The organism is Hymenobacter arcticus (assembly GCF_054779975.1).
In genome coordinates this window covers 1-57671 of record NZ_BAAGXF010000005.1, presented here as the reverse complement: position 1 = coordinate 57671, position 57671 = coordinate 1, and the positions used below count along the sequence as shown (strand labels likewise).

The following is a 57671-nucleotide window of genomic DNA, read 5'->3' as shown; positions in this document are numbered from 1 at the left end:
ACGTACTGGTTGGTGGTGCCCGAGCCGGCTACCACCGAAATACCGCCGGTGTTAGAATGCTCCAGGTGGTCGATGCGGCCGGCCTCCACCATTAGGAAAAAGCCCTTGCCGTTGCTTTTAGCCTGCAATACCTGAATGGCGATGCGCGTCATGTCAGCCAGCGAGGGCTCCCAGGCGGCGCTGGTTTGGCGGTCCTGCTCGTAGCTGGCGTGGCTGGCGTTGAACAAACCCAGCAGCTTTTTGCCGCCCACGCCATACTGCGCAATGTTGGTGCTGACGTTGAGCAGCGCGTCGCGGCTGTTCACGTAGTTGTAGTCGCGCTGCTCCACGGCGTACTTCACCAGGTCCACGTCGTCGGCGCGGGTGCCACCGAGCGTCACGGCCGCGCCGGCCGCGTTGGTGATGGGCGCGCCGGCGGCATTTACCACCGCTTTATATTGGCTGGCCGCGTTGCGGGGCAGGAAGTGCCGGGCACCGCCGCCGAGCATTACATCGAGCTCCACACCCACCTTGGGGGTGGGCAATACCCAGTCGCGAGCGGCCGTATAGCGGTACGAAGCCGTGGGGCTGGAATTGAAAATGGCCTCATACTGCGTCTGCGTAGAGGCAATGTACTGAGCCGAAATGTAGTCCTCCAGGTCGCGAAACCAGATGTGGCTGGCAAACGAAGCCGGCGTAGCGTGCGTAATGCGCGCCGTGCTCACCAGGCCCACCGCGTAGCCCTGCTTCTTGGCCGCCTCCAAAATGGTCTGGATGGCCTCGCCCGAGCCGGGGTTCAGGGCAATTACCTCGTTGTCTTGCTTGCCGGGTTTGCCGCAAGCGTACACCGACGCGCCGGGGGCCGAGTCGGTAATCCAGGAGTTGAGCGAGTGCGTGGTAACGGTGGCGTTGTACTTGAGCTTATCGAGCGCCAGCACTTGAAAACCCGCATCGGAGGTGAAGCGCTTGCCGTCGCGGCCCTGGCCCATGGCCATGCGAGCGGCCGTTTTGGGGGCTAGCCCAAAGCCATCGCCGATGTAGAGAATGACGTTATTATTGGTGGCCGCGGCCTGCGCATGCACCCGTTGGCCCGTGGTGGCGGCTAGCAGTAAGCTGCCCGCGAGTAAAAGTTTAGGGTTCATAAAACCGGTGAGAGGGTGAAAAAGGAACCTGGTAATCGGCCACAAAATTGCCAGCCCACCGTGAGGCCACCATTACCGGGCAGTCATGGCTGCATTATCAATTTCTCTTTCATGACATAAATTGGTAACATTAACACAAACAGCTACTTATCCTAGGTAAAGCTACCTTTGCCCGTACTTATCCGCTTCTTTTTTAGCCCAATGCGCTTCCGCCTAGCCCCCGTTTTTCGCCCCTTTTGCGCGGGCTTGCTGCTGGCATTTTCCCTAGCGCCCGGCACTCCGCTGCTGGCGCGGCCCCGGCCCAGCTACCCGCTCACCGGCCACGAAAAGCCAGTGGCGCTGCTGCACGTCGGCAAAGCCACGCTGGTAGTAACCGAGCACAGCGTGTGGCAGCTCGAAGGGTCAAAATTCATCCGCAAGTATCAGAGCACTAGCCCCGTGCAGTGCGCCGCCGCCGCCGCCGATACCGTGCTGTGGCTGGGCACCCGGCAGGGCGTAGTAGCGCTGGGCACGCGCCGCTTTACTCCACATTCGCTACCTCTCCCCGGCCCCGCTGCCGAGGCTAATATCACGGCGCTCTTCCGCGATGCGCGGGGCGCGCTGTGGGTGGGGGCCAACGGCCAGGGCGTATTCCGGCAGGCCGCCGATGGCGCGCTGGTGCCCGAGCTGCGCACGCCCTCCATCAACAGCGGCGTGGCCACGGCCGATAGCTCGGTATGGATTGCCACCAACATTGGCCTGAGCCGCCGCCGGGGCTCCGAGTGGATGCGCTACAACGAAGAAGGCGTGGCCAACAACGAAATCCCCGACAACATCGTGGAGAAGCTGCTACCTGATAATGCTGGCAACCTGTGGGTTATCATGTCGGGCGGCATCTGCGTATTTGAAGGCCTGGGCCAGCGCGCGGCCGCCGAAGCCGAGCTGCCCACGGTGCGCTACCTGGGCCAGCCCGGCAACGAAGTGTTCGGGGTGGCCTACCTGCGCGGCGAGGGCCGCCTGTTTGCCACGGCCATGGGCCTATTACTGCTGCCCACCGAGCCCGCCGCCAGCTTCGCCCCCGCCACCGATAAGGTCGAAACCAAGCAACTACTGCGCCCCGTGCCCAACCCCGCCGGCAGCACTACCCCTACCCTACTGCACCTCGATGCCCAGCAGCGCCTCTGGCTGGTGAGCGCCGACGCCGTGACGGTACTCACGGCCAAGGAGTTTCACCAGCTGGCCCACAGCCCCACTACCGCTAGCCGGTAAAAGCGTATCTGTTTAGGCAGTTTGCCGGCTTTTCGCCAGCCCACCTAAGCCTGCTACACATTTAGACTTAATTATTTATTACACAATAAGTTAAACAATTTCTTTTCTACCTCGGCTAGCGTGGGCCGCTCAGCAACCACAGGCTGCATGCAGCGCTGCTGCAAGTCGGCCAGGGTGCGCAGCATTGCCGCATCGCTAGTTGGGCAATGCATCAGTAATTCCTCCAGCAAGCAGCCGAATGCACGGACTTCCAGCCGCTGCAAGCCCGCCGCGGCGGGTGTAGCCGTATCAAAGAAACTTGCCGCGCCAAAGTCGCCAAGTAGCGCATCGCCGGCGGCCGTGGCCAGGATATTGTGAGCGTAGAAGTCGCCGTGCAAAATTCCTCGCTCGTGCAAGTGCGCCGCCGCCGAGGCCATGCCGTGGGCCAACCGCAGGGCCGACGCTAGGCTGAACGTAGTGCCGGGCGCGTACACATCGCGGGTGCAGGTAGCCAAGCTGGGCGGCCCCGCCAGGTTGCCAAAAACCGGCGCTATCAGCTCCAACACCAAGCCTTCGGCCCCGGCCGGGTGTTGCGCTAGCTTACCTTCTACCTCAATCAGGTTAGGGTGTTGGCCCGCGCTGATGCAGGCAACCATTTCGCTGTGCGGCAAGCCATCACTAGTTACCTCACCTTTGAACAGCTTGACAGCCACTTTTTTAGCAGCCCGCTGCCAGTGCGCCCGGTAAATAACGCCTGATGCGCCTTCGCCCAATTGCTCCTCCACCGCCAACTCAGACCAGGCGATGGCACCGATGGGGTACCGGACCACCGCCGCCGCCTCGGCCGCCACACCAAAAGGATTGCCGGCGTAGGCCAGCCACGCCAAGCGCGGCATGGCCAGCAGCCAGCCCGGCAGCTCGGTGAGTTGGTTGGCAGCAACGCGCAGCAATTCCAGGTTGGTGCATTGGGCCAGCTCAGCGGGCAGCTCGCGCAGCTGGTTGCCCGCCAGCATCAGCTTTTGCAACTGGCGGCACTGGCCGATTTCGGGCGGCAGGCTTGCGAGTTGGTTATCAGTAAGAATCAGCCAACGAAGCGCAGGCATGAGCGCCGCCGCCGGCAAGGTGCGAATGCGGTTGGCCTTGAAGCCTACCATACTCAGCTGCGGGCAATCGCCCAGCACCTCCGGCACGGTATCAAATTGATTATCAGAGCAAAATAGGACTTGTAGCTTGCGCAGCCGACCTAGGTCAGCCGGCAACGATGACAATTGATTGCCCGACAAGTTGAGGACTTCTAGCGTGTCAGCAAGGTCAAATATTTCTTCGGGAAACTCGGTGAGGCCGGCCGCCAGGTCGAGGCGGCGGGCGCCGGCCAGCTGGCCGGCGCGGAGTTGGGCAAGAGTGTGCATCAGGGCAAAGGTCGGGCGCAAGCCCCCAATCAGCCACCAGAAGGGACAGAATGGCCCACTACAAAAAGCAGCCGGTTACTTGAAAATCATTTTCAAGTAACCGGCTGCTTTTTAACAACTTAATCGTTCAACTCATTCCTCTCCCAACGCGTGCTCCAAATCCACGAGTAGGTCGGCTACTTCCTCAATGCCTACGCTCAGGCGTAGCACGCCCGGTGTGATGCCCAGCGAAGCCCGCTGCGCCGGCGTGAGGCCCCGGTGCGAAGTAGCGGCCGGGTACGAGCACGAAGAGGCCACGCCCGCCAGCGACGGCGCCAGCGGAAAGAGCTTGGTTTTCTGAATGAAATCCTCCACGGCCGCCACCGAGTCATCGGCCAGCCGGATGCTCAGCATGCCCCCGTAGAGGCCGCCCAGCAGCTGGTGCGCCGCCAGGGCGTGGCCGGGGTGGCTCTCCAAACCAGGGTAAAACACCTGCGCTACGGCCGGACTATCGGCCAGGAAGCGGGCCAGCGACATGGCATTTTCGGAGTGCTGGCGCATGCGCAGGCGCAACGTTTTGAGGCCGCGCACGGCCAGCCAGCTATCCAGCGGGGCCAGCATGAGGCCCAGGTTGGTAGCCAGGCGGCGCAGATTTTTGGCAATGGCTGGGTCGCGGGCTACCACCACGCCGGCTGTCACGTCGGAGTGGCCCGCCAGGTACTTAGTAGCCGAGTGCCACACCATATCGGCTCCCCAACTCAGCGGCTGGGTCAGCATGGGCGAGGTAAACGAGCTGTCAATCAGCAATAAAATACCTTGCTCTTGGCAAGCCTGGGCAAGGCGCGGGCCATCGAGCACCACCAGCAGCGGGTTGCTGAGCACCTCGGCCAGCACCAGCTTGGTGTTGGGCTGGCGGTGCTTGGCAATGTCGTAGAGGTCGGCCAGCGGCACGTAGCTGGTTGCTATGCCCAGGCGCGTCAACTCGTTGGACAGCAGCACTACCGAGCCGCCATACAGCTCAGCGGGGCACAGCACGTGGTCACCAGCCTGGCACACGGCCAGCACGGCGGCCAGCAGCCCGGCCAGGCCCGCGCCGGTGGCCACGCCGCCAACGGCTCCTTCCAGTTTGGCCACTTCGGCCACCAGCTCATCCGAATTGGGGTGCTCGGAGCGCGAGTAGCCGTAGCGCCCGCCGTGGTCGGGGGCCGTGTAGTACTCTTCGAGCTCAGCCAGCGAGCTGAATTTGAAGACCGAAGTCTGATAAATCGGGGTGACTTTGGGGTGTATTGGGGTCAGGTCCATAGGAAGGCGAAGGTAGCGCCGGGGCACTTACCATAGTGCACTATTGTACGCGCCGAATCTCGCTAGCTTCGCTTTTTTGCGCTGTTTCAGCCTCCACGGCCTTTTCGGCCTGGCCCATGAGGCCATCGGGAAGCAGGTATTGCAAAGCCACGTTTTCGCGGGCAAAAACCTGCATCAGCACAATGAAATAAGACAGCAGCAGTGGCCCGATTACCAGTCCCACGATGCCAAAAATCTCCACTCCCAGCGTGAGGCCCACCAGCGTTACCCACGGGTGAATATCGCCCATGCTTTTAGCCAGCCAGATACGTAACACGTTGTCAACGTTGATGATAACAATAATACCCACCAGTAAAATGCCAATCCCCTGCGGGTTATGGTTCTGCGCAAACTGGTAGATGGCCGCCGGCCCCCACACCAGCGGCGTGCCCAGCACCGGAATAAAAGCCATGAAAATGGCAATCACCGTCCAGAACATGGGGTCGGGTACCTGAAAAATCCAGAGCGTGGCCCCCGTGAGTAGGCCCTGCACCAACGCCACAATACCTTGCCCCAGCACGTTGGCGTTCACGTTGTTTTTCAGCGAGCCGCTCAGTTCTTCCAGCGTCTTTTCGCGGAAGGGCAAGTAGCGGCGCAGTCCCGCCAAAAACGCTTCCTCCTGCATAAACAGGTAATAGAGCGTAAACAGCATCAAGCCCACGATGACGATGACGTTGAGCACGCTGCTGGCTAGCGTGGGTATCCACTGGCTCACCTTGGCCGCGCCTTGTTGCAGCAGCTGGCGCACCTGGTTTTCCTGGGTTACCTGCATGCCCACTTTGCGCTCGATGCGCTGCACCACCAGCAGTATCTGGTCGGTGTTGCGGGCCAGCGTCGCTACCCGGTCGATGAGCAGCGAGGTGAGGGCGAAAAAGGGTATTACCAGCACCACTATTGCAAACACAAGCAGCAGCACCGTTACGAGGGTGCGGTTCCAGTTGCGCCGGTGCACCAGCGCCGTAAACCACGGCCGCAGCACAACATACAGAATACCAGCTCCTAAGAAAGCAGTGAGGTATTGAAGCAGGCCAAAGAAGGCCAGCAGCCCCAGCAGCACCAGCGTGATAATGAGCAGCACAAAACGCTGGCGGGGAGAATAAATATTGGGTTCGGCAAGGTGCGGCATAGCGCGATTCGGTAGGCGAATAAATTGATGAGTATTGCCTGAACGAAAACCAGCCGCAAATGGCTAGCCCAGCCGCAAAACAGCCTATTTTCTCGCCTGGTAGCTCCCAAACGCAAAGCGCCCGTGCCAGCCAAAGCCAGCACGGGCGCTCCCGTATTTTCTTGAAAAGGCTACTAAGCCGAAGCCGACTCAGCCAGCACAACTACTTGGTTACGAAGTACTTCCACAATACCACCGCTGATGTGAAACGTGCCGCCGCCCGCGCCCGTCACCGTGATATCGCCCTCCTTGAGGGCCGCAATCAGCGGCGCATGGTTGTTGAGCACTTCAAACGAGCCATCGGTGCCCGGAAACCGCACCGACGTTGCTTCGCCTTCATATACTTTCCGGTCGGGGGTGATGATTTCTAAATGCATGATTTTGAGCTATTGAATAAGCTAATAACCTAAGAGAACGTCATGCTGAGCAAAGTGAAGCATCTCGTTCGAATCGTTGGATTACTAATCAAACGGCGTGAGCGAGATGCTTCACTTTGTTCAGCATGACGTTCTCTTATTTCTGTTTACTGAGCCTCAGCCATCAGGCGCTCGCCCTTGGCCACGGCATCCTCGATGTTGCCTACCAGGTTGAACGCCGACTCGGGCAGGTGGTCGTACTTACCGTCAATGATTTCGTTGAAGCCTTTGATGGTGTCCTTGATGTCAACCAGCACGCCTTTGAGGCCGGTGAACTGCTCGGCCACGAAGAAGGGCTGCGACAGGAAGCGCTGCACGCGGCGAGCGCGGTTCACGGTCTGCTTGTCCTCTTCCGAAAGCTCGTCCATACCCAAGATGGCGATGATGTCTTGCAGCTCCTTATAGCGCTGCAAAATCTCCTTCACGCGCTGGGCGGTGTTATAGTGCTCGGCACCCAGGATGGTCGCATCCAGAATACGCGAGGTCGAGTCCAGCGGGTCAACGGCGGGGTAGATACCCAGCTCGGCAATTTTGCGGCTCAGTACCGTCGTGGCATCCAGGTGGGCAAACGTGTTGGCCGGGGCCGGGTCAGTCAAGTCATCGGCAGGCACGTAAACGGCCTGTACCGAGGTAATTGAACCACGCTTGGTCGAAGTAATGCGCTCCTGCATGGCACCCATCTCGGTGGCCAGCGTGGGCTGGTAACCCACGGCCGACGGCATCCGGCCCAAGAGAGCTGATACTTCCGAACCCGCCTGCGTGAAGCGGAAGATGTTGTCGATAAAGAACAGGATGTCGCGGCCAGCGCCGGTGCCGTCGCCATCGCGGAAGCTCTCGGCAATGGTGAGGCCCGACAGGGCTACGCGGGCACGGGCTCCGGGAGGCTCGTTCATCTGGCCAAACACCAGGGTTGCCTGCGACTTCTCCATCTCGGCCATGTCCACCTTGGTGAGGTCCCAGCCGCCCTCTTCCATCGAGTGCTTGAAGGCCTCGCCGTAGCGAATGATGTTGGCTTCGATGAATTCGCGCAGCAAGTCGTTGCCCTCGCGGGTACGCTCACCCACACCGGCAAACACCGACAGGCCCGAATAGGCCTTGGCCACGTTGTTGATAAGCTCCTGAATCAGAACGGTTTTGCCTACGCCAGCACCACCAAACAGACCGATTTTACCACCCTTTACATAAGGAGCCAGCAAGTCGATTACTTTGATGCCGGTGAAGAATACTTCCGACGACGTAGCCAGGTCCTCAAACGCCGGGGCGTTGCGGTGAATGGGCAAGCCACCGGTGGTCACCGGCTGCGGAATGCCGTCAATGGCCTGACCGATAACGTTGAACAAGCGACCTTTCACGCCGTCGCCGGTGGGCATCGTGATGGGGCGGCCCAGGCTGCGTACTTCCGCGCCACGGGTCATGCCTTCCGTCGAGTCCATGGCGATGGTGCGCACCCGGTCCTCGCCCAGGTGCTGCTGGCATTCCAGCACTACCACCTGGCCGTTCTCTTTGGTCACCTCCATTGCGTCGAAGATGTTGGGGAGGTCTGCCTCGCCCGCGAAGCTTACGTCCACCACGGGGCCGATAACCTGGGTGATTTTGCCCGAATTCGCCATTTGGTTTTGCTTTACTAAGTTAATATGCTTTTGAGGGTGCAAAAGTACGCCTCAAACCCTTCTTTTCAAAGCTGAAGCACTGGTGAATGCGGCCCCCACCCCGGCGGGCCGGAAAGGGGACTGCGCACCACCCCGGCACACTTTTTTTATTTTTTTTGCTCTCCCGCTTGCGTCGTATTATTCTTTTAGTACCTTTGCAGCCCCGAACAGCACATCGCAACCCGGGAAATTGTCCGATGGTGTAACTGGCAACACGCTTGATTTTGATTCAAGAAAGTCCAGGTTCGAGCCCTGGTCGGACAACTTCGACACCGCTCGACAACTTTAGCAAAGGCGCTGGCTTCTCCCTCCTCGGGAGTAAGTCAGCGCCTTTCGCTATTTATTTCTCCTCCGTTCGCCGCCTGTTGTTCTGCTAAGCCCAGCGTAACAGGCGGTTTTGCTTTACCTTCCTGTATGGACCCGCACGCTAAAATATTTGCCGGCAGCGCCTCGCAAGAGCTTGGCCACAAAATTGCCGCCGCGTTTGGTCAGCCCTTGGGCGACCTTACCCTCCAGCGTTTCGCCGACGATGAGCTCAGCCCGAGCTTCGACGAGAGCGTACGCGGCTGTGAGGTGTTCCTCATCCAAAGCACCTTTCCGCCCTCCGAACACCTCATGGAGCTCATGCTGATGGTGGACGCCTGCAAGCGTGCCTCGGCCCACAAGGTCAATATCGTGATGCCCTACATGGGCTACGCCCGCCAGGACCGCAAGGACAAGCCCCGCGTGAGCATCGGGGCCAAGGTGGTGGCCAACATCATCCAAAGCGTGGGGACCGACCGCCTGATGACCTGCGACCTGCACGCCGGCCAAATCCAGGGCTTTTTCGACATTCCGGTAGACCACTTAGACGGCGCCACCGTCACGGCGCCCTACATCAAGTCGCTGAACCTAGAGAATCTCATCTTCGCCTCGCCCGACGTGGGCGGCGTGGTGCGCACCCGGGCCTTCGCCAAGAAATTCGGGGCCGAGATTGTGGTCTGCGACAAGATGCGCCTGCGGGCCAACGAAATCGCCTCCATGCAAATCATCGGCGATGTGAAGGGTATGGACGTAGTATTTGTGGACGACATGGTGGACACCGCCGGCACCATCTGCAAAGCTGCTGACTTGGTGATGGAGCGCGGCGCCAACTCGGTGCGCGCCGTGATTACGCACCCGTTGCTTAGCGGCCCGGCGCACAGCCGCATCCGCGCCTCGGCCCTCACCGAATTGATTACGACGGATACCATTCCGCAGCGTGAGGAGAACGAGAAGGTGCGCGTGATTTCGCTGGCCCCACTCTTTGCGCAGGCTATCCGCAACGTGGTGACGCACGAGAGCATTAGCTCGCTGTTTAGTTAGCAGACTGTTTGTGTTTGCGAGCAATCGCCTGTCATTGCGAGCCTGCGAAGCAATCGCACCAGAACGAGTCGTTGCGAGTATCATTTTGGTGCGATTGCTTCGCAGGCTCGCAATGACAGGCGATTAATAAGTCAGCCAGCTTTTAATTCTCAGCTTAAATCCGTACCTTTGCGGCCCGTTTCGGCAAGGGTTGCCGGGCGGATAATTCATTCCAAATCAACTTCTTTTATGAAAAGCCTGGAGATTGTAGGGTTTAAAAGAGCGAATCTCGGCAAGACGGACGCGAAAGCGCTGCGCCTCGATGCGCAGGTGCCATGCGTACTGTACGGTGGCAAAGACACAGTGCACTTCTCGGTGCCCGCTATCTTGTTCCGCGAGTTGCTATATACCCCAGAGGCCCACATCGTGGACCTGAACGTAGAAGGCACCATGTTCCGCGCTATCGTTCAAGATGCTCAGTTCCACCCCGTTAACGAAATGCTGTTGCATGTTGACTTCCTGGAAATTGAGGACGGCAAAGAAGTGAAAATGGACATCCCCGTGAAGTACATCGGCGTATCGCCGGGCGTACTGGCTGGTGGCAAGCTGGCTAGCAAGCTCCGCAAGGTGCGCGTGAAGGCTTCGTCGGAGAACCTGCCCGACTACGTGGAGGTTGACATCAGCACCCTCGAACTCGGCAAGTCGGTGAAAGTAGGGGCCGTAGTTCCCAAAAACTACACCATCCTCACCAGCGCCCAGGCTCCCATTGCTACCGTAACCGTACCGCGCGCCCTGAAAGGCGAACTGGCCGGCAACAAGTAATAATCGCAGATTTAGCTGATTGCGCAGATTTCACAGATTCGGCCGTCAGCTTATTGCTCGCTTACCCAAAAAAGGTGCTTCGTTTGGAGCACCTTTTTTGCTGTCTAATGCCAACCGGAAACGGGCCAAATACTCCTTCTATCCCACTCCCGCGCCAGTCGAATCTGCGAAATCCGCGCAATCTGTCTAAATCTGCGATTTTATGAAGTTCTTGATTCTTTGCCTCGGCAATATTGGACCCGAGTACGCCGATACCCGGCATAATATCGGGTTTATGGTGGCCGATTATTTAGCGGTTAAGTTTGAGGCCCCGCGCTTTGAGTTGGGCCGCCACGCGTTTACCACTGAATTTAAAAGCAAAGGCCACACCTACGTGCTGGTAAAACCCACCACCTACATGAACCTCAGTGGCAAGGCCGCCGCGCACTGGCTGAGCACCCTCAAAATAGGGCCTGAGCACATGCTGGTGATAACCGATGACCTGGCACTGCCCTTCGGCAAACTGCGGCTGAAAGGCCAGGGCTCAGCAGGCGGGCACAACGGGCTGAAAGACGTGCAAGCCACGCTGGGCAACGATGTGTACGCTCGCCTGCGCTTCGGCGTGGACGCTAATTTTCCGAAGGGCCGGCAGGTTGATTATGTGCTCGACCCGTTTTCGGCTGATGAGCGCATTGATTTGCCGTTGCGCATCGAAAAAGCCGGCGAGGCTGTGCTGGCCTTCGGGGCAATGGGATTGGAGCGTGCGATGAATATTGTTAATGTGAAGTAAGTCGGGAACGCGCGGTGGTTGTTAATCACTCACGCTTAAAAAGCCGGCTGTCATGCTGAGTTTACGAAGCATCTTATCAGGCGTGAACGACTTGTTCTGGCGCGACAGGATGCTTCGTAAACTCAGCATGACAGCCGGCTTTTACGATTTTTACTTCTTACTTGATTACAAAATACTGCTACCGTTGCGCACGGCGCTGCCGGGCTGCATCAGCGCCAGCGTGCCATCGGCATTTTCGGCTAGCAGCAACATGCCTTGGCTCTGAATTCCTTTGATTTCGCGAGGCGCCAAATTCAGCAATACCATGGCTTGCTGACCGATGAGCGCCTCCAGAATAAACGACTCGGCAATGCCACTCACGATGGTGCGCTGGTCGAGGCCAGTGTCGATAGTGAGTTTGAGCAGCTTTTTAGTTTTGGGTACTTTTTCGGCGGCGACAATGGTGCCCACGCGCAGGTCCATTTTGCCAAAATCATCGAAGCTCACATTTTCTTTACTCTCCGTAACGGGCGTAGAAGCCAAGGTATTAGCTTGCTTGGTATCGAGCAGTTTTTGCACTTGAGCTTGTACCACGGCGTCATCGATTTTGGCAAACAGCAGTGCGGGCTCTTGCAGTTGGTGGCCGGTGGGCAGTTGCTCGGCTCGGGCGGCGCTCTGCCAGTCGCCGGGCTCAAAATTGAGCATGGCGGCCAGCTTAGCAGCCGAGTCGGGCAGGAAGGGCGTAAGCAGCGGCACCAGCGCGGCCGTTACCTGCAAGGCCACGTGTAGCACCGTGCCCGTGCGTGCCGCATCGGTTTTGATGAGTTTCCAAGGCTCGGTTTCGGCCAGGTATTTATTGCCGACGCGCGCCAAGTTCATTAATTCGGCCAGCGCGTCACGGAAACGGTAATTCTCGATGAGGTCCCCGATGCGCGCCGGAAATTCAGCTAGCTGGCGGAATACCTCTTCATCAATTTCCAATAATTCGCCGCGCTCAGGCACTTTGCCTTCGAAGAATTTCTGCGTCAGCACCGCCGCCCGGTTCACAAAATTGCCGAGCGTGGCTACCAGCTCGTTATTATTGCGCGCCTGGAAGTCCTTCCAGGTGAAGTCGTTATCCTTGGTTTCGGGGGCGTTGGCGCAGAGCACGTAGCGCAGCACGTCGGCCTGGCCGGGGAAATCCTGCAAGTACTCGTGCAGCCACACGGCCCAGTTGCGCGAGGTACTGATTTTGTCGCCTTCCAGGTTTAGAAACTCGTTGGCGGGCACGTTATCCGGCAGGATATAATCGCCGTGCGCCTTCAGCATCACCGGGAAAATAATGCAGTGAAAAACAATATTATCCTTGCCGATAAAATGTACCAGCTTGGTTTCGGGGTCCTGCCAGTATTTCTCCCACTCATCAGGAAAACCTTCCTTAGTGGCTGATATGTAGCCAATGGGCGCATCAAACCATACGTAGAGCACTTTACCCTCAGCACCGGGCACCGGCACGGGCACGCCCCAGTCGAGGTCGCGGGTTACGGCGCGGGCGTGCAGGCCCTGGTCAATCCAGGATTTGCACTGGCCATACACGTTGGTTTTCCAGTCGCTTTTGTGGCCTTCTACTATCCACTCGCGCAGCCAGGGCTCGTACTGGTCGAGGGGCAAAAACCAGTGCTTGGTATCGCGCAGCACTGGCGTGTTACCGCTGAGCATGGAACGCGGATTAATTAATTCCGTCGGGCTAAGCGAGCTGCCGCAACGCTCGCACTGGTCACCGTAGGCGTTTTCGTTGCCACAGTTGGGGCAGGTGCCTACCACGTAGCGGTCGGCCAGAAATTGGCCGGCCTGCTCATCATAGAGCTGCTGGGTGGTTTGCTCGATGAATTTATTATCAGCGTACAATTTCTTGAAAAACTCGCTCGAAACCTCGGCGTGCGTTGCGGACGACGTGCGCGAATACACGTCGAACGACACGTTGAAATCCTGGAATGAGTCGCGGATAATGGCGTGGTATTTATCCACTACCTGCTGGGGCGTCACGCCTTCCTTCTGCGCCCGAATGGTAATGGGCACGCCGTGCTCGTCGGAGCCGCAAATAAATTTTACGTCGCGGTTTTGGGCGCGCAAATAGCGCACGTAAATATCAGCGGGTAAATAAACGCCGGCCAAGTGGCCAATATGCACGGGGCCATTGGCGTAGGGCAGGGCGGCCGTTACGGTGTAACGCTTTGGTAGTGTGTTCATTACTAATAAATAACCGCTGGTGGCGGGGCAATGCCGCACGCTTGAAATAGAGCGGCGGAAATACGTGTAAATTCGGTGCGCCTTAGCTCGAGTAGCCCTGGCGAAAAACGGTGGCGGGCAGGTAGTTGGCCTTAAAATACTACACCCGACGCTAACAAAAATTCTGGGAGCGCGTTTGCCAATTAATTAAATTTATATTTGGCAAATTGGTGCTGCCACTCGGCAGTAATTGATTTCTCTTTTCTTTCCAAACCCCTCTCGTACTCATGGCCAAAAAAACCAACGCAGAAGCTTCGGCCCCGGCCGCCCCTGCCAAACGCACCACCGAGGAAAAAGCGCAGCGCAAAGCGGATAAAGCCGGTCAGCGCGCCACCAAATCGCTGAACGACGACCGCGCCGAGAAGAAAGCCAACCAGAAACAGACCCTAAAGTCGGCGGCCAAGCAGCTGCAAAAGGAGTTGGATACGCGCATGAGCGAGGTGGTAGCCCGCATTCGCAAAGAAACGAAAGCCAAGCTAAAGGAAGTGGTGAAGGATGCCACGCGCCGCCTCGATGTGGATACCGAGCGCATGTTTGAGCAGGCCCTGCACACTATTGTGCGCCACTACGACTCCATTGCCCCCGGCCGCACCACCGACATCAACCTGCCCGCCCCTACCGCCGCCGAAGATGATGCCGACACCCCCGCCACGGCCGCTACCAGCAGCTCCAAAAAACCAGCTCCCAGCAAAGCCAGCGCGGCCAAGCCAGCCGCCCCAATCGCGGCCAAAAAGGGTGCCGGCCGCCCCGTAGGCAGCACGAGCAAGGCCCCCAAAGTCGCCCCCGCTACAAGCCGGGGCCCCGGCCGCCCCAAAACCTCCTCGGCTTCCGAGGCAGTTGACGGTTCCTCGGAGCTTAACACCCCCGTGGGTACCAGCAACGACAGCGTAGCCGTAGACAACGTTTAGGTAACTGCTTGAACACAAAATAAATAGGGGGTTGCTGCCGATACTGGCAGCAACCCCCTATTTATTTTGTGTTCAAATGCTTCTGCTTACGGCCGGGGCGCAGGGTCCGGAATGGTCTGGTCGATGCGCTGCAGGCGGGTTTCGGTGGTGGTATTGTTGGCGTCGTTGGTATTCAGCGTTTCGGGGCGCTTAACGCGGTTGATGTCGGAGGCCTGCTCGCCCAGGCGCAGGGTGTTGGGGGTGGCATCGGGCGCGGGGCTGGTGGTGGAGGCCCCGCGCGGCGCGTTGGCGTTGTAGATGGCGCGGCGGTCGGCATCGGTGGTCACCTCGGTGGGGATGGAGCGCGGGGCGGCGTTTTCGGCGGTGCGCTCGGAGGCGGTGCAGGCGGCCAATAGCAGCGGCAGGCCCAAGGCGGCAGCGCGCAAAGAATAGCGAAGGAACATGAGGAGCAGCAAAAAGGCGGCCCGTAGTAGGCCGCCTTGTATCTAACGGATTGCGGGCACGGTAGTTGACCGTTATTTTTTCGACTCAAACGTGAGTGCATTACCGTCCATGCAGTAGCGTTGGCCGGTGGGCTTGGGGCCATCGTCGAAGACGTGGCCGAGGTGGCCGCCGCACTTGGCGCACACGATTTCGTCGCGGCTCATGCCGAAGCTTTCGTCTGACTTCACCTTGACGCTGGCTACCGTGGCCGGGGCAAAGAAGCTGGGCCAGCCGGTGCCCGACTCAAACTTAGTATCGCTGGAAAACAGCAGGTTGTGGTCGGCGGCGCAGTAGTAGGTACCGGCCGCGTGGTTGTCGTGGTATTTGCCAGTGAAGGGCCGCTCGGTACCCTCTTCACGCAGGATGTAATACTGGTCGGGCGTGAGTTGTTTTTTCCACTCGGCATCGGTTTTTACCACTGCGTACTCACCCGGCTTGCCCGTAACGGGCAGCGGCTGCGGGTATTTGGCGGTGGTAACGGTGGCACCTTTGGGGCCAGTGGGCACGGCCGCCACGGTTTTGGGCTGGTCGGCGTGGCTTTGCGAGCAGGCCGGGGTGAGGGCGGCTACGCTAAGCAGAAGAGAAAGCAGGGAGAAACGCATGGGAAAGACGAAGCTGGGAAAGAATTACCTCCTAACAAACGTAGCCGCCCGCGCGTTCGGATGCGGCGGCCGTCGTAACTTAGTGAAGCCAGGGCCGGGCTGGGCGCCAATGCGCACAGCCTCAAGTCGGAACGTTTGGTTGCCCGCCAGGCGTTGATTTTCAGGATAATAAAAACGCAACTCGGTTTCTTAGCGGAAACTCCGTACCTTTGCGGCCGCAAAAACTTACGTATGACCCAGAACATTCGGAATATCGCCATCATTGCCCACGTTGACCACGGCAAGACGACTTTGGTGGATAAGATTATCCACGCATCCAAGATTTTTGATGCCCACCAGCACTTCGACGACCTCATCCTCGACGACAACCCTCTGGAGCGCGAGCGCGGCATTACCATCGTATCGAAGAACGTGTCGGTACGCTATAATGGCGTGAAAATCAACATCATCGACACGCCTGGTCACGCCGACTTCGGTGGCGAGGTAGAGCGCGTGTTGAAGCTAGCCGACGGCGTACTGCTGCTCGTGGATGCCTTCGAAGGCGCCATGCCGCAGACCCGCTTCGTGCTGGGCAAAGCCATCGACTTGGGCCTCAAGCCCATCGTGGTAGTGAACAAAGTGGACAAGGAAAACTGCCGTCCCGACGAGGTGCATGAGCAGGTTTTCGACCTCATGTTCAACCTCGGGGCTACCGAAGACCAACTTGATTTCGTGACGCTGTACGGCTCGTCGAAGCAAGGCTGGATGAGCACCGATTGGAAAGTAAAAACCGACAACCTCATTCCGCTGCTCGACGCAGTGGTAGCGTCCATCCCGCCCGCTCCGGTGCTGGAAGGCACGCCCCAGATGCAGATTACGTCGCTCGACTACTCGGCGTTCGTAGGCCGTATCGCCATCGGCCGCGTGCACCGCGGTACGCTGAAAGAAGGCACGAACATGAGCCTGATGAAGGCTGATGGCAGTGTGAAAAAAGTAAAAGTGCGTGAATTGCACGTATTTGAAGGCCTGGGCCGCGTGAAAGTAGACTCAGTGAGCAGCGGCGAAATTTGCGCCGTTTCGGGTATCGAAGGCTTCGACATCGGCGATACGCTGGCCGACTTCGACAATCCCGAGCAGCTGGAGCGCATCAGCATCGACGAGCCGACGATGAACATGCTGTTCACCATCAACAACTCGCCGTTCTTCGGTAAGGAAGGTAAGTTCGTGACTTCGCGTCACTTGCGTGACCGTCTGTTCAAGGAGACTGAGAAAAACCTCGCCCTGCGCGTGGAGACGACCGACAAGGAGGATACCTTCCTCGTGTTTGGCCGCGGTATTCTTCACTTGTCGGTACTCATCGAAACGATGCGCCGCGAAGGCTACGAGCTGCAAGTGGGCCAGCCCCAGGTGTTGTTCAAGGAAGACGAAAACGGCAAGCGCCTTGAGCCCATCGAGCTGCTGGTAGTGGATGTGCCCGAAGAATCGGCCGGCAAGGTGATTGAGCTGGTGAGCATGCGCAAAGGCGAAATGAGCATCATGGAGCCGAAGGGCGACTTGCAGCACCTGGAGTTCAGCATCCCGTCGCGCGGCCTCATCGGCCTGCGTAACAACGTGCTGACGGCCACCGGCGGCGAGGCTATCATGAACCACCGCTTCGTAGACTACGAAGAGCACAAGGGTCCGATTCCGGGCCGGATTGCTGGTTCGCTGATTTCGCTCGAAACAGGCCCCGGCACTGCCTACACCATCGACAAGATGCAGGACCGCGGCTCGTTCTTCGTGGACCCAGGTGAAGAAGTATACGCTGGCCAGGTTATCGGCGAGCACACCCGCCCCAACGACTTGACCATCAACATTCAGAAGGGCAAGAAGCTGACCAACATGCGTGCCTCGGGTACGGATGACAACGCTAAAATTGTTCCCAAGCGTCAGTTCTCGCTGGAGGAAGCCATGGAATACATCCAGAAGGATGAGTACCTGGAAGTAACGCCAAAGTCGGTACGGATGCGTAAGATTTTGCTCGACGAAAACGAGCGCCTGCGCTACGCCAAGACGGCCGAGTAAATCGCAGATTGACACTGATTTTTGTGATTTCGCAGATTCAGGCGTGAGTTGTTTTTGAGAGAGGCGCGGCTTTGGTCGCGCCTTTTTCTTTTTCCATTGAGTAACAATCGTTTTTTATGAGTCAGGCTAATCTTACGCAGTTTATTCAATTTTTCACTCTGGCAGATGGAGCGGCTACCCAGCGCATGGAGACGCGGCTAGCACTGGTACTGCGTGACCCAGCGGCCTACCAAGGGCAATACGCCGAAGAACTAGCTGAACGCGGCATGGAAGCAGCGCTGCCCGCGCAGGAGCTGCGCGATGTAGCACTTATCGATGCGCTGTTGAGCGAGGACTTGCTGTGGGAGAGCGACTACCAGGACCCCGCCGCCGAAATAGCTGAGGGCCTGAATGACATTCTGGAACACCAAAAACGGCCCGAGCGTCTGCGGGTGGCGGCAGCAGGCAAGGGCCCCGAGGCGCTCGACGCCTTGCAGGAGGCCCTGGAGCCGCTGGGCCTGGCGCTGGTGCTGCTGACGCTGGATAGCGATGCCTACCCGCTGAGCGTGGTGGCCGAGGCGCAGGCTGAGGAAACTCGCCAGCTAGCCCAGGAGCTGGGTTTTGGCGTAACGGTATATTGAACAAGTAGCCGGGCGCGTGGTTGGGCTACTGATTTTTCCCCTTCTTAGCCCCTTGCAGTTTATGGACCGCGCTACCGTCACCCAAAAAATACTTGCTGCCAAAGTGAAGCAAGGCCTGCGCTGGGCCGATATTGCCCAGGAAATCGGCCACAGCAAGGAGTGGACTACCGCCGCCCTGCTCGGCCAGATGAAGCTGACGGCGGCCCAGGCGGCCGTAGCTAAGCGCCTGTTTGGGCTGGATGAGGAGGAAACCGCTTGGCTGCAAATAGTGCCCTACAAAGGCTCGCTGCCCACGGCCGTGCCCACCGACCCGCTCATCTACCGCTTCTACGAGCTGGTAAGCGTGTACGGCCTCACGTTCAAGGAGTTGATTAACGAAGAGTTTGGCGATGGCATCATGAGCGCCATCGACTTTTCGATGGACCTCACCCGCGAGCCCCACGCCAACGGCGACCGGGTAAGCATTGTGATGAGCGGCAAGTTTTTGCCCTACAAGTCGTACTAGTCCAGCAGCGGGGGAGGCGTTACCCCCGCTGCCGTACGGCCTCAAACGTGAGCACGGCGGCCGCCACGCTCACGTTGAGCGAGTCGAGCACGCCGCGCATGGGGATGATGACGGTTTCGTCGCAGGCGGCGCGGGTGGCGGGCGTGAGGCCGTCGGCTTCGGTGCCGAGCACCAGCGCCGTGGGGCCGCTGAAGTTGCTGGCGGTGTAGCTTTTGGCATCGTCGGCTAGGGCGGCGGCGAAGGTGCGGATGCCTTTTTGCTTCAGGAAAGCCAGGATTTCGACCATCGGCGCGGCCACGGTGGGCACCGTGAAGATGCCGCCCAGGCTGGCCCGGATAACGTTGGGGTTGTAGAGGTCGGTGCGCGGGTCGCCGACCAGCACGGCGTGGGCGGGCGCGGCATCGGCGGTGCGCAGGATGGCCCCGAGGTTGCCGGGCTTTTCCACGGCTTCGAGCACGAGGAGCAGCGGGTTGGCCGGCAGCTGCAAGTCGGCCAGGGTGCGGGTGGGGGTACGCAGCACAGCCAGCACCCCATCGGAACGCTCGCGCACGGCCAGCTTGGCAAACACGGCGGCGCTTACGGGCAGGTACTCGTAGGGGCGCGGCACGAGCTGCGCGGGGGCCAGCAGCTCCTGGGTGATGTCGGGGCCGGCCAGTTCCTCGCACACGAAGAGCGTGGCCACCCCCCAGCCGGCCTGGCGGGCGTTGGCCAGCTCGCGGTAGCCCTCCACCAGGGTGAGGCCCTGCCGGCGGCGCTCAGCCGATTTTTCTTGCAGGCGCAGCACATCTTTCACGCGCGGGTTGTGCAGGCTGGTGATGCGGTCGGGCTGAGTGGGGCGGGCGGCGTACATGGGGCAAAGTTACGGGGTGGGGCAGGCTACCGGGGCCCGGCGGGGCCGGCCGCCGCCTAACTTCGCCGGGCGCGGGCCGGGCGGATTTCTTACTTTATTCGTGTTGTAGTGGCTATTCGGCTTAATACCAAGATTTTACTCGGCTTTGCCATTGCCCTGTCGGTGCTGGTGGGCACGTCGCTCACCTCCTACGTGGCCATTCAGCAGCTGAGCCGCTACACTAAGCTGGTGGAGCACTCGTACCAGGTATTACAACAGACTGGCGACCTACGCATTAGCATTCGCGATGCGCAGAGTGGCGTGCGCAACTATTTGCTGCTGGCCGATAGCTCGTACCTCAGCGTGTACCGCCTCAACGCGCGGCTGGCGCGCCAGGAAGTGCGCGCCCTGGACTCGCTGGTGGTGGACGACCCCACCCAGCACGCCCGCACCGACTCGCTGCGCTGGCTCATCACGGGGCAGCTGCGCGAGCTGGCCACTTTTCGCACCTTTGCCCCTACCCCCCCGGCGGCGCAGTCGCTGCAACTACGTGAGCAAGGCCCACTTACCACTATCAAGGGCGTGATAGGCCGCCTGCGGCTGTACGAAGACGACCTGCTGCGCAAGCGCAACCGCCAGCAGGGGCTGTTTCAGAAGCTGGCCCCGTCGGCCATTGTGGTGTCGGCTATTCTGGCGGCGATTATTGTGCTGTGGCTGTTTAGCAAGATAGTCAATGAGTTGCGGGCCAACGACGAGCTGCGCCTCACCCTTACCCGCACCAACCTGGAAACCGCCCAGCGCATCCGGGCCATGGAATACCTGACGCGGCAGGTGGTGCAGGGCGATTACACCGTCAAGATTACCGATACCGGGCAGCAGCCCGACCGGCTGGCCTCGCTGGCCGCCCTGCTCAACCAGATGACCCAGGCGCTCGACACGGCCTTTGGGGCGCTCGAAAACCGCAACAAAGAGCTGGACCAGTTTGCCTACGTGGCCTCGCACGACCTGAAGGCCCCGCTGCGCGGCCTCACTACTATTGTGCAATGGATTGAGGAAGAGCTTGATAATGAGTTGTCGCCGCAGCTGCGCACCTACCTCGACCAGATGAAGGGCCGCCTGAGCCGCCTCGACGACCTCATCAACGGCCTGCTGGCCTACGCCCGCGCCAGCCGCACCGAGCGCCAGCTGGCACCCGTGGCCGTGGCCGAGCTGGTGCGCGAGGTGGCCGAGCTGGTAGTGCCCCCCAGCTTTGCCCTGGTGCTGGCCCCCGACCTGCCTACCTTTGTGGCCGACCGCCTGAGCTTGCAGCAGGTATTCACCAACCTGCTCAGCAACGCCGTGAAGTACTACGTGGGTGACAGTGGCGGGCGCATTGCGGTGAGCGCCCAGGACCTGGGCCGCGCCTACGAGTTTCGGGTACAGGACAATGGCCCCGGCATTGCGCCCGAGCACCACCAGAAAATATTTCTGCTCTTCCAAACCCTGCGCGACCGGAATACCGCCGAAAGCACCGGCATCGGCCTGAGCATCGTGAAGAAGCTCATCGACGACCAGCAGGGCAGCATCCGGGTCGAGTCGGCCGTGGGGCAGGGCGCGGCGTTCGTGTTTACCTGGCCGAAGGGCTCCTAGCTGCTGATTAAAAGTGGCTGTCATTGCGAGCACAGCGAAGCAATCGCATCAGAACGGAATCGTTCGGGTATCGTGCGGATGCGATTGCTTCGCTGCGCTCGCAATGACAATTTATCTATTCACAACTCACTCATTCACAATTGACCGCATGCGCAGCGTATTATTAGTAGAAGACGACGTTTTTGATACCATGATGGCGCAGAAGTCCTTCGGCCGCTTCAGCGTGCCGCACGAGCTGCTCACGGCTTTTAATGGCGAGGAGGCGCTGGACATGCTGCTGGGCCGCAACGGCGCGCCCGCCGTGGAGCCGCTGCCCGAAGTCATTTTGCTCGACCTAAACATGCCCCGCATGAACGGCTTCGAGTTTTTGGAGGTGCTGCGGGCCACGCCCGCGCTGGCGCACATTCCGGTGTTCATCACCACCACGTCGGGCCTCGACCTGGACCGCGACACGGCCACCCGCCTGGGCGTGAGCGGCTACATTTTAAAGCCCCTCGACTTCGCCAGCGGCGACGACCTGGCCGACAGCCTGAGCTTATTGGAGAAATTGCTTAAGTAACTTATTAGCAAATAGTTATAAAACGCGCAACCTGTGCGTTTGCTGAATGAAATAGTTCGCTTCGGCGCGGGCACTTTTGCGCGGCAGGGCGTCGTTAGCCACTCACCGGCCGCAGTTGGCCGATGTAGCTTTTATTTGCCTGCATGAAATTTCCGTTTGTTGCGGTGCTGGGCCTGGGCCTGAGCGCCGCCGGGCTTCCGGCCCTGGCCCAGGATGCGCCGCGGCAGCTCGGCGGGGCGCCCACTGCGCCCATGCCCGCCCCGCGCCAAGCTGCGCCCGCCCCGCAGCCCCGGCAGCTGGAGGCCGTGCCCGCCGCCGCCGTAGCCGCACCCGATTCGGCCCGGCCGGCCCCGGTAGTTGCCACGCCCGCGGCCGTGCCCCCAGCCGCGGAGCCGCAACCGCCGCAGCCCGGCGAAAGCCCCTTCAACCGGCCCTACATTATGGGCGGCTCCACGCGCCCTACACGCTACCAGGTGGGCCTCAAAAGCGGGGCGCTCTACAACGTGTACGACGTGGAAGTGAAGCAGCCGCTGTTTGGGCGCAATTTTCTGCTGCTCGACGGCCAGCGCCGGGTAGATATGACGGAGGTGGGCTTCTACGAAAACGAGAACGGCCACTTTGTGCGCACCACCCTGCCGCGCTCCTCGCGTGAGGCCACGCTGCGCCGCGAAAAAACCGGCCGCATCAGCCTGTATGCCACCTACAATACCAGCTATTCGCCGGGCGGCTTTGGCATGCCGGGCTACGGCTACGGCGGCTTTGGCGGCGTGGGCTACGGCGGCTTCGGGGGCTCGCCCTACGGCGGCTACCGCACCACCAAAACGGAGTATTTTTCCAAAGACAACGGCCCGGTGCAGAGCCTCAACACCCGCAACCTGGCCCTGGCCACCACCGACAATGCCGGCGCGCAGGCGCTGCTGGCCCAGGCCCGGCGCTCGCAGCAGGGCGTGATTGCGGCCTACGTAGCAGGCGGCGCGCTGCTGGTGTACGGGGCGCTCCAGTCGTTTCAGGCCAATAGCACGGGGGTTTCGCCGGCGCTCTACGCGGCTATTCCGGTGCTCATTGTGCCGCTGGTACTGCAAGGCAAGCAGGCTTCGGCGCAGCGCCAGGCCATTGCGCTGTATAACAGCGGGGCACGGTAAGCCGGGTTTTCCGATGCTTAAAGCGGGCGTACTGCGAACCTCGACCCGGCGTTTGCAGTACGCTTTTTTATGCCTTCTCCCCGCCCGGCCGCGCCCGTCGATTCCGTTGTTTTTGAGGCACGCCGCGCGCTGGCCCTGCTGGCCCACAAGCGGCTGTGCGCCGCGTACGGCGCGCCATTTCCGTTTTTCAGCGACAAAGACCCGCTGAGCGAGTTGATAAGCGCCTTGCTTTCGCACCGCACCAAAAACACCGATTCGCACCGCGCCTACCAGCAGCTGCGCGCCACCTTTCCCACCTGGGAAGCCGTGCGCGATGCCCCCACCCTCGACGTACAGCGCGCCCTGAGCGCCTGCACCTGGCCCGAGCAAAAGGCACCCCGCATTCAGGCCGTGCTACTCGAAATCAGCCGCCGCTGCGGCGACGAAAATCTGCCGCCCTGCTCACTCGATTTTCTGGCCGACCGGCCCATTCCCGAGGCCCGCACCTGGCTCGAAAGCATCACGGGCGTGGGACCCAAAACTAGCGCGGCCACGCTGCTATTCAGCACCTTGCGTTTGCCCGCTATGCCCGTCGATAGCCACCACCACCGGGTGGCGCAGCGGCTGGGCCTCATTGGCCCCAAGGTGGGCGAAGGCCCGGCCCACGCTCTGCTGGCCGCCTTGCTCCCGCCCGACTGGACGGCCCAGCTGGTGTACGACCACCACGAGGCGCTCATGTTTCACGGGCAAAAGTGCTGCTTTTACCATTCGCCCGCCTGCGGGCGCTGCGTGATGCTGGACGTGTGCCCGGTGGGGCAAGCAAAAGTGAATGGGGAGTAAGTGAGTAGTGAGTCCATTTAATCGTTTGTCCTTGCGAGCGCAACGCAGTGGAGCGCGGCAATCGCATCAGAACGACTCGTTTAGCTAGTTGTTCAGGTGCGATTGCCGCGCTCCACTGCGTTGCGCTCGCAAGGACAACCAATTGATTTGCCTATTATTAGCTACTATTTTGGTTCTCCACCTTCAGGCCAAGCCTAATGCGCGCCACAACCAGCTGCTACCCGGCCCCGCCGGGCGCTGGCTCGTGCGGCTGGCCGCGCCGCCCCAGGATGGCCAGGCCAATGCCGTGCTAGTGGCGTTTTTGGCCGACGTATTTGGCGTGGCCAAGCGTGATGTTACGCTGCTGAGCGGCCACACTGCCCCTTTCAAGAAGGTGGAGATAAGTGGATTGAGCGACGAGGCTGGGGCCGCCATACTGGCCCGCTACCGCGCCTGACGCGCCGGGCAGCCCGCGGCCGTACTTTCGCAGGTCCGTTTTTGACCCTGCTGCCTTATGTCCGACGCTACGCTGCAACCGCTGCTCGCCGCCCTGCAATTTTCGCCCGATAACCTGCCGCTGCGCCAGCACCTGGGCGGGCTGCTGCGCCAGGCCGGCCAACACCAGCAAGCCGAGGAGCTGTACCGCGAGGGCCTGCGCTACCACCCCACCGATGCCGCCTTGCAGCTGGGCTTGGCCGATGCCTACTTCGCGCTGGACAAAACCTCGGCCGCTTTCGTGGTAGTGGAAGAGCTTCTGAATCAGCATGATAGACTGGGGCCGGCGCACCTGCTGCACGCCCGCCTGCTGGCCGCCACCCAGCAGCTGGAGGCCGCCCGCGAGGCATACGCTCAGGCCCTGCGCCTCGACCTCAGCCTGGCCGACGCCGCCCTGGACCAGGAGCTGCAAACCAACGCCCCGCGCCGGGTGCCCGCCAGCGGCCCCGAAACCGGGGCCGGCGACCCCTTCCCCACCCTACCGCCGAGCGCGCTGGGTGCGGGCCTCGAAAAACCCAAAATCAACTTTGCCGACGTGGGCGGCATGGAGACGGTGAAAGAGGAGATTCGGCTCAAAATCATTCATCCGCTACACTTTCCCGATTTGTACAAGGCCTTTGGCAAGGCCAGCGGCGGCGGGCTGCTGCTGTATGGCCCGCCCGGCTGCGGCAAAACCTACCTGGCCCGCGCCACGGCCGGCGAGGTGCAGGCCAACTTCCTGAGCGTGGGCATTGCCGAAATACTGGATATGTGGCTGGGCAACAGCGAGAAAAACCTGCACCAGCTATTTGAGCTGGCGCGGGCGCAGGCGCCGTGCGTGCTGTTTTTTGACGAGGTGGATGCCCTGGCTGCCAACCGCCACGACCTGCGCCAGAGCGCCGGCCGCACGGTCATCAACCAGTTTTTGGAGGAGCTCGATGGCGTGTCGGCTTCCAATGAAGGGGTGCTGGTGATGGCCGCCACCAACGCGCCCTGGCACCTCGACCCCGCATTTCGCCGCCCCGGCCGCTTCGACAAAATTGTGCTTGTAACCCCACCCGACGAGGCCGCCCGCGCCAGTATTCTCGATATCTTATTGAAAGGCAAACCCTTAGCTGGCAACGTAAACGCCGCCGCCGTAGCGGCCCGCACCGCCGGCCTCAGCGGGGCCGACCTCAAGGCCGTGGTCGATGGCGCGGTAGACACCCGCCTGCGCCTGTCCATGCGCGCCGGCCGCCCGCTGCCCATCGAGCAAAGCGACTTGCTCGACGCCGCCAAGCTGGTGAAGGCTAGCACCAAAGAGTGGTTTGCCACGGCCCGCAACTACGCGCTGTACTCGAATGAGGGCGGCCTCTATGACGATATTCTGGTGTATCTGGGGGTGAAAAAGCCGGGGGCGTAGCGCAGCCACCGGGCACCTTGCGGGCTTGCTCGTTACCATATAAGTTATTTTAAATCAGTATTTTACATAATACGGCTTTCGTTTAGGCTTTTATTCCCTTGGACTATTCTTCCGACTGGCTGGCCCGCGCCCAGCTGCTGATGCAGCAAAGCCGCCCCGAGCAGGCCGCCAGCGAGCTGCGCCGCCACCTTACCCGCGACCCGCACGAGCCGGTGGCCCACGCCCTGCTGGCCGTGTGCCTGCTCGACGACGAGCCCCAGCTGCCCACCGCGCAGCAGGAGGCCGAGCTGGCCATTCACCTGGCCCCGGAGTACGACTTTGCCTTTTATGCGCTGGCGCTGGTGCAGCACCGGCAGCACCGGCTCAAGGAGGCCATGGCGGCCATCAACCAGGCGCTGGCCCTCGACCCCACCGACGCCAACTACCACCACCTGCTGGGCTCGCTGCGCCTGCAAAGCGGCCAGCTGCCAGCTGCCCTGCAAGCCGCCCGCACCGGCCTCAGCTTCGACAGTGAGCACGCCGGCCTGCACAGCCTGGAAGCCCGCACGCTGGCCCGCCAGGGCCGCGGGGCCGCGGCCAGCGCCGCCGCCCGCGCCGCCCTGGGCCACGGGGCCGAAAGCAGCAGCGTGCAGGCCCAGGCCGGCTGGGTAGCCCTCGAAACCAACCGCCCCGCCGAGGCCCTCGAAAACTTCCGCGAAGCCCTGCGCCTCGACCCCACCTCCGAGTTTGCCCGCCAGGGGCTGGTGGAAGCACTCAAGGCGCGCCACTGGGTGTACCGCACGTTTATGCGGTTCATGTACTGGGTGAACTCGCTGGGCGCGCGGCTGCGGCTCGGGCTATTTATTGGGGCCTACGCGGTGGCGCATTTCGTGCCGCTGCTGCTGCCCGTGTACCTGGTCTTTGCCTACCTGAGCTGGTTTAAGGACGCGCTGTTCAACTCGCTGCTGCGCCTGAACCGCTATGGGCGCTACGCCCTGAGCCCGGCCCAGACGCTGCACTCGACGCACTTTTTGGCTTTGCTGGGGCTGGCGGCGGCGGCCAGCCTAGGCATGCTGCTGCTGCCGGTGCCGGGGCTGGGTACGCTGGCCTTCGTGGCGCTGGGGCTGCTGTTTCCGCTAGTGGGCACCGAGCGGCTGACCGGGCAGCCCCAGCGGCAACGCTACTCGCGCTGGGCCGGCTGGGCGCTGGCGGCTGTGGGCGCGCTGAGCGTGGCGCTGGCCATGCTGGGTGTTACCAATAGCGGACAGCTTGACAACCAATTATTTATGACATTTCTGTACGGCACGGTGGCGTACACTTGGTTGTTTGCGCTGAGCTAGGGCGGGGGCCGGCCGCCGCTCTGGTTACCCTTGGGCCAAGGCTACCAGCGGGCCCACTTTATTGTTTGCCAAGGCAGACTTTAGCGAGAGATTTTAAACTGTTTATAACATTGATTATCAGATAAGTAATTGGTAAATAAAAGGACCTTAACGGACCGCGCTCAGATTAGGTAATGCGGAAATACCCACCGTATTTCGCCCAGTCAATTATCCTTTTTAGGGTAGGGTAATGGCCCAAGGTCAGCAACCCGCTGAGCACCTATTTGGATAGGCGCTCAGTAGTCAGGCGAAATCAATCTACCCTTACTTCGGATACAACATTCTGTTAGTCAGAACAAAAGCTAATAACCAGCAGCCAACAGCCAACCCCCATGCTCCTGCCCGCCCGCGACCTGCGCTACCTGGTGGCCTACGTGCTGCCCGCCACCGCTTGCCTGGGTTTGCGCCTGGGCGGAGCCTGGACGTGGGCCGCGCCGGCCTGCACCTTCGGCCTGATGCCGCTGCTGGAGTGGCTGGGGCGCCCTGCGCCCCCCCGTGCCCACCCACCGGCCGACCCCCAGGGCCGCCGCTCCTTGTTTTTCGACGGGCTGCTGTACCTCAACGTGCCGCTGCTGCTGGCGCTGCTGGGGTATTTTTTGCTGCGCGTGCGCAGCGGGGCCTTTGGGCCGGCGGCCACGGCCGGGGCCATTACCACGATGGGCATTTGCCTGGCGGCGCTGGGCATTAACGTGGCGCACGAGCTGGGCCACCGCAGCCGCCCCGCCGAGCAGCGCCTGGCGTGGGTGCTGCTGCTGAGCTGCTTGTACCTGCATTTTTTCATTGCCCACAACCGGGGCCACCACCGCCACGTGGCCACGCCCCTCGACCCCGCCACCTCGCGCCTGCACGAGCCGTTCTGGTCCTTTTTGCCCCGCGCCCTGGCCGGCGAATACCGCTCGGCTGGGCAGCTGGAGGCCACTCGCCTGCGGCGCGCTGGGCGGCGGGTGTGGTCGGGCCGCAACCAGCTGCTGGGGTTTCAGTTAGCGCAAGTGGCGGCTATTCTACTGGTACTGAATTTCTTTGGCTTAGCGGCCCTGCTAGCCTGGCTGGCGGCCGCCGCCTTGGGCATCGTACTGCTTCAGCTGGTTAACTACGTGGAGCACTACGGCTTGCAGCGCCACCGCACCGCCGCGGGCCTCTACGAGCGGGTGCAGCCCCACCACTCCTGGAACTCGGAGCACCTACTGGGCCGCATTGTGCTGTATGAGCTCACGCGCCACTCCGACCACCACTACCAGGCGGCCCGGCCCTACCAAACGCTGCGCTTCCACCCGGCCGGCCCCCAAATGCCTACCGGCTACCCCGGCATGATGCTGCTGGCCACCATCCCGCCGCTCTGGTTTCGGGTGATGAACCGGCGCGTGCCGGCGGCCAGTTAACGCCTTGGCTACTTGCTACTTCTTGCGCTTCCAGCGGTAGTAGCGGCGGTACCAGGCCGACGTTTTCTTGAACAGGCTGCTGGCTGTTTCGTGCGGAAACATGTTGATGCGGAATATCTGCATCCGGTCGTCTTCCAGGTGCATGCCGCCCGAGTCGGTGGCCACGGCAAACAGGAAGCCGGCCTGCGCTACCAGGGTTTTGGTGGCGGCGTTGAGGTCGCCGTAGGGGTAGGCGAAGGAGATGATTTCCGTACCCAGGCGCTGTTCCAGGGCGGCTTTGCTTTCGGCGATTTCGGCGGCGGCGGCGGCGGCGGGCAGTTGGGTGAGGTGGGCGTGGGTTTGGGTGTGCGCCCCTATTTCCCAGCCCGCCGCCACAAAGGCTTGCTTTTGGACGGGGTCCATCATCTCGGCGCGCGGCTCGGTGGGGTCAATGGCGAGGTCCCACTGGTTGTGGCGCACCTCAAAATCACCGAGCAAGTAGAGCACGCCCCGGTAGCCGTACTGCCGCATGAGGGGCAGCAGATTGGTATAATTATCGGTGTAGCCATCATCAAAAGTGAGCACGATGGGCCGGCGCGGAAACTCGGTGAGCGGCCGGCGGCCACTGGCAAAATCCTGGTAATCCCGAAAGGTTATCGGACTGATTGCGTGGCTTTTGAAATACACCAAGTGCTTGGCAAAATTCTCCTGCGTGACAAAAATCTGGTGCTTGGTGGCGAGGGGCGCATCCGGGATTTTGTGGTACATGAGCACCGGCATGAAGCTGGGCACGGCCAGCGCCATGCGCGCCGACTCGTACACGGCTAGTACCCGCGCCGCCACGCGGGCCAGGCCATAGTCGTGGCGCACGCGCTGCGCCAGGGCGGGCGCCACTCGGTGGGGCTGCCGCAAAAACGCCTGCGCATCGGCCAGCACCGGGGCCGGGTCGAAGCCGGCCCCGGGTTGCAGTTGGGGCAGGATATCGCCAAAGTTGGAGGCGGCTACGGCGGCGTAGTTAGCCTCCGTAATGGGGCCGGCGTAGAGGGCTTCGCCCAACGCCAGCACGGCGCGGCCCTCGCCCAGCGCCTCCATCGCCACGCGGCCCGCCCCAATGGCGAGGTCAGTTTTGCGCAGCCAGCCCGCCACGTCGTCGGTAAAGCCAATGACTTCCACCCGCTCGCCATACTGGCTTTGCAGCTGCGCCAACGCGGCTTTGCCGGCCTCGGGTAGCTGCGCTAGCTCGCCGCCGATGAGCGTAACGCGCAGCTGCGCAAACTCCTGTAGCAACGCCGGAAACACGTGCTGAAGCAGGGCCGCCGCCCGCTCGCCCTTGGGGCCGTTGAAGCGGCCAATGAAGGCTACGCGAAGGGAATTGAACATGGTTGTTGGCGCATCGGCGCACTCGTCAGCAACTATGTTTAATTCTTCTTTTCCAAAGGCCACGCCATTCGGCACCACCACTAGTTTGGCGGGGGCCATCTTCACTTCTTGGCGCAGGTGCTCGGCCAGGTTTTCGCAGATGGCAATTACCTTTTGCCCATAAATATCAAACAGTGAAGTAGATGCGTGCAGGTGCTGACGGCCGTGCACGGTGCTCACCAGCGGCACCTTCAGGCCTTTTAAAGCGAAGTAGCTCACCCAGCTGGCCGCCCGCGAGTGGGCGTGTACCACGTCGATGCGGTGGGTTTTTACCAGCTGGCGCAGCGCCTGAATATTGCGCAGCCGCTGGCCGTATTTGCGCTGGCTGATGGGCAGCTGCACCTGCGCGGCCACCGTGGGCAGGGCCGCCGCATCGGAGGCCAGCCACACCTGGTGGCCCGCCCGGTGGTGAGCCTCGGCCAGGGCCACGGCGTAGGCCACGGAGCCAGCAAAAAAATTGGCGGACAGTACGTGCAGAATGTGCATGGCGCAAAGGTCGGGCAGTAACGTGGACTCTGCGAGTCCGCGCGTGGTGTCGTTGTACAACTATTGAACAACGATACCACGCGCGGACTCGCAGAGTCCACGTTACTGCGCTAGGCCCAGGCGCGACCGGCCACGTTGCTCATGTATTTCTGGCCGTTGCCGGTGTTGAGGAGCAGGATGCGCTCGTCGGCGCGCAGCCAGCCGTCGGCCAGCAGCTGGCGGGCGGCCATCCAGACGGCCGCGCCCTCGGGGGCCACGAACAGGCCTTCGTGGCGGCCCAGCTCGCGCATGCCTTCCAGCATTCCTTCTTCGCTGATAGCTAGTACGGTGCCGTTTGATTCGCGCAATACGCTCAGCATCAAGGGTTCGCCTAGGGGGCGGGGCACGGCCAGGCCATTAGCCAGCGTGGGGCGGCCGTTGTAGGCGTGGCAGTTGGCCTGGCGGCCGAGGTAGGTTTCGAGCAGCGGGCAGCAGTTTTCGGCCTGCACGGCCACCATGCGGGGCAGCTTGGTTTCGGGGGCCAGCCAGCCCAGGGCTATCATCTCCTGAAACGCCTTCCAGATGCCGATGAGGCCGGTGCCGCCGCCGGCGGGGTACAGCAGCACGTCGGGCAGCTGCCAGTCGAGCTGCTCCGCGATTTCGTAGCCCATGGTTTTCTTGCCCTCTAGGCGGTAGGGCTCCTTGAGGGTCGAGATATCGAGCAGCTCGCCGCCGGCGTTGAGCTGGCGCACGCGGGCCGCGCAGTCGTTGATGAGGCCATCAACTAGCTCTACCTGAGCACCATACCAATAGCATTCCTCCTTAAAAGCCTCGGGTGTGTGGCGCGGCATGACCACGGTGGCGGCCAGGCCGCCGCGGGCGCAGTAGGCGGCCATGGCCACGCCCGCGTTGCCGGCGGTGGGGATGATGCAGCCCGTCACGCCCAGCTCCTTGGCTTTGGAAATGGCCATGCTCAGGCCCCGCGCCTTGAACGAGCCGGTGGGGTTCTGGCCTTCATCCTTGAGGGTGAGGGCGTGGAGGCCGTAGCGGGCGGCCAACTGGGGCAGGTTCAACAGCGGCGTCATGCCTTCGCCCAGGGTCACTTTGTTGGCCTCGTCGAGCAGCGGCAATAGGGCTCCATAGCGCCACATCGAGCTATCAGCCAGGTCGATACCATCGGCGCGGCTGAGTGGCCGGCGCCGATGGTAGTCGGCCACCAGGGGCTGCTGGCAGCAGGGCGACACGCTTTGCAATTGAAACGGCGAGTAAGCCGCCCCGCAGTTGGCGCAGTGTAGGGCGTGAATCCGCGATTGGGGCAACGTGGCTACTTGGTTCATAGGGCAAAGTTCAGGTAGCCCTATACGAGTTGCTATGCCTTGTCGAAATGTTGTTTTCGCATAGCCTATTCCTTATCGGAATAGTAACGCTGCGTGAAACGCAGGAAATCACGGTACGGCCCATTATTCTCGGTGCCGCGCCGCTGGATGAAGTTGAACTGCCGCTGCAAGTGCAAGTCTTCGATTATAACCTGCTTAAGCTCGCCGCTAGCCAGCTCCTTAAGCACGGCCTGGCGAGGCAAAAAGGCCAGACAGGTAGCTTCCACGCGCACAAAATTCTTAAGGGCTTCGGTGCCGCCCAGGCGCACCCGCACCGGCAGGGCGGCCAGCCGCAGCTGATGCTTGGCCAGGGCCTCTTCGAGCACGGCCAGCGTGCCGGAGCCCACCTCGCGCAAAGCCAGCGGAATACTGAGCAAGTCGCTGACTACCAGCGTGCGGCCGGCCAGCGGGTTGTCGGCGGCGCACACTGCTACTACTTCATCGGTGAGCAGCGGCGTGTAGGTGACATTGCTGACTTTATGAATTCCTTCGATGATGCCCAGCTCAATTTCGTGGTCGAGCAGCGCCCGCAGGATGTTGTCGCTGTTGCGGTTTTTGAGGCTGAGCTGGTGCTGCGGGTGCTGCCGCAGGTAGGCCGCCACCACCACCGGCAGCACGTAGAGCGAGATGGTGGTGCTGGCCCCCAGCAGCAAGTGCACGGCCGGCGCAAAGGCCGGGCTCAGCTCGCTCATTTCCTGCTGCAATTCCTGCTGCAACTGCTTGGCTTGTAATAGCTTCTGATATAGCTTCTGGCCGGCCGGGGTGAGCTGCACGCTGCCGCCCAGCCGCTCGAAGAGGCCGGTTTGGTAGTGCTCCTCCAGGGCTTTCACCTGCTTGCTCACCGCCGATTGGCTGATGAACAGCGCCTGCCCAGCCTTGGTAAAGCTCAGGCGCTGAGCCACTTCTAAAAATACTTCGTGAGGATGGGAAAGCATGACAACAACGGAGCCAACGGCAAAGCCAGCGCAAAAGAACGCCACGCGGCCCCGGCGGCCCGCCCGCGTAGGCAACCGAGGTGCCGACGGGCCAAGCCAGGCGGCGGCATCGGCTTTCTTAAAAGAATCTTAAAAAATTAACATACCGAGGGCGAGCATTTTAGTCCGTTTACGTAAGTGCGTTGCTACCTTTATTTCGTCTAATAAATTCACTAAATTTTTACCTTACGCAACCAATGGCCTACTCCTACTCCCCAACTACTTGCCTCATCAGCCGTGACGCAACTACCTGACTTGGTGCGCCATGTGCTAAACCAGCCGGCTTTGCTGGCGGCCAAGCACACTATCCGGAGCATTCAGACGCTGTGGGATTACACTGATTTTCAGCGCGTTAAAAAACTAGCGGCTACCCTGCCCCTGGCCCCGCTGCTGGAGCGCCAGCCGCGCTTCTCTTACAAATACTTGTCGCGCTACACGGCGGCGAGCTTTTCGCGCACCACGCGGCTAGAGGCGATTCTCAATCACTACCAATTTTTGGCCACGAACGTGGGGGCCGGCTTTTTTGACCTGGTGGCCACCAAGCCCGTGGTATGGCGCGAGCAGCACGGCGACGAGGCATTCACCATCGTGCTTTCGTACCCGGCTTTCGTGGGGTTTGAGGGAGAGCTGTCGCTGAGCTTGTTCCTCGGCGAGATACTGCTGCAAGTGGTGTCGTTCGTGATTGTGCCCGGCCGGCTGGTGGGCCACGGCGGCGGCCAAACGCTGCTGATGGGCCAGGTGCAGGGCACCCGCCAGGCGGCGCTGCACAAGCACGCTACCAAAGTGCTGCACGACGTGGCCCCCGCCGCGCTGCTCGTGAATGCGGCCTACGGCCTGGCCACGGCGCTGCGCGTGGGCCAGGCCGTGGGTATCAGCACCGAGGAACAGCTGAGCAATGGCTCGGCTAACCACTTTGATTACAACGCCTTCTGGGAGCAGCTGGGTGGTGAGAAGACGGCCGACAAGCTGTTTTTACTGGCTATTCCGGCCCCCGAAAAGCCGATTGAGAGCATTAAGTCCAACCACCGGGCGCGCACGCTACGCAAGCGCCAGTACAAGCAGGCCGTGCGCGGGGCCGTGGAGCATACCTGCCGGGAGCTATTTGCGGGGCTGGCGCGGCCTTTTGGCAAGGGGTAACTAGCGGGGCAGGTGCGTTTTTTAGCTACCTTTCCCGCTCTGCTTATCCATTGCTCTGCTATGCGCCAACGCCGCCTGCTGCCGCTCCTCTTTTTGGCTTTACTCGCCACCTTTTCCTGCTCCAAAAAAACCGACCAAACGCAGGCCGAGGCCGCGACCCAGGCCGTGGGCGAGGAGATTGACCCGTACCAGAACCTGGTATTCAACTTTGAGGAGCCGGTGGTGAATGCCAGCCAGGTAAACCGCTGGGATACTACGCGCTACGTAGCCTTTGAGCCGGCCATCAAGGGCAAGTTTAAGTGGATGAACGATGGGCGCGAGCTGGTGTTTTCGCCCCTGGAGCCGTTTCGGCCGAGCACGGCGTTTTCGGCCAATTTGCGGAGCGCCACGCTACCCTCGGGCAAGCAAAAGCTGACGCTGAGCCGCACCAAGTTTCACACGCCGTTTCTGGAGCTGAAGGGCGCGCAGGTGTTTTACGGGCGCAGCCGCCGGGCGGGCGGGGCCGAGCTGCGCGCCAACGTGTTATTTAATTATGCCGTGCGGCCCGCCGACCTGCGGCCGCGCCTACACCTGAGCCAGGGCGGCCGGCCAGTGGCCTTCACCCTCACCGCCGCCGAGCCCGACCGCACCCTAGCCCTCACCATCACCCAGGAAGTGGATGCCAACCAGCCGCTGCACTTTGAGGTAGACGGCGGCCTGCAAGCCGTGGCGGGCAGCCAGCCCACCGCCGGCCCACTGCAAGCCGATACCGAAGTGCCCGACCAGCAGCTGCTGCAAGTGCGCGAGCTCACCGGCCAGGTGCTCAACGGCCAGGCCGTGGTTACCATCCTTACCAACCAGCCGGTGTCGGTGGCTGATATGCAGCCGCTGCTGAGCGTGTCGCCGGCGGTGCCCTTTGAGATGGAGGCGTTGGAAAGCGGCCTGCTGCTGCGCGGCGGCTTCGAGGTGGGCAAGGATTACCAGGTTAGCATCAAGTCGGGCCTGCACGGGGCGCTGGGCGGGCAGCTTACGGAGGCGTTCAACCAGAGCGTGAGCTTCGGCAACAGCGAGCCCAGCATCAGCTTTGCCAGCACTGATAAAGCCTTGTACCTGAATGCAATGGGCAACCGCAACCTGGGCTTACGCCTCAACGAGGTGGCCAACGTGCAGGTGACGGTGGCTAAGATTTACGCCAGCAACATCCAGGAAGTGCTGCGCGGCGACAAGCAGTACGGCTCCGATGGCGGCGAAGATGGAGAGGAAGGCGGCGGCGGCGAAAGCGATGGCGAATACGTGGACCACAGCTACCAGTACTACGAGCTGGAAAACCGCGGCGACGTGCTTTTTACCCGCACCTACGCCACGGCCGGCCTGGCCAAGCAAAACGGGATGCATCTGCTCAATTTCAACCTCAAAGACCTGGAATTCAGCGCGCCCCTCAAAGGCCTGTACGTGATACGCGTGCAGGACACTGAGCACCTGTGGCTGCGCGAAGAGAAGCTGGTGACCTTCACCGACCTGGGCGTGATTACCAAGCAAAATGCTAGCGGCGAAGCAGTTGTATTTCTGAACTCGCTGCGCACGGCGCGGCCGGTGGGCGGGGCCACGGTGCGCTTTATCAGCACCAGCAACCAGGTGATGGGCACCGCCACCACCAACGGCCAGGGCGTGGCCCGCTACGACAGCGTGGCCGGCAGCCGCCTGAAGCTGGGCATGATTACGGCCACCCAGGGCAGCGACTTCACCTTCCTCAGCCTGCCCAAAAGCCGGGTCGAAACTTCCCGCTTTGAGGTGGGCGGGCTGACTAGCAATGCGGCGCACTACCAGGCGTTTTTATACGGCGACCGCGACTTGTACCGGCCCGGCGACACCATTCATACCAACGCAGTGGTGCGCACCGACGATTGGCGCACGCCGCCCGCCGGCCTGCCCATTAAGGTGCGCCTACTGCTGCCCACCGGCAAGGAATACGCCAGCCTGGGCGAGAAGCTGAGCGCCACCGGCGCAGTGGAGTCGCGCTTTATTCTGCCCGCCACCGTGATGACGGGGCTATACTCGCTAGAAGTACTGACCGGCAACGACGTGCTACTCACCTCACAACAAGTTAGCGTCGAAGAGTTTATCCCCGACCGGCTGAAGGTGACCGTGGCCGCGAAGCCCGCCGTGCTGCGCTCGGCCGAAACCGTGACGGCCACCGTGCAGGCCCAAAACCTGTTTGGGCCGCCGGCCGCCGGGCGCAAGTTCGAGGTGGAGTTTTCGCTGAAGGAAAAGACCTTTTTGGCCCCGAAATATGAGGACTATTCCTTTTCGCTGCGCAGCGGCACGGGGCGCAACGCCAATACGGTGTCGGGCATTGCCGAGCGCTTCCAGAAGGAGGTGCGCCAGGGCGAAACCGACGCCACCGGGCGCGGCACCGCCGCCTACACCCTGCCCGACGTGCGCGACCTCGGCACGCTGGAGGGCGTGGCCTTCGCCACGCTATTCGACGAAACGGGCCGGCCCGTGAACCGACTGGCCACGTTTGAGGTGCAGACGCAGGCTGTGATGTTCGGTATTCAGCAGGTGCGCGACCTGGTGAATACGCGCCAGGAATTATCCCTAAAACTCGCGGCCCTCACGCCGGCCGGCAAACCCACGCAGGCCGAGGCGCAGGTGCAGATAGTGCGGCTACTCTGGGAAACCGTGCTGGAGCGCCAGGGCGGGCGCTTGGTTTACAACTCGCAGAAGCGCGAGCAAGTGCTGCAAAACCAAGGGGTTGTGGTGGACAATAACAGCGCGCTCACGTTCACGCCCACTTACTCGGGCGAGTACGAAATCCGGCTGTCGCGGCCTGGCGCGGGCACCTACGTGGCGGCCCACTTCTACGCCTACGGCAGCGGCGACACGGCCGGCAACTCCTTCGAAGTCAACAACGAAGGCGAGGTGACCATTGAGGCCGATAAGCCGAAGTACGAGCCCGGCGAAACGGCCCAATTGCTACTCAAAACGCCCTTCCCCGGCCGGGTGCTCGTGACGGTGGAGCGCAACCGCGTGCTCGAGCATTTTTACGTCGATACCGACCAGAAATCGGCCAAGGTGAGCGTGCCCATCCGCACGGGCTACGCGCCCAACGTGTACATCACGGCCACCGCCATCCGGCCCATCACTGACAACTCGCTGCCGCTCACCGTGGCCCGCGGCTTCGTGCCCCTCACTGTAGAGAAGCCCAGCACCCACCTGCCCGTAGCCCTGAAAGTGGCCGCCCTGAGCCGCTCGCAAACCTTCCAGACCATTGAGGTGCGCACAGCCCCCCGCGCCCAGGTGACCCTGGCGGTGGTGGATGAAGGCATTTTGCAGCGCAAAAACTACCAGACGCCCGACCCCTACGGCTACTTCTACCAGAAGCGGGCGCTCGAAGTAGCGGCCTTCGACATCTACCCCTTCCTGCTACCCGAGCTGGGCAGCAGTAGCAGCGGCGGCGACGCGGCCGACATGGCCAAGCGCACTTCGCCCGTGCCCAGCCGCCGCGTGAAGCTGGTGGCCATGTGGAGCGGGATTTTAACGGCCGACGCCTCGGGGCTGGTGCGCTATAAAATCCGGGTGCCGCAGTTCAGCGGCGCGCTGCGCGTGATGGCCGTGGCGTATAAAGACGACGCCTTCGGCAACGCCGAGCAGACCATGAAGGTGGCTGACCCGGTGGTGATTAGCACGGCGCTGCCGCGATTCATGAGCCCCGGCGATACAATTGATGTACCGGTGACGCTGACGAATACGACGAAAAATCAGATTTTTGCCAAGGTCGTTAAGCAGCTTAGTGGCCCTCTTGTTTCAGCCGAACCTGAAGTTGTTGGGCCACATGGAATACGGTATAGGCCTGAAGAATGGACTGTGCCGCTACGTCCCGGAGCAGAGTATCGCCAACTTTTTCACGTTAGCGCAAAAGGCATTGGCAATGGGACAGTAAAAATTGTTGTCACTGGGTTGAAAGGCAGCACCGAAACCTTCTCCGAAACCATCGAACTGCCCATCCGCCCGGCCGCGCCGCTTGAAAAGCGCACCGGCAGCGGCGAGGCCACGGCCAGCGCGCCCGCCGCGCTTAATCTGCGCACCGACTTCCTGCCCAGCTCCCAGCATAGCAAGCTGGTGCTGAGCCGCTCGCCGCTCACGCAGTTTGCCAAGGACCTGAGCTACCTGCTCGACTACCCCTACGGCTGCCTGGAGCAAACCGTATCGGCCGCGTTCCCGCAGCTGTATTTCGGCGATTTGGCGACCACGCTGGCCCAGAAAACGGGCACCGGCCGCAAGGCCCAGCGCTACAACCCCAACTACAACGTGCAGGAGGCCATCCGCAAAATCGAGAGCATGCAGCTCTACAACGGCAGCCTCAGCTACTGGCCGGGCGGCGACTACGACAACTGGTGGGCCACCGCCTACGCCGCCCACTTCCTGCTCGAAGCCAAGCAGGCCGGTTTCGCCGTGAACCAGAGCACCTTGAACAAGGTACTGAGCTACCTGCAATTGCGCCTCAAGAAGCGCGAAACGGAGGCTTACCAGTACTTCACCGTGGATGGGCTGGCCCGCCAGCGCATCATCGCCAAGCGCGAAATCACCTACTCGCTCTACGTGCTGGCCCTGGCTGGCCGCCAGGATGCCGTGGCCCTCAACTACTACAAGGCCAACCGCCCCCTGCTCACGCCCGATGCGCGCTTCCTGCTGGCCTGCACCTACGCGCTGGGCGGCCAGCAGCGGGCCTTCCGCGAGGTGCTGCCCACGCAGTTCACGCCCGAGAAGTCGGGCCGCCAGCTGGGCGACTCGTTTTCCTCACCCATTCGCGATGAAGCCCTGGCCCTCAATGCCTTGCTAGAAGCCGACCCCACCAACCCGCAGGTGAACAGCATCGCCCGGCAGCTGAGCCGGCAAATGCGCGTGGCCCCCTACCTCAACACCCAGGAGCGCGCCTTCGGCCTGCTGGCGCTGGGCAAAATAGCCCGCAAGAGCCAGGCCAGCACGGCCGTAGCCACGCTGCTGGCCGATGGCAAGGAAATCGGCAAGTTCACCGGCAAAGACCTCACGGTGAATAACGTAGCTAACCGCAAAATTTCCATAAAAGCCAGCGGGGCCGGCGCGCTCTACTACTTTTGGGAGGCCGAAGGCATTTCGGCCGGCGGCCAAGTACACGAAGAAGACAGCTACCTGAAGGTGCGCCGCCAGTTTCTGACCCGCACCGGGCAGCCGGTGGGCGCGGCCGGCATCAAGCAGAACGATTTGGTGGTGGTCAAGCTCACGCTGCAAGCCGCCGACGCGGCCGGCGAGGTCAAGAATGTGGCCGTGACCGACCTGCTGCCCGCCGGCCTCGAAATAGAGAACCCGCGCCTGGGCGTGACTCGCGAAATCGCCTTCGTAGCCAACGCCGACCAGCCCGACTACCTCGACGTGCGCGACGACCGCCTCAACCTCTTCACCACTGCCACTACCAAGCCCAAGGTGTTCTACTACCTGGTGCGGGCCGTGAGCAAGGGCACCTTCAAGCTGGGCCCCGTGAGCGCCGATGCTATGTACAACGCTGAATACCACTCGTATAACGGGGCGGGCGTGGTGCGCGTGCGGTAGCTACCTTGGGGGTAGCGTGGACTCTGCGAGTCCGCGCGTGGTATCGTTGTTCGATGGTCGTTCAACGTTCCCACGCGCGGACTCGCAGAGTCCACGCTACCTGCTACGCCCCCAGTCACCTATGAACATTACTACCGAACCAACCGACCCCACCGCCGAACTGCAAGCCCTACGTGCCCAAGTAGCCCAGCTGCAACACCAGCTCGAAGCCGAAAAACAGGCCCAGCAAGTGCACAGCCTGGCCCTCAACCAGGCCCGCGTGGCGGCCGAGGAGTCGGGCCGGGCCAAGGAGGCCTTTTTGGCCAACATGAGCCACGAGATTCGGACGCCGCTCAACGGCATCATCGGGTTGGCGCGGCTGCTGCAAAAAACCGCGCAGCCCACCAACTACCCGCGTTACCTCGATAGCATCGTGACGAGCGCCGAGGGCCTGCTGGTCATCATCAACGACATCCTCGACTTTGCCAAAATCGAGTCGGGCACCATCGACCTGGAGGCCCTGCCCTTTGCCGTGGAGGCCGCCGTGCAGCGCGCCGTGAGCACCGTGGCCTTCGCGGCCGAAAGCAAGGGCCTGGCGGTGCGCGTGGTACTGCCGCCTACCCCGCTACCCGTAGTGCTGGGCGACGCCAGCCGCCTGGGCCAGGTACTTATCAACCTGATTAACAATGCGATAAAATTCACCCACGCCGGCAGCATTACCGTGACTGTGGCCGTGAGCAGCTACGAGGGCGGGCAGGTGCACCTGGAGTTTGGCGTGGCCGACACGGGCATCGGCATTGCGGCCGACAAGTTTGCCCAGATATTCCGCAGCTTTGGGCAGGCTGCCAGCAGCACCTCGCGCCTGTATGGCGGCACGGGGCTGGGGCTGGCCATTTGCCAGCGGCTGGTGGCGTTGCAGGGCGGCCGCATCTGGCTCGACAGCCAGCCGGGGCGCGGCAGCCGGTTCTTTTTCAGCCTGCCCTACGCCGTGAGCGAGCAGCTGCCCGCCGCCCCCGAGGCCGCGCCCGTGGCCCCCGGCCTGCTGCGCGGCCTGCGCGTGCTATTGGTGGAAGACAACCCCGTGAACACGCTGCTGGCCTGCGCCCTGCTGCAAGGCTGGGAGGTGCCCACCACCGTGGCCACCGACGGCGAGCAGGCCGTGGCCCTGGCCCTGGCCACGCCCTACGACCTCATCCTGATGGACATTCAGATGCCCCGCCTCAACGGCCTGGAGGCTACGGCGCAGCTACGCCGCACGCCCGGCCCCAATCAGCACCAGCCCATTATCGCGCTCACCGCCAATGCGTTGAAAACGGAGGTGGACGACTACGCCGCCGCCGGCTTCAGCGACTGGCTGGTGAAGCCCTACCACGAAAACAGCCTCTACCTTGCCATTGCCTACGGCAGCGGGCGCGCCGTGCGGGCCACCCCGGCGGCCACCGTGCCGGCCGCCGTGCCCAGCTACGGCTTCGAGGGCCTGGGCCGGCTGGCCAACGATGCCACCTTCATTCGCAAGATGCAGCAGCTCTTTATCGACACCGTGCCGGGGCAGCTGGGGCAGCTCGAAACCGCCGTGGCCAATCACGACTGGGAGGCCGCTATTCAACTCAGCCACAACCTAAAATCAACCTATGGCAACCTCCAGATAGGGGAAGGAATGCGCTATGCAAAAAAAATTGAGGCGGTTTTGAAAAAAAATCCGAGTGCCGAGAATCTTCTAAACTTACTACACGCCTTGCGCTTGATAACCAACCAATTAGTCGAGGTATTCGGGCTGAACCTGCAACAGCAAAACGGTGGATAATATGCGTTTGGAAGGTCGGAAATGCCTATTTCAGGCCTAAAGCCTACGTTATCATACTGTTACAAGTAGATTTAAAGAAGAATTATTTTTGGCATTATTAAAACATCAATTTGTACAATTTGCATATCGATAAAGCTGGCCAGTTGCTTCTTTTTTGGGCACACTTGGGTGGTCCAACTTTCAGGGGACCTGCGTATCTTCCACATCGATTACTACTGACAGCTATTCTGTTGGTATGGCTGGCTGCCCCGACTTCGAGGTGAGCAGCTACGTTGCATTGGCGACTCCTTAGGTTGCTAATGTTTGGTTGCTAGGTTTCTGCCCTCCCACCCACCCTCACTCACTACTGCTTTTGACGTACCGCTGCTTTTTGGCAGCCTGGCTCGCTACTGCCTTTTACCGAGGTATCACTGGCCACTACATATGTTGAATACTCCGAAAATTGCTGCTTTTTTTAGTAGCCTGGCTTGCTATTGCCTTTATTATCAATACAATAGCGGCCTCACTAGTTGAAGCCAACCCCGCTTGCCCACCACGCTATCCTTCCCACTCCGCTGCTTCTGAATTACTCACTTAGTCTCACCAATGCGCCACTTCTATGTACAACCTGAAAAAAACCTTGCTCATTATTGATGATGAGCCCGCCATCCGGCTGATTCTGGAGCATTATTTCGCCGGCGAGTACGAGGTAGTACTCACCGCTAATGGCCAGGAAGCCCTCAACTGGCTGAACCAAGGCTACTTAGCCGATGCCATTGTGGCCGACTACGAGATGCCCGTGCTCAACGGCCTCGACTTCATTCGGCAGCTGCGGGCGCTGCCCATGCACGAAAACACGCCCCTGCTGGTGCTGTCGGGCACCGACGAAACCAGCAAAAAAATCATTTGCCTCAAGGCCGGGGCCGACGATTACCTCGTCAAACCCTTCAACCCGGAGGAGCTGGAAATTAGGATTCAGAAAGTAATGGCCCGCGTGAACGCGTAGCCACTGGCGCTTACTACCCTAACTGCCAACTATTTACTCAACTCTCCTCTCTCTCCTTATGGAAGCAACTGTAAACAACCGCTCGCTGGCGGGTCAGTACCCCACGCCTTTATTTCCCAAATTTCCCAAGTGGCTGCTGCGCCAGCCCATCCAAAAGCACCAGCGCCGGGCGCTTGGGGCGGCGGCCCCGCCTCAGGCCTTTAAGATGCCGATGACCAAGCGTATGTTCGACATGGCGGTGGCCGGGGTGGCCCTGCTGTTGCTGCTGCCGGTGCTGGCCGTGGTGGCCCTGCTCATCTGGCTGGAGTCGCCGGGGCCGGTGCTCTACTACTCGTACCGGGTGGGCACCAACTACCGCATCTTCCGCTTCTGGAAATTCCGCTCGATGCGGCCCAACGCCGACCAGCTGCTGGCGGCCATGAAAGGCCAAAACCAGTACCAGGCCCCAGCCGCCCCGCTCACCGCCGACGACTGCGCCTGCCAGGGCCAGTGCCGCGGCCAACTCATTGACAAACAAGGCAAACTGGTGTGCGAGCAGCGCCACCGCCAGGTGCAGCGCGCCGGCGAGCAGGCCACGTTTATCAAGATTGTGAACGACCCGCGGGTGACGAAAGTCGGCGCTTTTTTGCGCAACACCAGCATCGACGAATTGCCGCAGCTGTTCAACGTGCTCATCGGCGATATGAGCCTAGTGGGCAACCGGCCCCTGCCGCTGTACGAGGCCGAGAAGCTGACCAACGACCAGTCGGCGGCTCGGTTTCTGGCCCCGGCCGGCATTACGGGGCTGTGGCAGGTGAGCAAGCGCGGCAGCAAGGGCGGTATGTCGGCCGAGGAGCGCAAGGCGCTTGACGTGCAGTATGCCCGCAACTACTCGCTAAAGAGCGACTTAACGATTTTGCTCAAGACGGTGCCGGCGCTCTTTCAGCAAGAGAACGTATAATGAAAGCGCTCTTACTCACGCTTTTAGCTCTGGGGGCGGCCCTGCCGGGCCGCTCGCAAGCGGCGCTGGCCATGGCGGCGGCTCCGGCAACCACGGCCAAAACTCCGGCGGCCGACAACACCATCCAGGCCTTTTTCAGCGCCCCTGAGGTGATGCTGCCCCGCATGTACGAGGCGGCCATTGTGCGCTCGGGCGAGATAGCCCGCATCGACGCCATTCGCGGCGTGGCCGACGCCGACGTGAAGCTGGCCCGCAAGCGGCTACTTAACATGCTGGCCATTACGGGGGCTTACACCTACGGTACGCTGCCCTACTTCGCCACCGCCGATTCGCAGGTGACGCCCACCTACCAGACCAATCCCTTCAACCTGGGGGCGCGGGCGCAGTTTTCGACCGGCATCAACCTCGTGCTGCCGCTCGACTTGCTGGCTACCCGCCGCACCACCATCGACCGCCAGCAACTGGTGGCCGACCAGGCCGTGGCCCAGCGCCGCACCCAGGAAGCCGCTATCCGCCAGGTAGTTATCGTGCAGTACCAAACACTGGCCCTGGCCCGCGTAACGCAGCAAAACGCCCAGGAAGCCATGCAGTCGGCCAACGTGAACAAGCAGATTGCCGACCGCCGCTTCAAGCAGGGCGAAATCCAGGTAGACGACCAGATGGCGGCCATGGACTTCTACGGCAAGGCCCAGCTGGCCTACGAGGAAGCCCGCAACCACTACCAAACCGCCCAGCTGCTGCTCGAAGACATCATCGGAATGCCCATTACGTCCATCACACTCGCTACCAAATGAACGTGCAAGAGCTTGTGCGCCGGTTGCTTAGGCACTGGCCCCTCCTGGTATTTATCCCGCTGGTTACGGCCGCGTCCATCTTTTTTTTCTCCCGCTTTCAGGATAAGAAGTACGAGTCGGACACGGTGCTGTACACGGGCATCGCCTCGGGCTATAAGATTGAGGGCGGCAACAACGACAGCGGCCAGGGCTGGCAGGCCACGGCCACGGCCTTCGACAACCTGCTGTCGCTCATCAACTCGCGCGATACCCGCGAGGAAGTGGCCCTGCGCCTGCTAGCCTGGCGCTTGCAGGACGAGGCCAGCCGCCCGCCCGTGCCCACGGCGGCCCCGGCCACCGGCATGCTGGGCACCGTGCAGGCGCAGGTGCTGGACAAGAAAAAAACGCCCTTTGACGTGCTGCTGACGCCCACCCTCAAGGCGCAGCTCACCGGCCCTAACCTGGACGAAACCACCCGACGGGTGATGGCGGCTTTCCGGCTGGGCCTGGGTAACCCGGTGTATAAGCTGGTGAATTCCAAGGACCCGCTGTTTTCGGAAAATGCGCTGCTGACCATTAATGCGGCGCGGGTGAAAGACAGCGACCTGCTGCGCATCGACTACGCGGCCAAGGACCCGGTGCTGTGCGAAAAGACGCTGGAGCTGCTCACGCAGGTGTTTATCCGTAAGCACAAGGAGCTGTTTACGGGTCAGAATGAGTCGGTTATCGGCTACTTTGATAAGTCGGTGGAGAAGGCCGCCGAGCGGCTGAAGGCGGCCGAGCAGCGCCTGCTGGCCTTCCACGAGAAGCACAATATTGTGGACTACGACAAGCAAATCCTGTCATCCACGGATGAGAAGCAGGCGGCGGCCGACAAGTACGCCCAGCTCGAAATGCAGTACGCCGGGGCTTCCTCCACCCTCAAGTCGGTGGAGGGCAGCCTGAGCAAGCGCGGGGCTTCTAACCTCAAGAGCCAGGAAATCATACGGTTGCGCGGCCGGCTCTCCGACCTCAACAACCAGGCCTCGGAGCTGGAAATAATGAACCAGACCCAGCCCAGCGCCGCGGCCGCCGCGCGCCTGGCTGCCGCCAAGCAGGAGGCCGCCCAGGTGAGCGCCCAGATTGGCGAAACGGTGAACAGCTACTACAGCGACTCGCACTCGGCGCAGGGCGTGGCCGTGAAGGACCTCGTAACCGACTACTCCAAGAACAACCTGCAAGTAGAAGACCTCAAAAGCCAGCTGGGCCTGATGCGCCGCCAGCGCGAACTGGCCGCCGGCCAGTATAACCAGTTGGTGCCGCTGGGCGCGGAAATCCGCAAAATCCGCCGCGAGGTGGAGGTGGCCGAGAAGGACTACCTCTCCCAAACTGAGGGCCTGAAACAGAGTAAGTTGTCGCAGCAAAACAGCGTAATGGCCTCGCAGCTGCGCGTGGTTGACCCGCCCTACCTACCCAGCACCGCCAGCGGCTCTAAGCTGCTGCTGCTGCTAATTGGCGGCTTCGTGGGGGCGTTTTTGCTCACCGGCGCGGGCATTGCGGGCACCGGCCTGCTCAACACCACGCTGCACAGCCCGGCCTACGCGGCCAAGGTCACCAGCTTCCCGGTGGCGGGCATTATTCCCAAGCTCACCGCCCCCGACGCCTTGCAGCTCGACCGCGCCAAGCGCGCCGAAGACCACCTGGCGCGCCAGCTGCTGCTCAAGTTTCAGCAGCCGCGCCACGATGGCAAGCCCTACACCATTGGGGTGCTCAGCAGCCAGAGCGGCGAGGGCAAAACGGAGGTGTGCGCCAGCCTGGCTAGCAGCTTGCGCGAGCTCAACATTCACACCGTCAACCTCTTCCCCGACGACCATTCGTTCCGCATCATCCCCGACGGCGACCAGCTGCTGTACTCGCCGCTGAATGCGGTGGCCCCCGGCACCGACGTGGCCGACCTCACCGGCCCCGGCCTGGGCACCGACTCGGTGGTCATCATCGAGTTTCCGCCGGTGCTTGAAACGGCCTACCCCGCCTCCCTGCTGCAAGACCTCGACCTGATACTGGTAGCAGTGCGCGCCGAGCGCGCCTGGCAGCCCGCCGACCGCACGGTGTTCAAAAATATCCAGGCCGTGGCCAAAGCCCCCATCGAGCTGGTGCTCAATGGCGTGCTACCCGAGTACGTGGCCGAGTTTATTGGCGCCCGCCTGCGGCCCACGGTGGCCCCGCGCCGCGCCGCGCTACCGGCCCACCCCGAGCAGGCGCTGCTGAATTAGGGTCGTTCAACGATTCGCCTCACCCCCCAGCCCCCTCTCCGAAAAGGAGAGGGGGAGCCGAATAACCAAAAAATATTAAGTCCAACTCACTTCGCACGTCAATGCCGCCGTGGCTCCCCCTCTCCTTTTCGGAGAGGGGGCTGGGGGGTGAGGCGAATCGTTGAACTGCAATTCTCCATTAAAAAACATGCTTCCCTTACCCGCCTTTGAAACCCGCTTTAAACTGCCACAGCTCCTGGTGGGGCTGCTGGCGGCGGTGGTGGTGGGCTGGCTCACTGCCAGTAATGGCCTGGTAGTACCGGAGCTGCTGATAGCGCTGGCCGTGGGCGGGCCCCTGCTGACGGGCATCTTTTTGCAGCCGCGGCTAGGAGTTATCGCCTTGATAGTCTACTGCTTCCTGCTATTTCTGATTTCGCGGGAGCTGGGCGGCACCATCCCCTACGGCATGGCCGTGGATGGGCTGCTGGTGGTGACCTGGGTGGCGGTGGCGTTTCGGCACGACGAGCTCGACTGGCGCTACGTACAAAACGACCTATGTTTGCTGGGTGTGGTATGGTTTGGCATCAACGTGCTCGAAATCGTGAACCCCGGGGCCAGCTTCCAGGGCTGGTACCAGGAAATGCGCAGCACTACCCTCTACTGGGTGCTGCTGGTGCCGCTGGCCATGCTGCTTTTTCATAAGAAGCGCGACCTCAACCTGTTCCTTATCCTCATCATCGGCTTGTCGGTGCTGGGCACGCTCAACGGGCTCAAGCAGCTGTTCATCGGCCTCTCGAACGGCGAGCAGCTGTACCTGAACGACAACGCCAAAACTCACCTCATTTGGGGTAAGCTGCGGGTGTTCTCGTTTTACAGCGACGCGGGGCAGTTTGGGGCGGCGCAGGCGCACATGGCGTTGGTGGCGGGCATTCTGGCCCTGGGGCCCTTCCGGCCCTGGAAGCGGGTGCTGCTGGCCGTAGCGGCGGGGCTGCTCATCGTGGGCATGTTCATTTCAGGCACGCGGGGGGCGCTGTTTGCGCTCATGGCGGGCATTGCGGTGGCATTGCTCATCAGCAAGAATATAAAGGCCTTCGTGCTGGGCTCGATGGTGGCGCTGGCGGGCTTTGGGGTGCTGAAGTACACGCACATCGGCGACAGCAACTACAACATCTACCGGATGCGCACGGCCCTGGACCCCAACGACCCGTCGCTCAACGTGCGCCTGCTTAATCAGAACAAGCTGCGCGACTACCTCAGCAGCCGGCCGTTTGGCGGCGGCGTGGGCACCATCGGCAACGCGGGCATTCACTACAACCCCGGCAAGCTGCTGTCTACCATTCCGCCCGATAGCTACTGGGTGAAGGTATGGGCCATGTACGGCGTGGTGGGGCTCACCATTTGGATGGGCATTATGGCCTACCTGCTGGGCAAGTGCGGCAGCATTGTGTGGCGCATCCGCGACCCGGGCCTGAAGACCAAGCTCATTGCCCTCACGGCCGGCTTTGCGGGCAGTTTTTTCTGTAGCTACGGCAACGAGGTTATCAACTTCATGCCTTCGGCGCTAGTCGTGTACCTGTCGTGGTCCTTCGTGTTTTTGGGGCCTACGCTGGATGAGGAAGCTGGGGGCGCGGGTGCTTTTTAGCCCGCAGAGGCCGCAGAAGATTGCGCAGAAGCCGCAGAAGCAGACGACCACCTGGAGGACAACTCAACCCAACAAAACATGAGCTTACCGCTGGTTTCCGTTATTTCCATCAACTATAACCAGGCGCAGGTGACGTGCGCCATGGTGGCTTCGCTGCGGCGCATCACGTACCCGAACCTGGAAATCATTGTGGTGGACAACGCTTCGCCCACCGACAACCCGGACGTTATCAAGGAGCAGTTTCCAGAAGTTCAGCTCATCAAATCCACTCAAAACCTGGGCTTTGCAGGCGGCAATAATCTGGGTATTGCTCAAGCTAAGGGCGAGTACCTGCTCTTCCTGAACAACGATACCGAGGTGGAGCCCGACTTTCTGGAGCCGCTGGTGCGCCTGTTTCAGGCTAATCCACGGGCTGGCATTGCGTCGCCCAAAATCAAGTATTACGACGGCGAGCACCTCATTCAGTACGCCGGCTCGCGGGGCATCAACCCCTGGAGCGGCCGCAGCATCACCATCGGCCACCTCGAAGCCGACCACGGCCAGCACAACGCCTCGCAAGCCACGGCGCTGGCCGATGGCGCAGCCATGCTGGTGCCGCGCCGCGTGGTAGACATCGCGGGCACGATGCCCGAGCTGTATTTTCTTTATTATGAAGAGCTTGACTGGTGCGAGGCTATCAAGAATGCGGGCTTTACCTGCCACTACGTGGCCGAGTCCACGGTGTACCACAAGGAGTCGGTGTCGGTGGGCAAGTCATCGGTGCTCAAGACCTACTACATGAACCGCAACCGGCTGCTGTTCATCCGGCGCAACAGCCGGGGCTGGGCGCGCCTTACGAGCACGGTGGTGTTTGTGGCCGCCGCCCTGCCCAAGCAGGCGCTGCGCTACGCCCGCCAGCGCGACTGGCTGCACCTGCGTGCCCTGGCCCGCGGCCTGCACTGGAACTTGCAGCACGCCAACGGCTTACGCTAAAACTTACCCTACTCTGCTTCTTTCCTGCGCTATGGAATTGCTCTTTTTTATTGGTGATGGCTTGCTCCACGCATTGGCGGTTTACCTGCTGCTCAACTGCCTGTACCTGCTGTTTTTTGCCGTGGCGGGGCACTTGCCGGCGCGCCGCCGGCCGGCCCCGTCCAGTGCCCCCGCGCCGCGCCGCATCTGCGTGCTCATGCCCGTGTACCAGGAAGATGCCGTGATACTGGAAAGCAGCCGCGCCGCGCTGGCGCATCAGTACGATGGTGTTTTCCAGGTAGTTGTGATTGCCGATGGCTTACAGCCTGCCACCGTGCAGGCCATGCAGCGCCAGGGCATTGGCGTGGCCGAGGTGAGCTTTGCGCGCAGCACCAAGGGCAAGGCGCTGCTGCACGCGCTGTCGGTGCTGCCCGCCGCGGCGTTCGACGTGGCCCTGGTGCTCGATGCCGACAACATCATGGGCCGCAACCTGCTCAACGAGGTGAATGCCGCCTTTGCCGCCGGCTACCAGGTGGTGCAGGCCCACCGCACGGCCAAGAACCAAGGCACCGCCTTCGCCCTGCTCGATACCTGCAACGAGGAGATTAACAACCACATCTACCGCCGGGGGCCGGCGGCGGTGGGGCTGTCGGCGGCGCTCATCGGCTCGGGCATGGCCTTCGACTACGGCTACTTGCAGCGCCTGCTGGCCGGCATCGGCGAAACGGTGGGCGAAGACAAGGAGCTGGACTTCCGCATTGCCCGCGACCAGCAGAAAATCTGCTACTTAGACAAAGCTTATGTCTACGACGAGAAGATTGAGAACGCCCAGGTGTTCACCCAGCAGCGCACCCGCTGGCTGGCCTCGCAGTGGGAGTTTTTAAAGAAATATGCCGGCCAGGGCCTGCCTGCCCTGCTGCGCGGCAACGTGGAGTTTTTCAACAAAGTGGTGCAGGCGTTTCTGGTGCCGCGCACGCTGCTGCTGGGCTTGCTTGGTTTGCTGGTAATCACCTCCACGCTGAGCTGGGCGCTGGGCCTCCCGCTAGGCCCGTCGCCGCTGGTGTGGCTGGGGCTGCTGGCTACGCTGGCCGCCACCCTGCTACTGGCTTTGCCCGCCCGCCTCTACAACCGCCAGGTGCTGGCCGCGGTGATGAGCCTGCCCTACGCCATCTGGTGCATGTGCCTGGCCATGTTGCGGATACGCCGCACGCGCACCTCCTTTTTGGCCACGCCGCATAAGGCAGGTACGGCCTTTCAGCTGGATAACTAACAACGAGTGACCCCACCCCCCGGCCCCCTCCCCTTTGGGAGAGGGGGAGCCTGACGAGTTAACGACTGCGCCGCCGTGGCTCCGCCTCTCCCAAAGGGGAGGGGGCCGGGGGGTGGGGTCACTCGTTGCATGATTTAAACCTAATCATCTAAAATACATGCCTTTTAGCCTCATAGCCTTGCCCGTGCTGGTTTGCCTGATACTAGGCATCCGCAGCGGGCTGCGGGCCCAGCGCCTGCCGCGCCCCTAACGCTATCCTCTCGCTCTGAAAACAACTTCTATGCTCTATTTTCAATACGCTTGCTGGGCGCTGCTGGCGCTGGTTTTCTACACCTACGTGGGCTACGCACTGGTAGTGTGGCTGTGGGCCAAGGTCAAAATGCGGCTGGCCCCGCCGGCTGCGCTGGGCCCCTTTGAGCCGGCCGTGACGCTGGTGGTGCCCGCTTATAACGAGGCCAGTATTCTGGAAGAGAAAATTGCCAACTGCTTGGCCTTAAGCTACCCAGCCGATAAGCTGCGGCTCGTGTTCATCACCGATGGCTCGACCGACAACTCGGGGCAGGTGCTGGCGCGGCACCCGCGCGTGGAGCACCTGCACGTGCCCCAGCGCGGCGGCAAGTCGCTGGCCGAAAACCGGGCCATGACGTTCGTGCAAACGCCCTACGTGGTATTCACCGACTGCAACACGCTGCTCAACCCCGAGGCCGTGCGCGAGCTGGTGAAGCACTACCAGGACCCCACGGTGGGCGCGGTATCAGGCGAGAAAAAAATCCGCCCCCAGGCGTCGGCCCCAGGCGCGGGCGAGGGCATTTACTGGAAATACGAGTCGCTGCTCAAGCGTTGCGACTCGCAGATATACAGCCTCATGGGCGCGGCCGGCGAGCTGGTATCGTTCCGCACCGAGCTGTTTGCCCCGCTCGAAGCCGACACCATTCTCGACGATTTTGTGCAGTCGCTGCGCATTGTGGGCCGCGGCTACCGCGTGGTGTACGAGCCGCTGGCCTACGCCACTGAGGACGCCTCGGCGTCGCTGGCTGAGGAAATGGAGCGCAAAATTCGCATCTGCGCGGGCGGCTGGCAGTCGATGACGCGCCTGCCGCAGCTGCTCAACCCGCTGCGCCAGCCGGTGGTAACGTTCCTCTACGTATCGCACCGGGTGCTGCGCTGGAGCCTCACGCCCGTGGCCCTGCTACTGCTGCTGCCCCTGAGCCTGGGCCTGGCCCTAAGCACCACCGGCCTAACCGCCTTATTCTATAGTGCGCTGGTGCTGGGGCAGTTAGCCCTGTATCTGTCGGCCTGGGTGGGCTGGCAGCAGGCGGCTCGCACGAGCCGCACGGCCAAGCCGCTGGTGGTGCCGTTGTTTTTCTGCCTCATGAACGTGGCCGTGTTCCTAGGATTTGGGCGCTGGTTGCGCAAGGCCCAGCCCGCCGCCTGGGCCAAGGCCAGCCGGGTGCCAATTATCACTTACCAGTCATCAGTTATCAATCCGTCTTAATCAACAAAGTAGTCGCCCTCCGCAGGTACCTCACCCCCCAGCCCCCTCTCCGAAGAGGAGAGGGGAGCCAAACGTTCGCGCAAAGCCGGTGTCCCCTCTCCTTTTCGGAGAGGGGGTCAGGGGGTGAGGCGCCCTCCGCGGGCGACTACCACAAAATGTATCTAGCGCATATCGCTGATTAATAAACTATTGCCGATTAAAAACCCCGTTATGAAAATCGCCCACCTGATAATGGCGCACAAGAACCCCGAGCAGCTCGGGCGGCTACTGGCGGCCTTACAGCACGACGATTTTTATTTTTTCATTCACCTCGATAGTAAATGTGAACTAGCTGATTATGAGCACCTGGCGCAGCGGCCGCGGGTGCAGTTCACGGCCCGGCGCTTTGCGGTACGCTGGGCGTCGTACCACTTCACCAACGCCATTATCGAGTGCACCCGCGATATTCTGGCTGCTAAACAGTCGTTTAGCTTTATCAATTTGCTGAGCGGGCAGGACTACCCCATCAAGCCAGCCGGCGCTATCCACGACTTTTTTGCGCGGCACAGGGGGTATTCGTTTCTGTCGTTTGAGCGCGATGGGTCGTCCTCGTGGTGGCAGCACGCCAAGAGCCGCGTTGAAAAATACCACACCACCTACTTCCATTTTCGGGGGCAGTACATGCTGCAAAAAGTGGTGAACTGGCTGCTGCCGCGGCGGCAGTTTCCGCTGCCCTACGCCCTGTACGGCGGCTCCGACGGCTCGTGGTGGACGCTCGACGTGGCCTGCGCGGCCTACCTGGTGCAGTTTATGGATGCGCACGCCAAGCTGCGCCGGTTCAGCAAGTTCACCTGGGGCTCCGACGAGTTTTTGATTACGACGGTGCTGATGAACTCGCCTTTCAAGCGCAGCATCATCAACGAGAACTACCGCTACATCGACTGGTCGGCGGGCGGGGCCAACCCCCGGCTGCTCACCACCGGCGACTTTCCCAAGCTGGCCCACGCCCACAAGCTGTTTGCCCGCAAGTTTGACGCCGACTACGACCCCGGCATTCTTAACCTACTGGACAACTGGTTATTGCGCCTTCAGCCCCGCGCCGTGGCGGCCGGCTAAGCCCACCCCGCTCCCACCCTTTTTTCGCTTTTGCTCATGACCCCACTTATTCACGGCCGCGACATTGTTGTGGTTGGCCAGCAGCCCTGGGATACCGCCCTGGGCAGCAACTGCAAGGACATTGCCCTCGAATTCAGCCGCCACAACCGGGTGCTGTACGTCAACTCGCCGCTCGACCGCAACACCGTACTGCAACACCGCAGCTCGCCCGCCGTGCAGGCCCGGCTGCGGGTGCAGCGCGGCGAAGCCAGCAGCCTGGAAGCCGTGGCCCCCAACCTGTGGGTGCTGTCGCCGGCCACCGTGCTCGAATCCATCAACTGGCTGCCGGTGGGCGGCCTGCACACCCTGGCCAACAAGCTGAACAACCGGCGCTTTGCGCGGGCCATTCGGGCTGGGCTAGGCCGGCTCAATTTTCAGGATTTCCTGCTGTTCAACGACAACGACATCTTTCGCAGCTTCTACCTCAAAGAGCTGTTGAAGCCCGAGGTAAGCGTTTACTACTCACGCGACTACGTGGTAGCCGGCGGCTACTGGCGCAAGCACGGCCTGCGCCTGGAGCCCGCCCTCATTGCCAAAAGCGACGTGTGCGTGGCCAATTCGAGCTACCTCGCCAGCTACTGCCGCCGCCACAACCCGCAGTCGCACGACGTGGGCCAGGGCTGCGATGCGCCCGCCGCGCCCCCGGCCGGCGCGGGCGCGCCCGCCGGGCTGCGCGGCTTGCCCGGCCCGGTAATCGGCTACGTGGGGGCCATTACCAGCGCCCGCCTCGACCTGGCGGTGCTGCGCCACCTCAGCATGCAGCGCCCCGATTGGAGCATTGTGCTGGTAGGCCCCGAAGATGACGTATTCAAAGCCAGCGACTTACACCAACTGCCCAATATCCACTTTCTCGGAGCCAAGCCGACGGCCAAGCTGGCCGCCTACGTGCAGCACTTCGACGTGTGCCTGAACCCGCAGCTCGTGAACCCGCTCACGGTGGGCAACTACCCGCGCAAAATTGATGAGTACCTGGCCCTGGGCAAGCCCGTGGTGGCCACCCGCACCGAGGCCATGAGCGTGTTTGCCCAGCACACCTACCTGGCCGAAAGCCCGGAAGACTACGTGGACCTCATCGAGCTGGCGCTGGCGCAGGACGGGGCCGGCCGGCAGCAGGCGCGGCGCAGCTTTGCCGCCACCCACACCTGGGAAAACAGCGTGGGCCGCATCTACGCGGCCATTGCGGCGCACTACGCCGGGCGGGCCGCCCCCGCCCGCCCGGTAGCCACCACCCCCCAACTGGTGCCCGCAGTATGAAGGCAATTCTCCAAAACCGGCACGTCCAGTCGCTCACCGGCAACGGGGTGATGGCCGTGTTCAGCGTGCTGACCTACAGTATTTTATTTCGCTTTCTGGCAGAGGCTGACATGGGCAACTGGATATTTTTTCAGTTCTCGTTTTTGCTGCTCGACACCTTTCGCACGGGCTTGCTCCAGACGGCGCTCATCAAGTTCTACGCCGGGGCCGACGCGGCGCGGCAGCGTTGCGTAGCGGGCTCGGCGTGGTTTCTAGGTTTGGCCGTGACGGGCATTTTCGTGGTGCTTAACCTGCTGGCGATACCTCTCATCGGCCGCTTTCAGGATGTGGGCGTGCTGGTGCTGCTGCACTGGTTTGGGCTGGCGCTGGCCATCACGCTACCCTTCAACGTGGCCATCTGGATACTGCAGGCCGAGCAGCGCTTCGACCGCATTCTGTATCTGCGGCTGCTCAACCAGGGCTCGTTTATCGTGCTGGTTTTCATCTTGTATCTTACTAAGGAGCTGAGTTTGACGCGGGTCATTCAGGCGTTTTTGGGTAGCTCGCTGCTGTCGAGCGTGGTGGTGGTGGTTACGGGGTGGTCGCAGCTGCAAGCGTTGCGGCACCGCAGCACCGAGGTAGTGGCCGAGCTGTTTCACTTCGGCAAATACAGCTTTGGCACCTTCTTGTGCTCCAACCTGTTGCGCAGCTCCGACACCTTCATCATCAAGTTTATGCTGGGGCCGGCGGCGCTGGCCGTGTACAGCCTGCCGCAGCGCCTGCTCGAAATCATTGAAATACCGCTGCGCAGCGGCCTCAGCACGGCTATGCCCAGCATGTCGGTGGCCGTGAACCGCAAGCGCGACACCGAGGTGTCGGACCTACTCAAGCGCTACGTGGGCTTTCTGACGCTGCTTTTCATCCCCATCACGGTGGGCGTGCTGGTGTTTGCCGACGTTATCGTGGGGCTCATTGGCGGGGGCAAATACGTGGGCACCGAGGCGGCCAACATCTACCGCATCCTCATTGTGTGCTCGCTGTTGTTTCCGCTGGAGCGGTTCTTGGGCGTGACGCTCGACATCATCAACCGGCCGCAGCTGAATTTGGTGAAGGTGGTGCTGGCGCTGGCCGTGAACGTGGTGGCCGATGTGGCCTGCATTCACTTCACGCGCAGCATCTACGGGGCCGCCTGGGCTTCGGTATTCACCCTGATTGCCAGCACTATCTACGGCTATGTGGTGCTGCGGCGCTACCTGCCCATCAACTTCCGCGGCGTGCCCGAGCTGGCGGCCGAGGAGGTGCGCGGGCAGCTCGACAACGTGCTGCGCCGGCTGCGGCCCGCCAAGTCATAGGGTGATTTCGGTGATTACTATTCTATACCCGCCTATTCATAAACATTTGTCTATCAATAACTTATGGCGCGTTTGTTATTATTGGCCTACGGCCGACAGACCGAGTATTGCCGGGCCGTTTTTGCCGTGCTCAGCGCCTGGGCGTGGCAGCCCCGCCCCACGGTGGCGGCCACAATTTATACCGACCAACCCGGCTTTTTCGAGCCATATTTGGCCGGCCTGCCAGTCGAATACCACTACTTATCAGAGAGTCATTTAACCGAACTCAAAGGGCCGCTGCATTTTGTGCACCGCGTGAAAGCGCAGCTCATTGCCCAGGCGTTTTTGGACTACCCTACTGAGGAGCTGCTGTTTATTGATTCGGACACGTTTTTCCTGGCCGCACCCGATGGCCTGCTGCACCGCTTGGCCCAGGGCATACCCTTTATGCACCGGCACGAGTACCGGCTGGCCGAGGCGGCGGCCATCCACGCGGGCTTTGGGCAGGCCCACTACCCCGAAAAGCTGCTGGCACTACTAGCCAGCCGCACCTTTGCGCTGGGCGGCCAGCTGGTGCAGTTTCACGCCGGCCAGTCGTCGTGGAATTCGGGCGTGCTGGGGCTGCCGCGGGCGCTGGCCCCGTTGCTACCCGACATCTTGGCGCTGGTAGATGAGCTGTACGCCAGCACGGGCTGGTTTCTATGCGAGCAGCTGGCGTTTTCGCTGGCCCTGCAAGCCAGCGGCCCGGTGCAGGCCTGCAACCAGCTGGTGTACCACTACTGGGGCCAGCCGCAGAAAAGGCTGATGGACAAGCGGTTGCTAACGCAGCTTACGCCTGATTTTGCTGCCCTACCGCTGCCCCAACGGCTCAGCCAGGTGCGGCAGCTGGTGCCGCAGTTGCGGCGGCAGCTAGCGCTCGACCAAGCCCGCCAGGGGGCACTTTATGCCTTCCGCCGGGGCCAGGTAGCAACTGGCCTCAAGTGCGCCGCCCGCGCCCTGCTCAGTGCGCCCTTCGATGCCCGGTTTGCCCGCGAGCTACTGCTGGTGCTGCGCCGCCGGGTGCAGCTGCGCAACGCCCGAGCATGGGCGCAGCCGGCAGCGTAGCCATTCGCTAGAAGGTCCTGCTTCACGCAAAAAGAGCGTACACCCTCTCCCACTTCAGTCATTGTACAGCCTTCGATTCAAAATGACCCCAAAGCGGAATGTGTACTATCTAAACTGCAGAACAATGCCCAATTCAATGAGTTACTGAAAAATTTTCGAAATACTACCAAGTATAACGTATCGTTCAGTATGGGCTCCAATCTTGGTGCCACTGGTAAGTGCACGTGGGACTATGGTACGGCAACCGCCAATATTACAATTGATAAAGATAGTTTTGACCTTCAGCATGCCATTTGGGGTGCTACCACGCTTTTTCATGAAACATATCATGCCCAGCTACAGCAATATGCAATTGCCACGTTTGGCACAACAGTAATTGGAAACTGGCCGAAGCCAATAAATGACATGACACTCCAGGAATTGGTAGGCTATGTTGATGCAACGGCCGGCGCGAACGCCCAGTGGAAAAACGCCACACATAACTACATGGCTTATAATAATAGCATAATGGCAGAGGGCCTGCGGTCTTTTGTTCAGGCTAACTATCCACAGACGTATGCTCAGATTGGCAGCGATATCACTAAATACAGCTACTTATCGTTGATGGGCTTAGATGGCACTGCGCGGTTTCGTGACGAAATCACTAACCAAGGCAAATATAACGACTTCATTCAAGCTATTGATGACTTCGTCACAGGCGAGTTACCTAACTGCCTCTAGTAGTTGCTTCCATAGAGAGTTAATTGTTTCACATTTGCTTATCTCCTATGTTTACGAGTTCATTAAGAATACTCTTTATACTAAGCTTTTTGTTCGCTGTAGAATGCTCACATGCCTACAATCTAGGCAAAGAAGAGATTATATTCATCAGAGAATACCGGGAATATGGCTGGAAAGAGTACGGCGCAGACTCTATAAAATTTCCCCACCCCATCCAAACTTTAATAGGTTTTTACCTAGTCGAATACCGACTTGATGCTACTCGTCTCACTATCACTAAGATGCCGACAACACCTGCAGTCGTTCCTTCCATTCTATTTACCACTATATTGAACCGTGCACAGCAGCAAGCAATGCAGCAAGCGATGCACACCACCATCCCAGACCTCATCCAGCAGCAATGTGATGCCGTCATGGTAGACGATGGTTTTCACCTCAATGTCACACTCACTAAGGCTGGTGCAAATAGGAGCTTTCTATGGAATGTAAATTATGTGTATGAATTATTAGAATTCTTGGATATAATTAATAAAATCTCTCCGGAAAAGTACAAGTTTTATCGAGCGCAAGACAAGAAGATATTCAGGCAGCGCTTAGAGGCTCAGAATAAATAATATTTGGGGTTCTCATTACAACAGAGCGAGAAATTACGGTAGGGGTTTTGCTATTTCACCAAGCAATCCTGAAGTGATTCATTGATTCATGAGACGCCAACAAAAGGCATGTATCCGAGTAGCCGAGGCCACTTTTGCTCGACTATTACTCGTCTCCTAAAACGAACGTATTGGGTTGTGGTGCGCCTCGGGGAAAATCGCGTCCACTACCCGCAGCCAGCAAACGGCAACCCCAGTTCCGATTCTTTACCAAAGCCCGAAAGTGACGCTAAGAGGGTGTTAGGAATTGGGGCTAACCCAAAAGAAAACGAGCCAGTAAGCAGCGAGCGGAGTTCCTAGGCTCCGGCT

The 57671-nt window shown here is 61.1% G+C and carries 46 protein-coding genes and 1 tRNA gene (1 of these 47 running past the window's edge); 34 read left to right on the top strand and 13 right to left on the bottom strand.

What is annotated here, in order from left to right:
* On the bottom strand, positions 1 to 1121 hold the 5' portion of the coding sequence (locus tag ACYVGC_RS10640; RefSeq protein WP_460583810.1) for an alkaline phosphatase. It extends 955 nt beyond the left edge of the window; the window shows 1121 of its 2076 coding nt (coding positions 1-1121); it begins with the start codon at positions 1119 to 1121; its stop codon lies off the left edge, out of view.
* A gap of 201 nt (positions 1122 to 1322) precedes the next feature.
* On the opposite strand from ACYVGC_RS10640, the gene ACYVGC_RS10635 reads away from it, so the two are divergent.
* On the top strand, positions 1323 to 2369 hold the full coding sequence (locus tag ACYVGC_RS10635; protein ID WP_460583809.1) for a hypothetical protein: 1047 nt from the start codon (positions 1323 to 1325) through the stop codon (positions 2367 to 2369).
* A 71-nt stretch (positions 2370 to 2440) separates the two neighbouring features.
* Here ACYVGC_RS10635 and ACYVGC_RS10630 read toward each other — a convergent pair whose 3' ends face one another.
* The 5 genes from ACYVGC_RS10630 to atpD form a co-directional block, all read right to left on the bottom strand.
* Complete coding sequence (locus tag ACYVGC_RS10630) at positions 2441 to 3757, bottom strand: protein kinase (RefSeq protein ID WP_460583808.1); 1317 nt, start codon at positions 3755 to 3757, stop codon at positions 2441 to 2443.
* Positions 3758 to 3889: 132 nt separating this feature from the next.
* Positions 3890 to 5038, bottom strand: a complete 1149-nt coding sequence (locus tag ACYVGC_RS10625; protein WP_460583807.1) for a trans-sulfuration enzyme family protein — start codon at positions 5036 to 5038, stop codon at positions 3890 to 3892.
* Between the two features lie 40 nt (positions 5039 to 5078).
* Entirely contained in the window at positions 5079 to 6203 is a 1125-nt protein-coding gene (locus tag ACYVGC_RS10620; protein WP_460583806.1) for an AI-2E family transporter, read from the bottom strand.
* Positions 6204 to 6376: 173 nt separating this feature from the next.
* Positions 6377 to 6619: a F0F1 ATP synthase subunit epsilon gene (atpC, locus tag ACYVGC_RS10615; protein ID WP_460583805.1), complete on the bottom strand. Its 243-nt coding sequence runs from the start codon at positions 6617 to 6619 to the stop codon at positions 6377 to 6379.
* Positions 6620 to 6765: 146 nt separating this feature from the next.
* On the bottom strand, positions 6766 to 8268 hold the full coding sequence (atpD, locus tag ACYVGC_RS10610) for a F0F1 ATP synthase subunit beta (RefSeq protein ID WP_460583804.1): 1503 nt from the start codon (positions 8266 to 8268) through the stop codon (positions 6766 to 6768).
* A 230-nt stretch (positions 8269 to 8498) separates the two neighbouring features.
* On the opposite strand from atpD, the gene ACYVGC_RS10605 reads away from it, so the two are divergent.
* From ACYVGC_RS10605 to pth, 4 genes are all read left to right on the top strand, one after another.
* Positions 8499 to 8571 (top strand) — tRNA-Gln (locus ACYVGC_RS10605).
* A gap of 150 nt (positions 8572 to 8721) precedes the next feature.
* A complete protein-coding gene (locus ACYVGC_RS10600; protein WP_460583803.1) occupies positions 8722 to 9651 on the top strand; it encodes a ribose-phosphate pyrophosphokinase in 930 nt (309 codons plus the stop codon).
* Between the two features lie 228 nt (positions 9652 to 9879).
* The gene (locus ACYVGC_RS10595; RefSeq protein ID WP_460583802.1) at positions 9880 to 10452 is read left to right on the top strand and encodes a 50S ribosomal protein L25/general stress protein Ctc; all 573 of its coding nucleotides are present in this window, start codon (positions 9880 to 9882) and stop codon (positions 10450 to 10452) included.
* Between the two features lie 202 nt (positions 10453 to 10654).
* Positions 10655 to 11221 (top strand): aminoacyl-tRNA hydrolase, encoded by a 567-nt coding sequence (pth, locus tag ACYVGC_RS10590; protein ID WP_460583801.1) that lies wholly within the window; start codon positions 10655 to 10657, stop codon positions 11219 to 11221.
* Positions 11222 to 11386: 165 nt separating this feature from the next.
* Here pth and metG read toward each other — a convergent pair whose 3' ends face one another.
* The gene (metG, locus tag ACYVGC_RS10585; RefSeq protein ID WP_460583800.1) at positions 11387 to 13429 is read right to left on the bottom strand and encodes a methionine--tRNA ligase; all 2043 of its coding nucleotides are present in this window, start codon (positions 13427 to 13429) and stop codon (positions 11387 to 11389) included.
* A 266-nt stretch (positions 13430 to 13695) separates the two neighbouring features.
* On the opposite strand from metG, the gene ACYVGC_RS10580 reads away from it, so the two are divergent.
* The gene (locus tag ACYVGC_RS10580; protein WP_460583799.1) at positions 13696 to 14376 is read left to right on the top strand and encodes a hypothetical protein; all 681 of its coding nucleotides are present in this window, start codon (positions 13696 to 13698) and stop codon (positions 14374 to 14376) included.
* Positions 14377 to 14462: 86 nt separating this feature from the next.
* On the opposite strand, the gene ACYVGC_RS10575 is transcribed toward ACYVGC_RS10580, so the two are convergent.
* Positions 14463 to 14819, bottom strand: coding sequence for a hypothetical protein (locus ACYVGC_RS10575; protein WP_460583798.1), 357 nt, complete (start codon positions 14817 to 14819; stop codon positions 14463 to 14465).
* A 72-nt stretch (positions 14820 to 14891) separates the two neighbouring features.
* Positions 14892 to 15461 (bottom strand): peptide-methionine (R)-S-oxide reductase, encoded by a 570-nt coding sequence (gene msrB, locus ACYVGC_RS10570; protein WP_460583797.1) that lies wholly within the window; start codon positions 15459 to 15461, stop codon positions 14892 to 14894.
* Positions 15462 to 15692: 231 nt separating this feature from the next.
* Between msrB and typA the strand changes: the two genes are divergently transcribed.
* The 3 genes from typA (at position 15693) to cynS (ending at position 18629) form a co-directional block, all read left to right on the top strand.
* Positions 15693 to 17504 (top strand): GTP-binding protein TypA/BipA, encoded by a 1812-nt coding sequence (gene typA / locus ACYVGC_RS10565; protein ID WP_460583796.1) that lies wholly within the window; start codon positions 15693 to 15695, stop codon positions 17502 to 17504.
* A gap of 116 nt (positions 17505 to 17620) precedes the next feature.
* On the top strand, positions 17621 to 18124 hold the full coding sequence (locus tag ACYVGC_RS10560; RefSeq protein ID WP_460583795.1) for a DUF6630 family protein: 504 nt from the start codon (positions 17621 to 17623) through the stop codon (positions 18122 to 18124).
* A 61-nt stretch (positions 18125 to 18185) separates the two neighbouring features.
* A complete protein-coding gene (gene cynS / locus ACYVGC_RS10555; protein WP_460583794.1) occupies positions 18186 to 18629 on the top strand; it encodes a cyanase in 444 nt (147 codons plus the stop codon).
* A 19-nt stretch (positions 18630 to 18648) separates the two neighbouring features.
* Here cynS and ACYVGC_RS10550 read toward each other — a convergent pair whose 3' ends face one another.
* The gene (locus tag ACYVGC_RS10550; RefSeq protein WP_460583793.1) at positions 18649 to 19479 is read right to left on the bottom strand and encodes a TrmH family RNA methyltransferase; all 831 of its coding nucleotides are present in this window, start codon (positions 19477 to 19479) and stop codon (positions 18649 to 18651) included.
* Positions 19480 to 19587: 108 nt separating this feature from the next.
* Between ACYVGC_RS10550 and ACYVGC_RS10545 the strand changes: the two genes are divergently transcribed.
* The 8 genes from ACYVGC_RS10545 (at position 19588) to ACYVGC_RS10510 (ending at position 28199) form a co-directional block, all read left to right on the top strand.
* Positions 19588 to 21087 (top strand): sensor histidine kinase, encoded by a 1500-nt coding sequence (locus ACYVGC_RS10545; RefSeq protein WP_460583792.1) that lies wholly within the window; start codon positions 19588 to 19590, stop codon positions 21085 to 21087.
* Between the two features lie 148 nt (positions 21088 to 21235).
* Positions 21236 to 21646, top strand: coding sequence for a response regulator (locus ACYVGC_RS10540; RefSeq protein WP_460583791.1), 411 nt, complete (start codon positions 21236 to 21238; stop codon positions 21644 to 21646).
* Positions 21647 to 21789: 143 nt separating this feature from the next.
* Positions 21790 to 22788: a hypothetical protein gene (locus ACYVGC_RS10535; protein ID WP_460583790.1), complete on the top strand. Its 999-nt coding sequence runs from the start codon at positions 21790 to 21792 to the stop codon at positions 22786 to 22788.
* Positions 22789 to 22857: 69 nt separating this feature from the next.
* Positions 22858 to 23607, top strand: coding sequence for an endonuclease III domain-containing protein (locus tag ACYVGC_RS10530; protein ID WP_460583789.1), 750 nt, complete (start codon positions 22858 to 22860; stop codon positions 23605 to 23607).
* Positions 23608 to 23776: 169 nt separating this feature from the next.
* Positions 23777 to 24043, top strand: coding sequence for a DUF167 domain-containing protein (locus ACYVGC_RS10525; protein WP_460583788.1), 267 nt, complete (start codon positions 23777 to 23779; stop codon positions 24041 to 24043).
* A gap of 57 nt (positions 24044 to 24100) precedes the next feature.
* Complete coding sequence (locus ACYVGC_RS10520; RefSeq protein WP_460583787.1) at positions 24101 to 25462, top strand: ATP-binding protein; 1362 nt, start codon at positions 24101 to 24103, stop codon at positions 25460 to 25462.
* A 98-nt stretch (positions 25463 to 25560) separates the two neighbouring features.
* Positions 25561 to 26781, top strand: a complete 1221-nt coding sequence (locus ACYVGC_RS10515) for a tetratricopeptide repeat protein (protein ID WP_460583786.1) — start codon at positions 25561 to 25563, stop codon at positions 26779 to 26781.
* 371 nt (positions 26782 to 27152) lie between these two features.
* Positions 27153 to 28199, top strand: a complete 1047-nt coding sequence (locus tag ACYVGC_RS10510) for an alkane 1-monooxygenase (RefSeq protein ID WP_460583785.1) — start codon at positions 27153 to 27155, stop codon at positions 28197 to 28199.
* A 15-nt stretch (positions 28200 to 28214) separates the two neighbouring features.
* Here the strand turns inward: ACYVGC_RS10510 and ACYVGC_RS10505 are convergent, their stop codons facing one another.
* From ACYVGC_RS10505 to ACYVGC_RS10495, 3 genes are all read right to left on the bottom strand, one after another.
* Positions 28215 to 30083: a polysaccharide deacetylase family protein gene (locus ACYVGC_RS10505; protein ID WP_460583784.1), complete on the bottom strand. Its 1869-nt coding sequence runs from the start codon at positions 30081 to 30083 to the stop codon at positions 28215 to 28217.
* Positions 30084 to 30193: 110 nt separating this feature from the next.
* Positions 30194 to 31399 (bottom strand): PALP domain-containing protein, encoded by a 1206-nt coding sequence (locus ACYVGC_RS10500; RefSeq protein ID WP_460583783.1) that lies wholly within the window; start codon positions 31397 to 31399, stop codon positions 30194 to 30196.
* A gap of 65 nt (positions 31400 to 31464) precedes the next feature.
* Complete coding sequence (locus ACYVGC_RS10495; protein ID WP_460583782.1) at positions 31465 to 32373, bottom strand: LysR family transcriptional regulator; 909 nt, start codon at positions 32371 to 32373, stop codon at positions 31465 to 31467.
* Between the two features lie 276 nt (positions 32374 to 32649).
* Between ACYVGC_RS10495 and ACYVGC_RS10490 the strand changes: the two genes are divergently transcribed.
* The 17 genes from ACYVGC_RS10490 (at position 32650) to ACYVGC_RS10410 (ending at position 57323) form a co-directional block, all read left to right on the top strand.
* Positions 32650 to 33549: a VirK/YbjX family protein gene (locus ACYVGC_RS10490; RefSeq protein ID WP_460583781.1), complete on the top strand. Its 900-nt coding sequence runs from the start codon at positions 32650 to 32652 to the stop codon at positions 33547 to 33549.
* A 60-nt stretch (positions 33550 to 33609) separates the two neighbouring features.
* Positions 33610 to 39117, top strand: coding sequence for an alpha-2-macroglobulin family protein (locus ACYVGC_RS10485; RefSeq protein WP_460583780.1), 5508 nt, complete (start codon positions 33610 to 33612; stop codon positions 39115 to 39117).
* Between the two features lie 121 nt (positions 39118 to 39238).
* Positions 39239 to 40900: an ATP-binding protein gene (locus ACYVGC_RS10480; protein ID WP_460583779.1), complete on the top strand. Its 1662-nt coding sequence runs from the start codon at positions 39239 to 39241 to the stop codon at positions 40898 to 40900.
* A 598-nt stretch (positions 40901 to 41498) separates the two neighbouring features.
* Positions 41499 to 41885, top strand: a complete 387-nt coding sequence (locus tag ACYVGC_RS10475; RefSeq protein ID WP_460583778.1) for a response regulator transcription factor — start codon at positions 41499 to 41501, stop codon at positions 41883 to 41885.
* 58 nt (positions 41886 to 41943) lie between these two features.
* A complete protein-coding gene (locus ACYVGC_RS10470) occupies positions 41944 to 42825 on the top strand; it encodes a sugar transferase (RefSeq protein WP_460583777.1) in 882 nt (293 codons plus the stop codon).
* The gene (locus tag ACYVGC_RS10465; protein WP_460583776.1) at positions 42825 to 43619 is read left to right on the top strand and encodes a TolC family protein; all 795 of its coding nucleotides are present in this window, start codon (positions 42825 to 42827) and stop codon (positions 43617 to 43619) included. Before ACYVGC_RS10470 ends, ACYVGC_RS10465 begins: the two co-directional genes overlap by 1 nt.
* A complete protein-coding gene (locus ACYVGC_RS10460) occupies positions 43616 to 45850 on the top strand; it encodes a GumC family protein (RefSeq protein ID WP_460583775.1) in 2235 nt (744 codons plus the stop codon). The genes ACYVGC_RS10465 and ACYVGC_RS10460 overlap by 4 nt, the downstream gene beginning before the upstream one ends.
* A 187-nt stretch (positions 45851 to 46037) precedes the next feature.
* Positions 46038 to 47471 carry an O-antigen ligase family protein gene (locus tag ACYVGC_RS10455; RefSeq protein ID WP_460583774.1) on the top strand — a complete coding sequence of 478 codons (1434 nt, stop codon included), beginning with the start codon at positions 46038 to 46040 and terminating at the stop codon, positions 47469 to 47471.
* 78 nt (positions 47472 to 47549) lie between these two features.
* Positions 47550 to 48443, top strand: coding sequence for a glycosyltransferase family 2 protein (locus ACYVGC_RS10450; RefSeq protein ID WP_460583773.1), 894 nt, complete (start codon positions 47550 to 47552; stop codon positions 48441 to 48443).
* Between the two features lie 31 nt (positions 48444 to 48474).
* The gene (locus tag ACYVGC_RS10445; RefSeq protein WP_460583772.1) at positions 48475 to 49692 is read left to right on the top strand and encodes a glycosyltransferase family 2 protein; all 1218 of its coding nucleotides are present in this window, start codon (positions 48475 to 48477) and stop codon (positions 49690 to 49692) included.
* Between the two features lie 280 nt (positions 49693 to 49972).
* Positions 49973 to 51187, top strand: coding sequence for a glycosyltransferase family 2 protein (locus ACYVGC_RS10440; RefSeq protein ID WP_460583771.1), 1215 nt, complete (start codon positions 49973 to 49975; stop codon positions 51185 to 51187).
* Between the two features lie 210 nt (positions 51188 to 51397).
* Entirely contained in the window at positions 51398 to 52282 is an 885-nt protein-coding gene (locus ACYVGC_RS10435; RefSeq protein ID WP_460583770.1) for a beta-1,6-N-acetylglucosaminyltransferase, read from the top strand.
* 36 nt (positions 52283 to 52318) lie between these two features.
* Positions 52319 to 53575: a glycosyltransferase gene (locus tag ACYVGC_RS10430; RefSeq protein WP_460583769.1), complete on the top strand. Its 1257-nt coding sequence runs from the start codon at positions 52319 to 52321 to the stop codon at positions 53573 to 53575.
* The gene (locus ACYVGC_RS10425) at positions 53572 to 54906 is read left to right on the top strand and encodes a lipopolysaccharide biosynthesis protein (protein ID WP_460583768.1); all 1335 of its coding nucleotides are present in this window, start codon (positions 53572 to 53574) and stop codon (positions 54904 to 54906) included. Before ACYVGC_RS10430 ends, ACYVGC_RS10425 begins: the two co-directional genes overlap by 4 nt.
* 63 nt (positions 54907 to 54969) lie before the next feature.
* Positions 54970 to 55989 carry a hypothetical protein gene (locus ACYVGC_RS10420; protein ID WP_460583767.1) on the top strand — a complete coding sequence of 340 codons (1020 nt, stop codon included), beginning with the start codon at positions 54970 to 54972 and terminating at the stop codon, positions 55987 to 55989.
* A gap of 189 nt (positions 55990 to 56178) precedes the next feature.
* A complete protein-coding gene (locus ACYVGC_RS10415) occupies positions 56179 to 56709 on the top strand; it encodes a hypothetical protein (protein WP_460583766.1) in 531 nt (176 codons plus the stop codon).
* A gap of 89 nt (positions 56710 to 56798) precedes the next feature.
* Positions 56799 to 57323 (top strand): hypothetical protein, encoded by a 525-nt coding sequence (locus ACYVGC_RS10410; RefSeq protein WP_460583765.1) that lies wholly within the window; start codon positions 56799 to 56801, stop codon positions 57321 to 57323.
* Positions 57324 to 57671: the final 348 nt, after the last annotated feature.

Bases quoted from the DNA above. Each gene is read 5' to 3' on its own strand.
- ACYVGC_RS10625 (WP_460583807.1), bottom strand. From the start codon at position 5,038: ATGGACCTGACCCCAATACACCCCAAAGTCACCCCGATTTATCAGACT.
- ACYVGC_RS10495 (WP_460583782.1), bottom strand. From the start codon at position 32,373: ATGCTTTCCCATCCTCACGAAGTATTTTTAGAAGTGGCTCAGCGCCTG.
- ACYVGC_RS10510 (WP_460583785.1), top strand. From the start codon at position 27,153: ATGCTCCTGCCCGCCCGCGACCTGCGCTACCTGGTGGCCTACGTGCTG.
- ACYVGC_RS10420 (WP_460583767.1), top strand. From the start codon at position 54,970: ATGGCGCGTTTGTTATTATTGGCCTACGGCCGACAGACCGAGTATTGC.
- ACYVGC_RS10535 (WP_460583790.1), top strand. From the start codon at position 21,790: ATGAAATTTCCGTTTGTTGCGGTGCTGGGCCTGGGCCTGAGCGCCGCC.
- ACYVGC_RS10595 (WP_460583802.1), top strand. From the start codon at position 9,880: ATGAAAAGCCTGGAGATTGTAGGGTTTAAAAGAGCGAATCTCGGCAAG.
- ACYVGC_RS10500 (WP_460583783.1), bottom strand. From the start codon at position 31,399: ATGAACCAAGTAGCCACGTTGCCCCAATCGCGGATTCACGCCCTACAC.
- msrB (WP_460583797.1), bottom strand. From the start codon at position 15,461: ATGCGTTTCTCCCTGCTTTCTCTTCTGCTTAGCGTAGCCGCCCTCACC.
- ACYVGC_RS10560 (WP_460583795.1), top strand. From the start codon at position 17,621: ATGAGTCAGGCTAATCTTACGCAGTTTATTCAATTTTTCACTCTGGCA.
- ACYVGC_RS10575 (WP_460583798.1), bottom strand. From the start codon at position 14,819: ATGTTCCTTCGCTATTCTTTGCGCGCTGCCGCCTTGGGCCTGCCGCTG.
- ACYVGC_RS10550 (WP_460583793.1), bottom strand. From the start codon at position 19,479: ATGTACGCCGCCCGCCCCACTCAGCCCGACCGCATCACCAGCCTGCAC.
- ACYVGC_RS10440 (WP_460583771.1), top strand. From the start codon at position 49,973: ATGCTCTATTTTCAATACGCTTGCTGGGCGCTGCTGGCGCTGGTTTTC.
- ACYVGC_RS10450 (WP_460583773.1), top strand. From the start codon at position 47,550: ATGAGCTTACCGCTGGTTTCCGTTATTTCCATCAACTATAACCAGGCG.
- ACYVGC_RS10435 (WP_460583770.1), top strand. From the start codon at position 51,398: ATGAAAATCGCCCACCTGATAATGGCGCACAAGAACCCCGAGCAGCTC.
- ACYVGC_RS10445 (WP_460583772.1), top strand. From the start codon at position 48,475: ATGGAATTGCTCTTTTTTATTGGTGATGGCTTGCTCCACGCATTGGCG.
- ACYVGC_RS10505 (WP_460583784.1), bottom strand. From the start codon at position 30,083: ATGCACATTCTGCACGTACTGTCCGCCAATTTTTTTGCTGGCTCCGTG.
- ACYVGC_RS10620 (WP_460583806.1), bottom strand. From the start codon at position 6,203: ATGCCGCACCTTGCCGAACCCAATATTTATTCTCCCCGCCAGCGTTTT.
- ACYVGC_RS10520 (WP_460583787.1), top strand. From the start codon at position 24,101: ATGTCCGACGCTACGCTGCAACCGCTGCTCGCCGCCCTGCAATTTTCG.
- ACYVGC_RS10600 (WP_460583803.1), top strand. From the start codon at position 8,722: ATGGACCCGCACGCTAAAATATTTGCCGGCAGCGCCTCGCAAGAGCTT.
- ACYVGC_RS10530 (WP_460583789.1), top strand. From the start codon at position 22,858: ATGCCTTCTCCCCGCCCGGCCGCGCCCGTCGATTCCGTTGTTTTTGAG.
- ACYVGC_RS10470 (WP_460583777.1), top strand. From the start codon at position 41,944: ATGGAAGCAACTGTAAACAACCGCTCGCTGGCGGGTCAGTACCCCACG.
- atpD (WP_460583804.1), bottom strand. From the start codon at position 8,268: ATGGCGAATTCGGGCAAAATCACCCAGGTTATCGGCCCCGTGGTGGAC.
- ACYVGC_RS10635 (WP_460583809.1), top strand. From the start codon at position 1,323: ATGCGCTTCCGCCTAGCCCCCGTTTTTCGCCCCTTTTGCGCGGGCTTG.
- ACYVGC_RS10475 (WP_460583778.1), top strand. From the start codon at position 41,499: ATGTACAACCTGAAAAAAACCTTGCTCATTATTGATGATGAGCCCGCC.
- metG (WP_460583800.1), bottom strand. From the start codon at position 13,429: ATGAACACACTACCAAAGCGTTACACCGTAACGGCCGCCCTGCCCTAC.
- ACYVGC_RS10540 (WP_460583791.1), top strand. From the start codon at position 21,236: ATGCGCAGCGTATTATTAGTAGAAGACGACGTTTTTGATACCATGATG.
- ACYVGC_RS10415 (WP_460583766.1), top strand. From the start codon at position 56,179: ATGGGCTCCAATCTTGGTGCCACTGGTAAGTGCACGTGGGACTATGGT.
- typA (WP_460583796.1), top strand. From the start codon at position 15,693: ATGACCCAGAACATTCGGAATATCGCCATCATTGCCCACGTTGACCAC.
- atpC (WP_460583805.1), bottom strand. From the start codon at position 6,619: ATGCATTTAGAAATCATCACCCCCGACCGGAAAGTATATGAAGGCGAA.
- ACYVGC_RS10480 (WP_460583779.1), top strand. From the start codon at position 39,239: ATGAACATTACTACCGAACCAACCGACCCCACCGCCGAACTGCAAGCC.
- pth (WP_460583801.1), top strand. From the start codon at position 10,655: ATGAAGTTCTTGATTCTTTGCCTCGGCAATATTGGACCCGAGTACGCC.
- ACYVGC_RS10460 (WP_460583775.1), top strand. From the start codon at position 43,616: ATGAACGTGCAAGAGCTTGTGCGCCGGTTGCTTAGGCACTGGCCCCTC.
- ACYVGC_RS10430 (WP_460583769.1), top strand. From the start codon at position 52,319: ATGACCCCACTTATTCACGGCCGCGACATTGTTGTGGTTGGCCAGCAG.
- ACYVGC_RS10485 (WP_460583780.1), top strand. From the start codon at position 33,610: ATGCGCCAACGCCGCCTGCTGCCGCTCCTCTTTTTGGCTTTACTCGCC.
- ACYVGC_RS10465 (WP_460583776.1), top strand. From the start codon at position 42,825: ATGAAAGCGCTCTTACTCACGCTTTTAGCTCTGGGGGCGGCCCTGCCG.
- ACYVGC_RS10580 (WP_460583799.1), top strand. From the start codon at position 13,696: ATGGCCAAAAAAACCAACGCAGAAGCTTCGGCCCCGGCCGCCCCTGCC.
- cynS (WP_460583794.1), top strand. From the start codon at position 18,186: ATGGACCGCGCTACCGTCACCCAAAAAATACTTGCTGCCAAAGTGAAG.
- ACYVGC_RS10425 (WP_460583768.1), top strand. From the start codon at position 53,572: ATGAAGGCAATTCTCCAAAACCGGCACGTCCAGTCGCTCACCGGCAAC.
- ACYVGC_RS10630 (WP_460583808.1), bottom strand. From the start codon at position 3,757: ATGCACACTCTTGCCCAACTCCGCGCCGGCCAGCTGGCCGGCGCCCGC.
- ACYVGC_RS10455 (WP_460583774.1), top strand. From the start codon at position 46,038: ATGCTTCCCTTACCCGCCTTTGAAACCCGCTTTAAACTGCCACAGCTC.